The organism is Streptomyces sp. AM8-1-1 (genome assembly GCF_032229325.1).
In the GTDB taxonomy this organism is placed as follows: domain Bacteria; phylum Actinomycetota; class Actinomycetes; order Streptomycetales; family Streptomycetaceae; genus Streptomyces; species Streptomyces achmelvichensis.
This window is the reverse complement of sequence record NZ_CP135086.1, coordinates 7410791-7466281: the sequence shown is the minus strand read 5'-3', so window position 1 is coordinate 7466281 and position 55491 is coordinate 7410791. Positions and strand designations below refer to the sequence as shown.

Here is a 55491-nt window from a genome sequence, read left to right as displayed (position 1 = left end):
AACCCCCGTACTCGTGGCCGGAGTGGCGACAACGACTGACGATTACGGACACGGCCTACGGCCAGGGCTGCCCGGTGCGGGGGCTTCCCGCACGGCGAGCGGGGTCCGTCCTTTCCGTCCCCGTCCGCCGTGCGGTCATGCATGCCGTCGTCCGGCTACGACGCCCGTTCTCCCGCCGCCTGACGGGCGATCCGCAGCTCCACGCTCCGGGTGTTTCCGCCCACGGTCACCGCGAGGGTCACCGTGCCCGGTCTCAGCGCCGTGAGCCGTCCCGTCGCCGGGTCGAACGCCGCCGCGTGTCGCTGACGGGCGTCATCAGGGTCGCCGATGTACAGATTCAGCGATCCCGTCCAGTCCGCGCTGACGGGGAAGGCGACCGGGACCGTGCGCGTGCCCTGCACGACCGTCGCCCGGACGTCCGCGCTGTTCCCGGGAGGCAGCGATCCGGGCGCCTCCAGGGTGAGGGCGTCGACATGGGCCCGCGTCTGGACGGACACCCAGTCCGGCCGCCCCTCCCACGGACGGTGCCGGGCGATCAGCTGCTCGCCCGGGCTCACCTCGTCGACCCCGACGAGCGACCATCCGGTGAAGCCGCCCTCGCCGGCCGGGCCCGCCGGTGCCTTCCCCGAGTTGCCGTTGATCAGATACGGGACGCCGTCCACGTGCTCGGCGTGGAAGACGCCCACATGGCTGCCGATCAGCCCCGCGCCCTTTCCTGTCGTACGGCGGAAGTCCGCGAGCCACCGCTCGATCAGCGCGGCCTCCTTGCGGTCGCTGAGCTGACTGCCCTTCTGCACGGTGGGATCGCGCGGCGGCACATGCTCGACGACCATCACCGAACCCACGGCCGGGTCCTTCGCCGCCGCGTCCAGCTGGGCACGTACCGCCTTGATCTGCTCGAAGCCGCCGCCGCGCAGCGTCAGGCTCGATGTGTCGAGCGTCAGGAAGCGAGTGCCGCGATGGTCGAAGGTGCGGTGGGCGGGGCCGAACTCGGCGATGAAGTTGTCGATTCTGCCGCCCATCACCTCGTGGTTGCCGGGCACGTAGTACCAGGGCAGATCGCCGCCCAGTTCCTCGGTGAGCACCTGCCGGGCGAACGCCAGGTCCGCGGGTGATCCCTCGTCCACGAGGTCGCCGTTGACGACGACGAAGTCCGCCCCGGACGCCTTGATCTCCCGCAGGGTGCGCCGGGCCTGCCGGACGATCGCGCTGTCGGGGTCGCGGGCGACGAACTGTGCGTCGGACATGACGGCGAACCGCCAGTCCCGGTCCCCCGTCTCGGCAGCGGAGTCGATCAGCGGGTCGGCGGTGCGCGGCAGGTCGGGCAGCGCGATGTCGGGCGGGACCTGCGCGGACAGTCCGTCGATCACGACGCGTCCGGTGTACTGCCGGGCCGCGGCGGTCTCCGCGAGGTAGAAGCGGTGCACCGACAGCGGTATGGCGACGCCCGCAGGCACGCTGAAGGTGACCTGACGCCAGCCGGTCCAGTCGACGTACGGCCCTCGCAGCAACTGGTCCGAGCCCGCCGCGTCCTTGAGATGCAGGGTCGGCCAGGCGCCGTTGCCGTCTCCGTCGATCCACAGGGTGAAGGACTGTGGGCGCCCCGGTACGGGAATCGGCCGCGGCGGGTTGGCGTAGGCGGCTCGTGTGGCGGTCGAGCGGGTGAAGTCGTACGTCAGCTCCAGTCCGGTGCCGCTCTGCCCGTCGGGGACGGCCGCGACCGCGCCGGCCGCGCGGGCGTGGCTGAAGGTCCAGGAGCCGGCGTCGTCGAAGGAGGAGACCGGCTGTTCGGCCAGGCCCACACTGACGGCCAGGGACGTGGTGACGCCCGCGGCCCTGACGGTGATCTGCCCGGCGCCGCCGCCCGTGCGGGAGGTCACCGTGAAGCCACCGGCTCCGTCGTCCTCGACGTCGAACCTCGTGCGGTCGTAGGTGAGTTCCAGATCGGCGGGTTCGACCGGGGCACTGTTGCCCTGTGCGTCGTGACCGACGATGCCGAAGCTTCCGGTGGCGTCGCCGTCGGCGAGCCCGATACGCCGGGTGGTCGGCTCGATGCGGGCGAGATCGTCGAGCACGGTGAGTTCCGTACTGCCCTGGGCTCCGGCCCGTTCGGCGCGTATCACGGCCGTCCCGCTGTCGCGGGCGTGGAAGATTCCTCGTTCGTCGACCCGGCCGACGGAGGGCCGCAACGAGCGCCATCGGGGTGCGCCGGCCGCCGGCCCGTAGCTCTCGTCGTATCCGGCGGCGGTGAGGCGGCGGGTCAGTCCCGGGAACACCCGCTCCGGGTGACCGCCCCTGACCGGGTCGGCGGTGGGCGCCGAGCCGGGAGGTGTGCGGGTCTCCACCCAGTAGCCGCGGAGCCTGCCGCTGCCGTCGGGCGCGGTGAACGCGAGTCCGTTGGGGACGGTGCGCTCGCTGCCGTCGGAGGGACTGTTCTCCACCTGGAGCGCGTCGCTGCCGGGTTCGCGGGCGAGCAGCGTGGACGAGCCGCCGCCGTCGAGGTTGAGCGCGCTGTGGGCGCCGGCCCGCTTCATCATCAGACCGAGTTCGGTGAGGGTGACTCCGCCACTGTCGGCCTGCCGTCCGTCGACGGTGATGACCTGCATGGCGCTGCCGTCCCGGGAGAAGCCGACGGCCGTGCGGGGGGCCGCGATGTTGTTGCCCTCTCCCTCGTGGTTCTGCGGTGTGCCGTCGACGACGAGGAGTTCGCGGCCGCCGACCGCGGTGCGCGGGACGGGGCCGCTGTCGGTGCGCGGCCGGTACGTGGTCGACACCGGGTCGCCGGGCCGCAGCGCGGCGAGCGCGGTCGCGCCGGCCTCCCGCCCGACGAGCACGGTGGTGCCGTCGGCGACGGGCCCGCTGCCCGGCCGGTCGGTGACGGAAACGACCTTGCCGTCCTGGACGAGCACCTCGGCGACGGGGGTTGCCGCATCCACGGTCAGCGCACGGTCGGCGCTGCCCCATGCCGCGTTGTAGGCCCCGATGCCGCCGGGCGGGACGTTCGCGGCGTTGTACGCCGCGAGCGGGTGCTGCCCGCCGGGCAGGGTCAGCGTGCCCTCGAAGTAGAGCTGGAGGACGCGTCCCGCGCCTTCCGGCCCGATGCCGACGGCGCGGTTGGCCCCTTCGGCCGGCGAGTGGGTGACCTTGCCGTCCTTGATGCCGGGGCCCTGCGGGGCGCCGGTCTGGTTGATGTCGAAGAAGTCCGCGTTGATCGCGGCGACCGTACGCCGGCCGGGGCCCGCGTCGTGCGCGGCCGCGAGCCGGGACACCGTGGAGCGTTCGGAGACCTTGCCCGAGGACAGGTAGTCGGCCCGCACGCGGCCGCCGTCGAGGTCGACGGAGAGCGCGTCGACCCGCAGCCATCTGTCGGACTCGAGCCGGTCGTACGAGGTGAGCCGGACGCCCGGAGCGATCGGCCGGGAGCTGCGCGCCGTCTCGATGCCGTCGCCGTCGGCGACGGTTCTCGCGCTGCCGGGAGCTCCGCTCGCGGGCGGCGGCGCAACGGGACGCAACACTTCCGTTGCGTCGCGCGGGCGGGGGTCGGGGGTCGAGTCGGCGGCGGCCGGGAGACCCCCGCCGCCAGGGCGGATGCCGTCGCGATCAGCACGACGGCCCGTCTTGCTCTGCCTGGGATCACAACTACTCCTGGATCACGGCTGGTTGAGCGCGCAGTAAGCGCTGTCGGCGGACAGCATCGCGGCGCTCGGGCCGTTGCACCAGAGGGCTTGAGGGACCGTCGGGAGAACAGGCGCTGTCATGATCGTGGACGCCTTGCGATCCTGACCGCCCCGGCCGGGCCACATTCGCGAAAGAATGCCGTAACAATTCACCATGCGAGACGACTCCCACAGCGCATTGACGCGGCCTGAAATCGCTGCCATTCTCGCCGATGTGAGTCAAGCTGACATTCTCGTATCGCGCCTGCACGTCGACCTTCGACGGCACGCCAGCGCACTCTGTGCCGCCGGCCGCTGAAACACGCCCAGCTGACCTCTCCTCCCGTGCACGTCCCACCTCCAGTGGACTTCTGACGGCCTGAAACCTTTCGCACCCCGTCACGCGGTGATGGCACCGGCAGGACCTTTCCCGGCTTTTTCCCTGCCGTCTTGCGCCGACTCTTTCCTGAATGCATTGCGTCCTTCTCGCGCGCTTTTCAGGCACCTTCGCGTACCCGAAACGGAATGACATGACTTTCTCCAGGCGAAGCTTCCTCGTGCTCTCCGGCATCTCCGCACTCGCGGCCGCCGGGTGCGGCACCGCGAGTGGCAGCGGCATCCGTAATACCAAGACACTCCGCTATCAGGGCTCGGCCGGTGCCGTCACCCCGCCCGAACTCGCCGCATCACTCGGCTATCTGGGCGATCTGAAACTGGACTGGGTGGGCGACACCATCAGTGGCCCCCAGGACATCCAGACCGCCGCGTCGGGCCAGACCGACTTCGGCGGCGCGTTCAACGGGGCCGTGGTCAAACTGGCCTCCCGCAAGGCTCCCATCAAGGCGGTCATCAGCTATTACGGCTCCGACAAATACGCCTTCAGCGGCTTCTACGTCACCGAGAACAGCGCGATTCGTTCCCCGCGCGACCTCATCGGCAAAAAGGTCGGAATGAACACCCTCGGCGCCCATCACGAGGCGATGCTCGACATCTACCTCAAGAAGAACGGGCTGAGCCGCGCCGAGGCCAAGCAGGTCGAGCGGATCGTGATTCCGCCCGTCAACACCGAACAGTCGCTGCGTCAGCGGCAGATCGACGTGGGCGTCCTCGGCGGCATCCTGCGCGACAAGGCCCTGGAGGCGGGCGGGGTGCGCAAGCTGTTCAGCGACTTCGACCTCCGCGGTGCCTTCAGCGCCGGCACCTATGTCTTCACCGAGCGCTTCATCAAGCAGAACCCCGAGACGGCGAAGACCTTCGTCACCGGGGTGGGCAGGGCCCTGGACTGGTCCCGTACGACACCCCGCGAGGAGGTCGTCGCGAGGATGACCGAGATCGTCGCCAAGCGGAAGAGGAACGAGACCGACGCCGCGCTCAAGTACTGGCGCTCCTACGGAGTGTCCGCGCCCGGCGGCCGGATCGCGGAGAAGGAGCTGTCGGACTGGGCGGACTGGCTCACCGAGCGCGGCGACCTCGAGTCCGGCCGGGTGAAGGTGCCGGACCTCTACACCAATGAGTTCAACGCGGGCAAGAAGACGGGGAGCTGACCGATGACGGCGAAAATCAGTTTCCAGGGTGTCGGCAAGACCTTTCCCGTGCGCGGGAAGCAGACGCCGGTGACAGCGCTGGACGGTATCGACCTCGACATCGCCCCCGGCGAGTTCCTGGTCGTGGTGGGTCCGAGCGGCTGCGGGAAGTCCACGCTCCTCGATCTCCTCGGCGGACTGGCCGAGCCCACCGAGGGCCGCATTCTGCTGGACGGCCGGCCGGTCTCCGGACCGGGTCTCGACCGGGGCATCGTCTTCCAGCAGTACGCCCTGCTCCCCTGGCGGACCGCCCAGGGCAACGTGGAGTTCGGGCTCGAGGCGACCCGGGTGCCGCGCCGCGAGCGGGCCGCGCGGGCCCGGGAGTACCTCGCGCTCGTCGGTCTCGACGGCTTCGAGAACCGGCATCCGCACGAGCTGTCCGGCGGTATGCGCCAGCGCGTGGCGATCGCCCGCAGCCTTGCCTACGACCCCGATGTGCTGCTGATGGACGAACCGTTCGCGGCGCTCGACGCCCAGACCCGCGAGTCGCTCCAGGACGAGCTGCTGCGGATCTGGCAGCGCACCGGCAAGACGATCGTGTTCATCACGCACGGCATCGACGAGGCGGTGCACCTCGGGCAGCGTGTCGCGGTGCTCACCTCCCGGCCCGGCCGGATCAAGGAGGTCGTGCCGATCGACCTGGGCGACCGCGATGCCGCCGCCGATCCGCGTTCCAGCCCCGCGTTCGCGCACCACCGCCATCAGATCTGGAGCCTGCTGCGCGACGAGGTCAGCCGCGCGCAGCAGCAGGAGAGGGAGGCCGTCACACCATGAGCATCACCACCGAGAAAGCCGCCACGGCGACCGCCGAGCAGGCTGCGACGAAGGCCCCCGAGGCGGCCGGCCCGGCACGGAGCGGGGATGCGACCCCGGTGGCCCCCGTCCGCAAGGGCACACTCCCCCGCGTGGCCGGTCTCACCGGGCGCGCCCTGCTGACCGTGGTCACCAGGACGGTCGCCGTCGCCGCGCTCCTGGCTCTGTGGGAGATCGCCCCCCGCCTCGGGCTCGTCGACCGGACGTTCCTGCCGCCCTTCTCCGAGGTCGCCGTCGCCTGGTGGGGGCTGCTGACGGACGGTCAGCTCGCCCAGCACGCGCAGGCCAGCCTGGTGCGCTCGCTGTCCGGATTCGGGCTCGCGGTGGCGCTCGCCGTACCGCTCGGACTTCTCATCGGCTGGTACCGGCCGCTCGCCGACCTCCTCGGGCCGCTGCTGGAGGTGTTCCGCAACACCGCCGCGCTGGCCCTGCTGCCGGTCTTCGTCCTCCTGCTCGGCATCGGGGAGACCTCGAAGATCTCCATCGTGCTCTACGCGTGCACCTGGCCCATCCTGCTGAACACCATCAGCGCCGTGCGCAGCGTCGATCCGACCCTTCTGCGGCTCGCCCGTTCGATGGACCTGCCCGCCCCGAAGATCTTCCAGAAGGTCATCCTGCCCGCCTCGGTGCCCACCGTCTTCACGGGCATCCGGCTGGCCGGCGCGATCGCCATCCTCGTCCTGGTCGCCGCCGAGATGGTGGGCGCCAAGGCCGGCCTCGGCTACCTCGTCAACTCCTCGCAGTTCAACTTCGCGATCCCCGAGATGTACGCCGGGATCATCACCATCTCCGCCATCGGCGTGGCCTTCAACCAGCTGCTCGTGGCCCTGGAGCGCCGCTTCACCTCCTGGCGCACCCCGACCGGAAACTAGAGGAAACAGCAGATGTCAGCCGAGACTCCCCGTCAGTTCCATCTCAATGCGTTCCTCATGAACGCCGGCCACCACGACGCCGCCTGGCGCCATCCGCGCACCCAGCCGGAGCGCATCACCGATCTGTCCTACTTCCAGGAGCTGGCCCGCACCGCCGAGCGCGGGAAGCTGGACTCGCTCTTCCTCGCGGACGGCGTCGCGCTGTGGGGCAACGCCCGCTACAACGCGGTCGGCGGCTTCGAACCGCTCACCCTGCTCTCCGCGCTGGCCGTCGCCACGGAGCACATCGGGCTGATCGCCACCGTCTCCACCACCTTCAACGAACCCTTCCACGTGGCGCGGAAGTTCGCCTCGCTGGACCATCTGAGCGGCGGCCGCGCCGGCTGGAACATCGTCACCTCGGGCAATGTCGCCGAGGCCAGGAACTTCGGCCGCGAGGAGCATCTGGAGCACGCAGTGCGCTACGAGCGTGCCTCCGAGTTCCTGGAGGTGACGAAGCAGCTCTGGGACAGCTGGCGGGACGACGCCCCCGTCATCGACCGCGAGCGCGGGGTCTACTCCGAGGAGGGTGCGGTCAGCGCCATCGGCCACCGCGGTACCCACTTCCGTGTCGACGGACCGCTCAATGTGCAGCGCTCCCCCCAGGGTCATCCGCTGCTGGTGCAGGCCGGATCGTCCGAGAACGGCAAGGAGTTCGCGGCCCGGTACGCGGAGGCCGTCTTCACCGCCCAGCAGACGCTGGCCGACGGGCAGACCTTCTACAAGGACCTGAAGTCACGGCTCGCGAAGTACGGCCGCGGACCGGAACAGCTCAAGATCCTGCCCGGCATCTGCCCGGTCATCGGCGGCACGGAGGCCGAAGCACTGGCGCTCGAGGACGAACTGACCGAGCTTCAGGTTCCCGCGTACGGGCTTCAGCAGCTGTCCGGGATGCTCGGCACCGATCTCACCGGGCTGCCGCTGGACGGCCCGCTTCCCGACCTCCCGGAAGAGCAGGACATCAACGGCAACAAGTCCCGCTTCACGCTGGTGGCGGAGCTCGCCCGGCGCGAGGAGCTCACCATCCGGCAGCTCATCGCCCGCCTCGGCGGCGGTCGCGGCCACCGCGTCTTCGCCGGGACGCCGGAACAGATCGCGGACCAGCTGGAGACGTGGTTCGCCGAGGGTGCCGCGGACGGCTTCAACATCATGCCGCCGTATCTCCCGGGCGGGCTCGACGACTTCGTGGACCAGGTGGTCCCGCTGCTTCAGGACCGCGGTCTGTTCCGCACCGAGTACACCGGGCGCACCCTGCGCGACCACTACGGCCTGGAGCGCCCCGCGGGCCGCACCGTCCTGGCCTCCTGACCCCTCTCCGGGCCACCGCACGTCCTCGGCCAAGCCCCCTCGAAATCCCTACGAAAGGCAGCAATCCGCATGAGCAGCACCGGTTTCGACATCCGCCGCATCGGCGGCCGCATCGGCGCGGAGATCCTCGGCGTCGACATCTCCGGGGAGCTCGACCCCGCGATCACCGCCGAGATCAACGCGGCACTCCTGGAACACAAAGCGCTCTTCTTCCGTGACCAGGATCTCGACGACGCCGCCCAGATACGCTTCGCCTCCCTCTTCGGCGAACTGACCACCGCCCATCCGACGGTCCCGTCCGTCGACGGCCGGCCCAACATCCTCCCGGTGGACGGCGACGAGGGCATCCGCGCCAACCAGTGGCACACCGATGTCACCTTCGTCCGAACCCCGCCGAAGGCGTCCACGCTGCGCAGCCTGGTCGTCCCTCCGTACGGCGGCAACACCCTGATCGCCAACTCGGCGGCCGCCTACCGGGATCTGCCCGACGCGCTGCGTGAGCTGGCCGACCGGTTGTGGGCGGTGCACACCAACGCCTACGACTACGCGGAGCCGAAGTCCGAGAAGGCCGCGGAGCACCGGCGGCAGTTCGTGTCCACCAAATACCGCACCGAGCACCCGGTGGTGCGCGTCCACCCCGAGTCGGGCGAACGGGGCCTGTTCATCGGAGGGTTCGCCCAGTCCCTGGTGGGTCTGTCGCCGTCCGAGTCCCGCGACATCCTGCGGATCCTCCAGGCGTATGTGACCCGCCCGGAGAACGTGGTGCGCTGGACGTGGGCGCCGGGCGACCTGGTCCTGTTCGACAACCGCATCACCCAGCACTACGCCCCGGACGACTACGGCGACCTGCCGCGCCTGCTGCACCGCGTGACGGTCGCGGGTGACGTTCCGGTCGGCATCGACGGCACGGCGAGCCGGATCGTCGAGGGCGACGAGGCCGCGCACTACACCCCGTCCGCGGCCTGACATACCGCAACACACGGCGGGCCGGACGTCCTGTGACGTCCGGCCCGCTTGTCACGTCGCTCTCACCGGCCCGTCACGGGCCGGCGTGCGGTCTCAGGCGGTGTTGCGGCGCTTGCGCGCGGCCCACATGATGCCGCCGCCCGCGACGATGACCACGGCGGCAGCGCCGGCGATCAGCGGGGTGGAGCTGGAGGAGCCGGTCTCGGCCAGGTCGTCGCTGCCCGCGTTGGGGGTCGGCGCGCTGGAGGGGACCGGGGCGTCGGTGGTGGGCGGCGTGGTGCTCGGCGCCTCGGACGGGGTCGGCGCGGAGGAGCTCGGGGTGTCCGACGGCGTCGCCGACGGCGGCGGGTTGTCGTCGTCCTCGCACACCGGCGCCGTCTTGGTGTCGTCGACCGAGAACTGCTCGCCGTCGCTCGCCTTCACGACCAGTCGGAGGGTGAGCTCCTTGTCGTGCTTCGGAAGCTCGATCTTCTTGTGGAACTCGTTCTGGAACGTCTCGGTGGGCAGCAGGTCCTTGCCGTCCGCGGTGATCGTCACGGTGTTCTCGGACTTGGCGCCGTAGGCGGTCAGGTCGACGCTGACCTCGGTGCAGCTCGCCGACCACTTCGGCGTGTGGGCGAACGCCGGGCCGGCGGCCAGGCCGACGCCGAGGACGCCGGCGGCCGCGACCGCTATGAGGGCCCCGGAACGCCGCCGCGATGTGTTGCTGGTTGTCACTGATTCCTCCACTGTTACCGCGCCACCCTTCTGGCGGTGCGCGCACAGTACCGCCACCACCTCACCTGTGGGCACCCGCCCCACCCCCCTCTTCCGGTTTCTAAACCTCCTCATTACCCGGGCTTGTCGCAGCAGTTGGCGTGAAGCGATCGTTCACGCGGGAGTTCGCGCAGATTGTCCCGGGGTACCTGGTCACGGCACTCGTCCATGCCGCCCGGGCACGGCCGGTGCTCAACCGGCCCCCTACCTACGGTGAGAACAGTGGATCGCCGACAGACCGACGCCAGGACCCGGATCACTGTGCTGGTCGCGCTCGCGGCCAACCTGCTGATCGCCGCCGCCAAAGCGGCCGGCGGGCTCGTCACGGCGTCGCCCGCACTGCTCTCCGAGGCGGCGCACTCCGTCGCGGACAGCGTCAACGAAGTCTTCCTGCTGGTCGCGCTGCGCCGCAGCCGCCGCTCGCCCGACGCCCGCCATCCCTTCGGCTACGGCAAGGAGCGCTACTTCTGGTCGCTGCTGGCCGCCGTCGGCATCTTCGTCATGGGCGGCTGCTTCTCCTTCTACCAGGGCATCCACGCGCTCGGCGAGGACAAGCAGGAGTCGCACGCCGGCTATCTCGCGGGGCTGGCGGTACTCGCCGTCGCCCTGATCGCCGAGGGCGGTTCACTGGTGCGCGCGCTCTACCAGTTGCGCAGGCAGAAGGAGGGCGCGGCCGATCCCGCCCTGCGCACGGTCATAGCCGAGGACGGCACGGCCGTGCTCGGTGTGCTGCTCGCGATGGCCGGAATGGGACTCCACATGATCACCGGCCAGGTCGTCTGGGAAGCGTCGGCCTCGCTCGCGATCGGTCTGCTGCTCGTGTACGTCGCCTACCGGCTCGGCCGGGAGGCCCGCGACCGGCTGATCGGCGAGGCGGTGACTCCCGAACTGCGGGAGAGCCTCAGCGAATTCCTGCACCGCCAGCCCGAGATCGACAATGTCGCTGAGCTGCTCACCATGCGGCTCGGGATGGACTCGACGCTCGTCGCCGCGCGCGTCGATCTGACACCGGGGTTCGACAGCGAGGAGGTCGAACTCGTCTGTGTGCGGATCAAGAAGAGGATCGCCGCCACCTGGCCGCAGGCCGACCATGTCTTCCTGGACATCACCGAGGCGCCCGCGGCCTGAAAGGACCGACCGCGGCGCCGGCCCGGGAGGTGGTCGGATCCATGCCCCCGCAGCGTCGGTCGGATCAGCGCCGTTGCAGCGTCGTCGGATCAGTCCTCCGGCTTGTTCGGCTGGGACTGCACGTCATCGGCGTGCCGGATACGGGCCCAGGCCGGCAGCAGGAACCAGCAGATGACGAACCAGCCAACCATCGCGACCACGAGCCAGATGGCCAGGGAGTTGTGCAGTGCCACCCGCAGGATGAGCAGCAGTGCGGAAGCCATGGTGCAGAGCAGGAGGACGAGCCCGAGGACGGTGAGACGGGAGGCCCACACCACCGTCTGCGGCTTCAGTCGCTTGCCGGTCAGCAGACGATGGAAGGACACGGGCCCTATGAGGGCCCCGGTGGTGGCCGCCCCCAGCATGACGGTCGCCACATAGATGTCCTGATCGGTCCCGGAGAGACCGGTGAACCGGGGCTGGAAGACCACGGTCAGCAGGAATCCGAACAAGATCTGGACACCGGTCTGGGCGACGCGCAGTTCCTGGAGGAGATCGGACCACTTCCGGTCGGCCCTTTCCTCCTCCGTCTCCTCCCGGCCGCGATCCCGGTCGGCCTCTGTCCGCGCCATCGGGAGCCTCCCGTCCCGTCACGGACTCCGCACCCCCCGCTCTATGCGGCGTCCTGCATGATTTCTCTGCGCAGCCGGTCGCAGGAATGGCTGATCAGCCTCGACACGTGCATCTGGGAGATTCCGAGGTCTTCGGCGATGCTGCTCTGCGTCATGTCCCGGAAGAAGCGCATGTAGAGAATGCGCCGCTCCCTCTCGGGCAGACGGCGCAGTTTCGGTTTGACGGCCTCGCGGTCGATGACCACGTCGAGCGCCGGGTCGGAGGTGCCCATGGCGTCGGCCATCGTGTGGCCGCGCTCGGTGCCCGGGATCTCCGCGTCGAGGGAGAGGGTGCTGAAGGACCCGATGGCCTCCAGTCCGGCTCTGGTCTCCTCCAGCGAGAGCCCTGCCCTGGCCGCGATCTCCTCCTCGGTCGGCGCGCGTCCCGAGACGGTCTGGGCGAGCTCGTGCTGGGCGGTCCGGACGCGGTTGCGCTGGTCCTGGACCCGCCGCGGTACGTGCAACGACCACATGTGGTCCCGGAAGTGCCGCTTCACCTCTCCGGTGATCGTCGGCACGGCGTAGCTGACGAAGGCGCAGCCGCGTTCGGGGTCGTACCGGTCGACGGCCTTGACCAGGCCGAGCGCCGCCACCTGACGCAGGTCCTCCAGTGTCTCGCCGCGGTTCTTGAACCGGCCGGCGAGGCGTTCCGCCATGGGAAGCCAGGCATTCACCAGGTCCTGGCGCAATATGTCGCGCTCATGGCCCATGGGAAGTCTGGACAGCCGGTCGAATGCGGCCTGGGTGTCGGGGGCATCGTTGTGCAGGTGCTTCGTGCTCGCGTGTGTGCGCATGATGCGCGCCACTCCCTCACGGTGCGAACGGGAATCTTGGCGTCCATGGGCCGGTGGAATCGCTCACGCCGGGGCGTGCTTCCGCTCCACGGACGTGCCTCCGGTCCGAAGCACAAACTGCGCCTGCCCCTGTCGCATCGCATCAAACGCGGCTTTCCCGGACCGATTTCCTTAATCCTTCAAACAGGAACGTCGGCGGGTGGACATCGTCGCCTCCCGGCATCGTCGCCTCCCCGGGAAATTCCGCACCGAATTCAGCCGAGGGAGTCGAGCCGCCTGCGAGCGGGGGCCAGCGAGCGGCCGCGCGACAGAATCCCCTCCCACGGTTTCGTCCGGGCCTGTTCCAGAGCGTTCGTCACCGTCCAGCGCTGCGCGGTCAGTTCGGGGTCGTTCACCTGCTCCCAGGTGATCGGTGTGGCGACGGGCGCGCCCGGCTTGGCTCGTACCGAGTAGGGCGCAACGGCCGTCTGGGCATAGGCGTTGCGCCCTATGTCCAGATAGAGCCGGCCTTCCCGGGCCTTCTTCCGTACGGCGGTGGTCAGCCGGTCCGGGTCGCGCTCGGCGAGTTTCTCCGCCACGTCATGGGCGAAGGCACGCGTCTCGTCGAAGTCCGCGTCACCGGCCAGCGGCACGATCACATGCAGTCCCCTGGACCCCGTCGTCATCAGCGCCGACGGCAGCCGGAGCTCCTCGAGCAGCTCACCGAGTTGCCGGGCCGCCCGGCGTACGGCCTCGAAGTCGTCCTCGGCGGGGTCCAGATCGAAGACCATCCGGTCGGGCCGCTCCAGCCGCTTCACCTTCGACTGCCAGCGGTGGAACGTGAGCGTGGCCTGGTCGGCGAGGAAGAGCAGGGTCGCCGTGCTGTCGCAGACCGGGTGGACCACCGTCCCGTCGGCCTTGTCCACCTCCACGCGGTGGATCCACTCCGGGTAGGTGTCGGGTGTCTGCTTCTGCATGAAGCGCAGGCCGCCGATGCCGTCGGGATGCCGTTCCAGCATCAGGGGCCTGTCCTTCAGGTGGGGGACCATGAAGGGCGCGATGCTGCGGTAGTAGCCGACGATGTCCTCCTTGGTGAGGCCGTCGTCGGGGAAGAGCTTCTTGTCGGGCCGGTGGATCTCCACGGTGTGCCGTCCGGCCCGCACGCTCTTCGTACTCATCGTGCCTCCCTCGTCTCCCGTACGGCGGCGGTGCGCGGGGTCAGCGCACCACGGCCTCCTCCACCAGCAGTTGCACCGCGGCCGCGATCGACTCGGCGTCGATGCCCGAGAGATGCAGCTGCTCCGCGGAGGTGGCGGATCCGGGCATGTTCTGCACACCGAGCCGGATCAGGCGGGGCAGCGGGCGGCCGTCCGACAGGGCCGCTGCCACGGCGTCGCCGATACCGCCCTGGGGTCGGTGGTCCTCCACCGTCATGAGACAGCCGGTGGCGCCGGCCGCCTCCTGGAGCGTCGCGGCGTCGACCGGCTTGACCGAGTAGAGGTCGATGACGCGGATGCCGATGCCCTGGGCCTCCAGCAGGTCGGCGGCCCGCAGTGCCTCATGGACCGTGACACCGGCGGCGACGACGGTGACCCGGTCCTGATCGCCGGAGCGCAGCACCCGGGAGCCGCCGACGGGGAAGTCCTCGTCGGGCCCGTACAGGACCGGAGTCTCGCCCCTGCTGGTGCGCAGATAGCCGATGCCGGGCAGGTCGGCCATGGCCTCGACCAGCCGGGCGGTCTGGTTGGCGTCGCACGGGTACAGCACCGTACTGCCGTACACCGCGCGGAACATGGCCAGGTCTTCGAGGCCCATCTGGGAGGGGCCGTCCTCTCCGATCGCCACACCGGCGTGCGAGCCGACCAGATTGATCGGCGCGTGGGACACCGCCGCCATCCGGACGAAGTCGTAGGCACGGGTCAGGAAGGCGGCGAAGGTGGACGCGAACGGGATGTAGCCACGGGTGCGCATCCCCACCGCCGCCGCGACCAGCTGCTGTTCGGCGATGTAGCACTCGAAGAAGCGGTCGGGGTGCGCCTTGGCGAACGCGGCGGTGCGGGTCGAGTCGGCCACCTCGCCGTCCAGCGCGACGACTTCCGGGCGCACCGAGCCGAGTGCGGCGAGCGCGTCTCCGAAGGCGTCACGGGTGGCGACCGAGGTGCCCACGTCGTACGCCGGCATCTCCGCCCGTCCGCCGCGTGATCCGTACAGGACGCGTGCCGCGGGCGGCGCCGCCACGTCCACCGTGATGAAGCGCGGTCCGCCCAGCTCCTCGATGGCCTTCTCGGCGTCGGGCAGGGGCTTGCCGTGCTTGCCCTCGCGGTCTTCGACGTCGTGGACTCCGCGTCCCTTGTGGGTACGGGCGATGATCGCGGTCGGCTTCTGGATGGTCGACTCCGCCTCGGCGAAGGCCGAGTCGATGGCGCTCACGTCGTGGCCGTCGATCTCGATGGTGTGCCAGCCGAAGGCGTGCAGGCGGCGGGCGTAGGCGTCGAGGTCCCACTCGTGGCGGGTGGGCCCGCGCTGCCCCAGCCGGTTGACGTCGATGATCAGCGTCACGTTGTCGAGATGCTCGTAGGCGGCGTGTTCCACGGCCTCCCACACCGAACCCTCGGCCATCTCGCTGTCGCCCGACAGAACCCAGACGCGGTAGGGGATCTGGTCGAGCCGCTTGCCCGCGAGGGCCATGCCGACGCCGACGGGCAACCCCTGGCCGAGCGACCCGGTGGCCACGTCGACCCAGGGCAGACGGGGTGTCGGATGTCCTTCCATGCGACTGCCGAGCCGGCGGAAGGTGAGCAGCTCCTCGTCGTCGATGACACCCGCGGCGCGGTACATGGCGTACAGCAGGGGTGAGGCGTGTCCCTTGGAGAGGATCAGCCGGTCGTTGCCGGGATGGTCGGGCTGCGCGAAGTCGTAGCGCAGATGGTTGGCGAGCAGTACGGCACCCAGATCGGCGGCCGACATGGAGGAGGTCGGGTGACCCGATTGCGCGGCGTCGGCGGCGCGGACGGCGTCCACCCGCAACTGCTGCCCGAGTTCTGCGAGTTGGTCGTTTCGCATCTCAATGCTCCTTGGAGGAACCGCCCGAGACCCTTGCCAGCTCCGGTGAAGCGCTGTCCAGCGGGACCGACCAGGAGCGCACGAGGCCCAACTGGACGGACTGGCGCGGCAGTGCGGCATCGAGCAGCCAGTCGGCCGCGACGCGTACGCGATTGCCCGGCATGGCGGCGAGGTGGTAGCCGCGGGTGACCGCTCCTGCGAGCGGCCCGGACAGTGGTATGCCCAGTGGGTTGGCGGCCGCCTTCACGCCGCCGAGGTCGACGAGGAATCCCAGATCGTGGTGTTCGTACGGGCGTTTTTCACCATGACCGAGGGAGGCGGCGACGTTGTGGCCCGCCAGCTTGCCCTGGCGCGAGGCGTGCTGAGCCGTCATCGGTGTGTACTCGCCGGGCCGGGTCGCGTCGGGCACCGCCGCGGCGTCACCGCAGGCGAAGACCTCGGGACGGCCCGGAACCCCCAGATCGCGCTCCACGAGCAGACGTCCGCGCTCCACCGGCAGTCCGACGTCGGACACCAGCGGATCGGGACGCACGCCCACGCACCAGATGAGCGTCCTGGTGGGAACGAACTCCCCGTTGTCCAGCCGCACGCCGTCGTGTGTCGCCTCACTGACCGAGGTGTTGGTACGCACCTCGACGCCCCGCTCGCGCAGCACCCGGTCCGCCGTACGGGAGAGCCTGCGGTCGAGCTCGGGCAGGACGCGGTCGGCGAGGTCGAGGAGCATCCAGCGCGGTCGGCCGCCGACCCCGTGCCCGGTCTGTTTGCGGGAGAGGGCGTCGGTGAACAGCTGTCCCTGCGCGGCGACTTCTGTGCCCGTGTATCCGGCGCCGACGACCACGAAGGTGCGCCGTGCGACGTCCTCCTCGGTGAAGGGACCGGGGCCGGCCAGCTCGATCTGGCGCGTGATGTGGTCGCGCAGGTACAGCGCTTCGGGGAGACCCCGGAAACCGTGCGCGTGCTCGGCGACGCCGGGCACGGGCAGCAGCTTGTTCACGCTTCCCACGGCCAGGACGAGGCGGTCGTAGCGCAGCTCGCCGCGGCCGTCCTCGGGATCCGTGTAGTGGACCGTACGCGCCGCCAGATCGACGCGGTCCGCCTCGCCCAGGACCAGCCGCACCCCCGGCAGCGTGTCGGGCAGCGAGACCGTCACCCGCCGGGGTTCCAGTATCCCCGCGGCCACCTGTGGCAGCAGCGGCAGATACAGGAAGTAGTCGGTGGGGTTCAGCAGCACGATCTCGGCCTCGCCCCGAAGGGTCCGGGAGAGAGAGCGCGCGGCTTGGAAACCGGCGAATCCGGCTCCTACGACGACGACACGGGAACGATTCACGATCGACTCCGGCGCTGGAGTATGGACTGGTGAACGGCCTCCCGAGTGCCCGTGAGACCCCCCGCCAAACCCGGCGGCCGCGTGTTCCGTCACTCGTACGTGCGGCGCTCCTCGGACACCACGGGCGCGGTCGGCGGTACGACGACGCGCCGGCGCTTGGCGATGCTGCTGAACGTGACGACCCCGATGATGCCGACGGCCATCAGAATCAGGCCGATCACATCGAGGTTGGCGCCTTTCATCTCCCAGTCGGTGGCGAATGTGAGGATCGCACCGACGGCGATGAGGATGATGCACCCACCTAGGCCCATCTGACTCACCTTCCTGTACGGACGGTTGGTCTCCCGCGAGTACCCCCGGAGGGGCCCGTCATGCTTGCGGGAGGCTTGCCGAGCTGTGTCGGCCGGCAGGTCGGGGAACGGTTGCGGGACGGCTTCGGGTGCGGACCGCCGTCCGCACCCGAAGCACCCCCTCATCCCTTTCCCATGGCCGCTCGGCCCGTCCAGCGGGTCTCCGCGCTGATCGCCCTCAAACCCACGATCCACGCTCGCGTCGATCATCGATCCCGCGCCCGCGTCGCGGCATACCGCGGCCGACGGCGGGTACTGCGGGGCGCGACGGACGTTGTCCGGACCCCTGCCGGCCCACGGCAGGACCCGCGGAGAAGGCGAGGAGCCATGGCACAGCTCGTGCGGGACGTCATGACGGCCGGCGTGGCCGCTGTCCGCCCGGACGCCTCCCTCGTCGAAGCGGCGCGTCTGATGCGCACCCTGAACGTGGGCGACGTCCTGGTGGCCGACGGCGACCGGATCGTCGGCGTCGTCACCGATCGCGACATCGCCGTGCGCGCCGTCGCGGACGGGATCGACCCGGTGACCGTCGGCGCGGAGTCCGTGTGCACCGCGGATCCGGTGTGCATCGATCCCGACGCGGAGGTCTCGACCGCCGTACGCCTCATGCGGACGCATGCGATGCGGCGGCTCCCCGTGGTCGAGGACGGCCGTCCCCTGGGGATGGTGAGCATCGGCGATCTCGCCGTGGCGCAGGACCCGGAGTCAGCACTCGCGGACATCAGCATGGCCGGGGGCAAGGCCTGACCGGCTCCCCGGCCGCCCCATCGAAGGAGCGACACCCATGAAGATCGCATTTCTCGTGGCGCCCGAAGGCATCGAGCAGGTCGAACTCACGGAGCCCTGGAAGGCCGTCGAGGCCGCGGGCGACACCCCGAAGCTCGTCTCCACCCGATCCGGCAGGGTCCAGGCCTTCGACCATCTCGACAAGGCGGACACGTTCCCCGTGGACCAGGTCGTGGGTGAGGCCTCCGTGGACGAATTCGGGGGTCTGGTCCTGCCGGGCGGGGTCGCGAATCCGGATGCCCTGCGCATGGACGAGCAGGCGGTCGCCTTCGTCCGGGCGTTCTTCGACGCGGGCAAGCCCGTGGCCGCCATCTGCCACGCCCCCTGGACCCTGATCGAGGCGGATGTGGTGGGCGGCCGGACGGTGACGTCCTGGCCGAGCCTGCGGACGGACCTGCGCAACGCCGGCGCCACCTGGGTGGACGAGCAGGTGCAGGTCTGCACGTCGGGTCCGAACACCCTGATCACGAGCCGCAAGCCGGACGATCTGAAGGCGTTCAACGCCGCGTTCAACGAGGCGTTCGCCAAGGGCTCGGCCGGCTGACGAACCGCCGGCGGGCGGCAGCCGTGCAGGACACCCCTGGACGGCCGCCGGACAGGACACCACCGGCCCGCCACCGGGCAGGTCACCACCGGCCGGCCGTGCTCCCGTCATGCGGGAAGCGCGGCCGGCCTGTCCATGGCCCGAGCCCAGATGACCGCCCACCGCTCACCCCGCGTCCGGTCCGGCCTCCGACCGGTCGCGCGCACCCGCCCGGGTCCGGCCCGGTGACACCGAACGCTCGGGGTGGCGGCGCAGATACTCCTCCTCCAGCTGCGCCATCCGGGTGGTGTGTGCGGAGAGCGCGGCGGGCGAGCCGTGCAGCAGCGTGTCGTGCCGGCTGCGGTGGATGGTCTCCAGCTCCCGGATGAGCTCGTGCTCACCGAGGCTGCCGGCGTCGATGCCCCTGGGCTCCTTCTCGGCCTGCGTCATGACAGCCGTGCTCCTTCCGTACAGCGGTTTCCGTGTTGCTCCTGTGCAGACGGGTACCCGCCCCCGACGCACTATCCGGCCCTCTTGGAGGTAGCCCATGCAACTCGGATTTCTCGCGCCCCTCTACGAGCGTCCCGGCCCCTGGGCCAGTGTCTATCTGGGCACGGACCGGGCCGACGAGGCGCACCCCGGCCGGCGTGAACTCCAGGCCCGTGCGGCCTGCCGCGAGCTGAGCGGACAGGGCGCGGACGAGGCGACCAGCCAGGCCGTGTACGAGGCGCTCATCGCGCCGGAGACCCTGCCCGGCAAGGCCGGTCGTGCCGTCTTCGCCGCGGGCGGGGAGGTCGTTCTGGACCCCGCGCTCACGGCCCGTCCGCCCGGGAACGGCGACGTCACCTGGTCGGCCGTGCCCCGCGTGGCACCCCTGCTGGACCTCGCCGAGCAGGAGCCGGTCTGCCTCGTGGCGTACATCGACCGCCAGGGTGCGGATCTGGAGGTCCGCAGCACCCACGGTCACCGCAGCGCCGGACAGGCCGAGGGCAGGGACTGGCCGCTGCACCGCAGCCCGAGCGCCGACTGGTCGGAGCAGCACTTCCAGCAGAGCGTCGAGAACACCTGGGACGAGAACGCCGCCACGACCGCGGCCGCGGTGGCCGGTGCCTGCGACCGGCACGACGCCGATCTGGTCGTCCTCGCCGGTGACGACCGGCAGCGCCGCGCCGTGCACCGCAAGCTCCCCGCACGGCTGCACGCACATGTCGTCGAGACGGAGCACGGCAGCCGTTCGGACGGCGGCAACCGGCTGCTCGACGCGGACGTGGAGCGGGCCCGCGCGGACCGGCTGCACCAGCGGGCCGACGACGAGCTCGATCGCTATCTGTCGGCCCGGGACGCCACCGCGGAGGGGGTGCCCGCGCTGGTCGAGGCCGCGCGTGAGCACCGGATCGCGGCCCTGTTCGTACGGCCCGAGGGCCCGGACGGCAATCGCGAGGTGTGGGTCGGCGACGACCCCGACCAGCTGGCCGTACGCCGCACGGAATCGCAGTACCTGGGCGAGGTCCATCCGTCGTCGGCACGGGCGGACGACGCGTTGATCCGTTCGGCCGTCGCGACGAACGCGGAGGTCCTGCGGGTACCGGCGGTGGGCGGCCCTAGCGTGCCCGTCGGCGGGCTCGGTGCCCTGCTGCGCTGGCCCTACCAGGACGAGGAACGCGCCTGAGCGCTCCGCCGCCCGGCTGCCGGGCTCCCGGCCCGGCAGCCGGTGCGCGACTCGCGGGGACGCGGACCTGAGGGGACTATGAGGAGGAGCCGGATCCCGGTTGCACCCGCCCCCCAGGCCCGCGGCCGCACGTCCCGGGGCACGTCGAGGACGCCGCGTAACCTCAGGACACGAGTGTTGTGATGGACAAGAAGAGATTTGCCCACGCCGCCGGCACGGCGTCGAGCGCGGACATGTTCGGCGCACCCTGCTGGGTCAGCCTCATGGCCCGCGACCTCCGCGCCTCCCAGGATTTCTACGGTGCCGTCCTCGGCTGGAAGTTCCGCCGGGCGGCCCTCGGTGACGAGTTCAGCGTCGCCTTCGCCGACGGGACGCCGGTCGCCGGCATCGGCGCACTGGCGCCCCGCCTTCAGGTCGCCGTCGCCTGGACGCCGTACTTCGCCGTCGCCGACGCGGACGTGGCGGCCTCACGCATCCGCGAGCGCAGCGGCACGGTCGCCGTCGGTCCGCTCGCCTTCTCCCTCGGTCGCGGAGCCCTCGCCGCGGACCGCGACGGTGCCGTCTTCGGCATCTGGGAGGGCGCGCTTCTGCCCGACTGGCAGTCCGGCCACAAGGACGCGCCCGCCTGGCTCCTGCTGCGCACCCGCGACGCCTTCGACGCCGCGATCTTCTACGGCGAGGTCCTCGACTGGGCCGGCGACAGCCCGGGCGGCTGCGACGTCAGCTACGAGAACGACGAAGTGGTCCTCCTCAACAACGGGCATGTGCTGGCGCGGCTGAACTCCGGCGCGGTGGAGGCGGCACCCGACCCGCTCGTCCGTCCTCGCTGGGACGTGCACTTCCCCGTCGCCGACCTCGACGCCACGACCGGTGCCGTACGCGACCAGGGCGGCACCGTGATGGCGGAGCGGCTGACACGCGAGGGCCGGGAGGCCGCGGTCCGCGACCCCGACGGCGCCCTGTTCACCCTCACCAGCCGCACCGAGACGGGAAGCGGCGCCGGGAGCTGATGGGTCCAACCTGCCCGGCGCCTGCGCTTCCTCGCGCGAAGGGAACGTGCTGAGGGGGTACCGCGGTCCGGCGGACCGAAACCCGTCGGGGTGGACGGACCCGTCCGCGTGCGTGTCGGCTCCGGCCGGGGGAATGAGCGGAACGAGGATGCCGTCCACCGTGCGGGACGGCTCGGCCTGGCCGGAAGGGAATGCGGGCATGTCGGGGATGAGTGACGAGCAGGCGGGCACCGGGAACGCCGCCGACGCGTCATGGGCTGCCTCTGACGAGGAGCAGTACCGCGTCGTGAGTGCGGAGGCCGAGTCCGAGGAGCTGCGCAAAGAGGTCGACGGACTGCGGCAGGCGCTCGCCTCGCACCCGGTCATCGACATGGCGCGAGGAATCGTCATGGCCACCGCGGCCTGCACACCGGAGCAGGCCTGGCAGCTGCTGGTGGACGTCTCCCAGCACAGCAACGTCAAGCTGCGCGAGGTGGCACGGCACATCGTGGACAGCGTCAACGGCCCGCCGCCGCCCCCGGCCGTACGCACCGCACTGCGCGCTGCGATCGCGACCCTGCGCGACGGCACCGGATAGGGCTCACGGCCCGCCTCTGCCGGGCCCGCCGCAGGCAGTGCCGCTCCGGGCCCCTCCCCGTAGAATCCGGATCGGGTGCGATCACACGGTGTCGCACCTCTCTGCCCGGGATGGGAGAGTCCGTGAGCACGTCCGCACAGGATCCTTCCGGCGCAGGCCGGGAGCGGGACGATCTGGCCGCGGCCGCGGCCGAGCTGTCCGCGCGGAACGCGGATCTGCGGGCCGAACTCGTGCGACGGCATCTGCTGGACCTGGCGACCGGAGTGCTGGTGACCCGGCTGGCCACCTCCCCCGCCGAGGCCGCCGAGCAGCTGGCCCGCATGGCCGCCGAAACCGGCCTGAGCACGGAGGACTTCGCCGCCGACGTCGTGAACGGCGTCGCCGGTACGGTCGCGGTCTCTCCCCCTCCGGCCACGGCGACCGCGTCGTCCGCCGCATACGCCGACCGCGGACCGCGCGGCGACGAGGCGCGCCGGATGCGTCGTGCGATGACGGACGCGGAGGCGCATCACACGGTCGAGGAGGCCGCAGCCGCCCTCCTCGACGGCGGGCTCAGGCATCTGGGTGTGCGGAGCCTGTGGCTGTGGCGGCGGACCGGATCGGGATGTCTCCAGCTCGCCGGGCACGCCGGCGTCGGGGCCACCGAGGCGTCGCAGTGGCGGTGGATCCCGCCGTCGCTTCCCGCGTCGTTCCGGCCGGCTCTGCTGGAGGACTCACCGGTCTGGCTCGCGGCGGGTCCGCCGCCCGACGACGTGCTGCCGGGCCCGGCACCGCAGGCGGCCCGTGCGGTGCTGCCCCTGCGGCTGCGCGGCACGACCGTCGGGGTGGCCCTGGCGGTCTGGCCCGACCGCGCCGACCTCGACGGGCCGGTGCGGCGCGCCCTCACCGATCTGATGGACGTGGCCGCACGGGTCCTGACGGCTCCCCTGTGGGAGCCCGCCCCGCTGCCGGCGCTGGACGAGCTGCTCGACGCGATGGCCCACCCCGCACTCACGCTGGTACGCGACCCGGAGGCGGGTGCCCTTGCCGTCGAACACCTCAACCAGGCGGCGGTGGAAGCCCTCGGCAGCGCGGGACACACCACCGGTCAGCTCCTGAGCCGGACGCTTCCCCTGCTCCACGCACCGATCGCCGAGCTCGCCGAACTCGCGCACTCCACCTCCTCGCTCCAGCGGGCTTCCAGACTGCCCGCGGTGGACCACGCCGACGCGCCGGCTCCGCTGCTCGATGTGCGGGTGCTGCCCGCCGGGGCCGAGCGGACCGTCGTCCTGTGGCACAGCAGCACCGACCGGGGCACGGCGGCCACCCGTGCCGTCGCCAGGCTCCAGGGCGTGGCACCGTTCGAGGACAACCTGCTGACCGGTACGTCCTCGTGGGGCGAGCAGGCGTACGGCATCTTCGGGGCCCCCAGGGACGCTCGGCCGATCCCGCTCATGGAGCTGTACCAGCGGGTCCATCCGGAGGACGACGAGGACCTGACCGAGCTGCTGCGGAACCTCACCCAGCGACGCAGAGGCGCCGCCACGGTGATCCGTGTGGTCCGGGACGACGGCCGGCAGCGGCATGTGCGCATCACCGCAGAACCGCTGCTCGACCAGAGAACGCTCATCGGCATCTCGGGCATCTACCAGGACGTCTCCGCCGAGTTCCACACCGAGGTGGCCCTTTCGGCGACCTTCGACCAACTGACCGCCGTCCAGGCGCAGGCGGCCCTGCGTCATCGCCTCGCGCTCCAGCTCCAGCAGGCGATCGTTCCGGAGATGCCCGCCCTGGAGGTGCTGCCCGGTCTCCAGGCCACCGCCCGCTACCGGCCCGCGGTGCAGGAGTACCGCGTCGGAGGCGACTGGTACGACGTACTGCCGCTGCCGGACGGGAAGGTCCTCGTGGCCGTCGGGGACATCGCCGGGCACGGCATCGACTCCGCCACCGGCATGGTCGCCCTGCGCAACGCGCTCCGCGGTCTGGCCTTCACCGGTCACCGGCCCGGACGCCTGATGTCCTGGCTGAACGAGGTCACCATCCATACCCAGGGGCGCCCGACCGCGACCGCCGTGTGCGCGCTCTACGACCCGGCGGACCGCACCCTGCGCTGGGCGAGCGCCGGCCATCTGCCGCTGCTGCTGCTCCGCGAGGGACACGCGCAGTTGCTGGCTCCGCCGAAGAACATCCTTCTGGGGGCGACTCCGGACGCCCGGTACGAGGAGATCACGACCCAGCTGAAGCCGGGCGACACCCTGCTGCTGTTCACCGACGGTCTCATCGAGCGCCGCCACGACGCACTCGACGAAGGCCTCCGGTCGCTGCTGCGCACGGCGGAGGAACTGGCCGGGCGGGAGATCGACGACCAGGTGGACCGGCTGCTGGGAGCCGCGACCGGCGACACCGACGACGACACGAGTCTGATCGCGGTACGGGTCCGCTAGTGCCTGTCGCTCGGATCGTGCCGGGAGCGGCACGTGGGTCACCACGGTCCTGCCCGCAGGGCCCGCCCGCAGGTGCTCACTCGGCGGAGCCGCGGCTCTCCCGGGCCAGCCAGCTGCGGATCTTCGTCATCAGCTGGTCCGTGTCCACCGGCTTGGCCACATAGTCGTTGGCCCCCGCGGCCAGCACCTCGGCCCGGTCACCGGGCATGACCTTGGCGGTGACCGCGATGATCGGCACCTCGGCGAACCGGGGGATCCGCCGGATGGCGCCCATGGTGGCGATGCCGTCCATGCCGGCCATCATCACGTCCATCACGATCAGATCGACGTTCTCGTGGGCATGCAGTACCTCGATCCCCTCCTGGCCGCCGGCCGCCTGGAGAACCAGCATGCCTTCGTGCTCCAGGACCTCGGTGAGGGCGAAGACATTGCGGGTGTCGTCGTCGACGACCAGGACCGTGGCTCCCGGCGCCTGACCGACCGTGCGCGGCAGGGCCCGGGCGTGTGCTTCCGCCCGTTCCGCCGTCGCGGGCACCCGGGGTGCGGCCAGGGCGTGGACCGGCAGGTAGAGCGTGAAGCTGCTGCCCTCGCCCAGCGTGCTCTGGGCGGTGATGGTGCCGCCGAGGAGCTGGGCGACCTCGCGGCTGATGGAGAGCCCGAGGCCGGTGCCGCCGTACCGCCGTGATGTGGTGCCGTCGCCCTGCTGGAAGGCGCCGAAGACGGTCTGCAGCCGGTCCGCGGGGATACCGATACCCGTATCGGTGACCCGGAAGGCCAGGGTCGCCCCGCTGTCGCGCAGGGCGAGCGGCAGTTCGGCGGCGTCGGCGTTCTCGATGCGCAGCTCGACCCGGCCCTGCTCGGTGAACTTCAGCGCGTTCGACAGCAGATTGCGCAGCACCTGCCGGAGCCGGGACTCGTCGGTGGTCAGCTGGGCCGGTATGTCCGCGGCGGCCGTCACCCGGAACTCCAGCTCGCGCTCGCCGGCCACCGGCCGGAAGGTCGCCTCGACGTAGTCGAGGAGCTGCGCCAGCTCGAACGCCTCCGGGTGGACGTCCATCTTTCCCGCTTCGACCTTGGAGAGATCCAGGATGTCGTTGATCAGCTGGAGCAGGTCGGAGCCGGCCGAGTGGATGACCTCGGCGTAGTCGACCTGCTTCTCCGTGAGGTTGCCCTCCAGGTTCTGGGCGAGCAACTGGGCCAGGATCAGCAGGCTGTTGAGCGGTGTCCGCAGTTCGTGGCTCATGTTGGCAAGGAACTCGGACTTGTACATCGAGGTCCGCGACAGCTGCTGCGCGCGGTCCTCCAGTTCCTGCCGGGCCTGCTCGATCTCCAGGTTCTTGCGCTCGATGTCACGGTTGCGGTCGGCGAGCAGCGCCGCCTTCTCACGGAACGCCGCGTTGGAGCGCTGGAGTTCCTCCTGCCGTGACTGCAACTCCGCGGACCGGGTGCTCAGTTCGGCGGTGAGCCGCTGGGACTGCTCCAGCAGCTCGTCGGTACGCACATTGGCGATCAGCGAGCTGACGTTGACCCCGACGGTCTCGATGAACTGGTCGAGGAAGTCGCGGTGGATGCGGGTGAACGGCCGCAGGGCCGCCAGTTCGATGACGCCCAGCACCTGGTCCTCGACCACGATGGGGAGGACGAGAAGGCTGCTCGGCTCCATGCTGCCGGAGCCGGACGCGATGGTGGCGTATCCGGGCGGAAGGTCGTCGACGGCGACGGTGCGCCTGCTGCGGGCGGCCTGTCCGACGAGGGACTGCCCGAACAGGAAGCGGCGCGGGCCGGCCGAGGGGTCGTCGGGCGAACCGTAGGCGGCGGTCATGACGAGTTCCGGACCGCGGTCGCTCTCGTGGGTGAGGAAGAAGCCGCCGTACTGCGCGGAGACCAGCGGCGGTACGTCGTCCATGATGAGTTCGGCGATGGCGGGCAGGCTGCGGGTGCCCTGCATCAGGCCGGAGACGCGGGCCAGGTTGGTCTTCAGCCAGTCCTGTTCCTCGTTGGCCCGGATGGTCTGCCGCAACGACTCGACCATGGCGTTGATGTTGTCCTTGAGGTCTCCGACCTCGCCGGGCGCCACGACGGTGATGGACCGCGTGAGGTCGCCCTCGGCGACCGCGCTGGTCACTTCGGCGATGGCACGGACCTGCCGGGTGAGGTTCCCGGCCAGCTCGTTCACGTTCTCGGTGAGACGCTTCCAGGTGCCGGAGACTCCCTCGACCTCGGCCTGACCGCCCAGACGGCCCTCCCGGCCGACCTCACGGGCCACCCGGGTCACCTCGGCCGCGAACGAGGACAGCTGCTCGACCATGGTGTTGATGGTGGTCTTGAGCTCCAGGATCTCCCCGCGGGCGTCGACGTCGATCTTGCGGGTCAGGTCACCGCGTGCCACCGCCGTCGTCACCTGGGCGATGTTGCGGACCTGGTTGGTCAGGTTGTTCGCCATGGAGTTGACGTTGTCGGTGAGGTCCTTCCAGGTCCCGGACACACCGCGGACGGTCGCCTGTCCGCCCAGGTTTCCCTCGGTCCCCACTTCGCGGGCGACCCGGGTGACCTCCTCGGCGAACGAGGACAGCCGGTCCACCATCGTGTTGATGGTCTCCTTGAGCTCCAGGATCTCCCCGCGGGCGTCGACCCTGATCTTCTGGGTGAGGTCACCGCGCGCGACCGCGGTGGCGACCTGCGAGATGTTGCGGACCTGCGAGGTGAGGTTGTCCGCCATGGTGTTGACGCCGGTCGTCAGCTCCTGCCAGACACCGCTGACGCGGGGCTCGCGCGCATGGCCGCCGAGCAGGCCCTGGCCCCCGACCTCGTTGGCGACGCGGGTGACCTCGGACGTGACCAGCGACAGCTGCTCCACCATGCCGTTGTAGACGATCGCGATCTCGCCCAGCAGACCCTCGGCGTCGTCGGGCAGGCGGGCGGAGAGATCGCCGTCGCGTACGGCCGTGAGCCCGGCGAGCAGCTTGCGCAGCCCCTCCTCGCTGAGCTGGGCAGCGGGAGGCGTCCGGCGCGGATCGGGCGTCCGGTCCGGCACATCCATCGTCGACCTCGCCTGTCGTCATTCACGGCGCCGCACCGGCCGCGCCGTGAGAGGACTGCCGTGGGGCTGACCGTGGTGAACGGCGGTTTTCGCATCCACTGTGGCACGCCGCCACCCCCGCGACACCCGGAACTGCGTACAGATGTTCCCCCCTCCGGGCGGCGCCCCCGCCCGTACCGCCCCCTGCCGCCCCGTGGGGCGCCCGGGCAGCCACGAACCACGGCCGAAACATGGTGAAGCGTCTAAAATGGGAGTTTCTCAGCAGGTAGCTCAGACGACGGTCCCGCTGTATCCGACAGCGCCGGCCTCCGCCCCGTCGAAGGAGCCCCATGTCCCGCACCCTCGCCGTTCCGGCGACCGTGGACCTCACCGAGCCCGGCTCCGTCAGTACGACGGACGCCAAGGAACTCTCGGCGGCACTGTTCGAGCGCATGGCGACGCTGGACGAGGGAACAGCGGAGTACGCCTACGCCCGGAACACCCTCGTCGAGCTCAATCTCAGCCTGGTGAAGTTCGCCGCGACCCGGTTCCGCAACCGGGCGGAGCCCATGGAGGACATCATCCAGGTGGGCACGATCGGGCTGATCAAGGCGATCAACCGGTTCGACACCGGCCGCGGCGTGGAATTCGCGTGCTTCGCCCTGCCGACCATCGTGGGCGAGATGAAGCGCTTCTTCCGGGACACCAGCTGGGCCGTCAGAGTGCCGCGCCGGCTCCAGGAGCTGCGGATCGACCTGGCCAAGGCCGTCGATGTGATGGAACAGGACCTGGGGCGCCGGCCGACGACCGCAGAGCTCGCCGAGCGGCTCGACGTCACCGAGGAGGAGATCGTCGAGGGCGAGCGGGCGTCCAACGGCTATGTCGCGCGCTCCCTGGACGTCCCGGCGAACGAGGACGACGGCACGGTGGGAGCGCTGACCCGCAGCCTCGGCTGCGAGGACAGGTCCTACGACATCGTGGACTGCCTGGAGTCCCTGAAACCGCTCATCGCCGCGCTGGACGAGCGGGACCGGCTCGTGCTGTCCCTGCGCTTCGGCGACGAGCTGACACAGTCGGAGATCGGCGACCGGCTCGGCCTCTCGCAGATGCATGTCTCGCGTCTGCTGGCCCGCATCCTCGGCGCGCTGCGCGCAGGGCTGCTGAGTGACGAGCCTCCCGCCGACGGCCCTACCGATCCGGAGTCCCCGCCTGCCGGTCCGGCGACGTGACCTGGACCCAGACGATCTTTCCGCCGTCCGTCGGGGCCCAGCCCCAGCTCTGCGACAGGCGCTCCAGCACGATCAGCCCGTGACCACCGGGCAGGGACACCTCCCTGGGCCGGGGATGCGGCGGCTGTGCGCTGGTGTCGGCGACCTCGATCCGCAGACCGTCGGGGCCGTGGCGCAGCACCAGCTCGGTGGGCCCGCCGGCGTGCAGACAGGCGTTGGTGGCCATTTCGGAGACGAGCAGCAGCACATCCTCGACGACCGCTCCCCGCTCCCCCACCGCCGGCGTCCATCCCCAGTCGTCGAGGGCCTCGGCGGTGAAGTCGCGGCATCGGCTCACCACGCCCTTGGTCCCGAACAGGGCGAGACGACGTGTCTGCCCCTGTCCACGGAGGCTTGCACCCATCAGATCCTCCGCTAGGTCGGCCGCTCGTCCGCCAGAGCCTCGTCCAGGCCGGCGTACACCCGGAACACCGCATGGGCGCCGGTAATATCGAACATGCGTGCCACCGGAGGCCGGAGTGCGGCGAGCTCCAGGCGGCTTCCCGCTTCGCGCGCCGTCAGTCGCGCCCGGAGCAGGACGTTCAGGCCGGTCGAGTCGCAGAACTGGAGATCCCCGCAGTCCACCACGACGCGCTCGGGAGCGGTTTCCAGACACTGCTGAAGGGCCTCACGCAGGGGCTCGGCGGTGTCGTGGTCGAGTTCGCCCGTGAGCAGCACGACCACGGTCGTCCCGGCGGGGCGCACCTCGACGCCGAAGCGTCCGTCCGCCGCGCCCTCCCCCGGTGGCTGCCCGGATACTCCCGAGACCATGGGGCTCTCCCGCCTTTCTGCCGTGAATCCGGCCGCGCACCCGCACCCGTTGCGCGCCGCGTCGAGACCGGCAGAACGCACCCGCCGTCTCTGATGGGACAGCGCTCCCGGTGTTTCCCCGGATGTACGCAACAGTGCCCGGCACGGCTGCCTCAAAACGCGCCGACCATGTACGGGCCCGGGAGCGCACGGCGGACCTGCCTCCTGACGTGCGGTCACACGGCCGGCGCGCTCGGCGGGCCACCGGGCTCCTTCGACCGCAGGTCACCGGCGTTGCCCCGCAGCTCGCCACCCTTGGCCTTCACCGCGGACAGCGGGGTGGCGATGTCCTCCAGGGACTTCTGTTCGGCGGCCACGGCGAAGAACACGGCCACCAGGCCGGCCAGCACCATCAGCGCGGCTCCGATGCAGAAGGCGAGCACGGCGTCGGCGACGACTCCGCTCTCCGTCAGCTCGGCGAAGATCAGCGGGCCGGAGATTCCGCCGGCCGCCGTGCCGATGGCGTAGAAGAACGCGATCGACATGGCCCGCGTCTCCATCGGGAAGATCTCACTCACCGTGAGGTACGCCGAGCTGGCGCCCGCCGACGCGAAGAACAGCACGACGCACCAGCACAGGGTCATCGTCGTGGCGTTGAGCCAACCGGCCCCGAACATCCAGGCCGTGACGAACAGCAGGACGCCGGAGAGGATGTAGGTGCCCGCGATCATGGGACGCCGGCCCCAGGTGTCGAACAGCCGGCCCAGCAGCAGCGGGCCGAGGAAGTTGCCGAAGGCGATGACGGCGAAGAAGTAGCCGGTCGTGCTGCTGGAGACGTCGAAGAACTTCACCAGGATCGAGCCGAATCCGAAGGTGATCGCGTTGTAGAGGAACGCCTGTCCGATGAAGAGCGCGAAGCCGAGGGTCGCCCGCCGGGGATAGTCGCGGAAGACGCTTCTGCCGATCTCGACGAACCCGATGCTGCGCCGCTGTTCGATGGTGATCTCGGTAGCGGGTTCGGGCAGCGGCCGGCCGGTTTCCTCCTCGATCTCGCGCTCGACCTGGTCGACGAGTTTCTCCGCTTCCTCCGACTGCCCGTGGATGAACATCCAGCGCGGGCTCTCCGGCACATGGCGGCGTACGAGCAGGATGACGAGGCCGAGGACGACACCGAGGGCGAACGTCAGCCGCCAGCCGAGGTCCTTGGGGAAGATGTCGGTGTTCAGGGCGACAACCGACAGCAGCGCGCCGCCCATGGCTCCGAGCCAGTAACTGCCGTTGATGATCAGGTCGACGCGCCCGCGGTACTTGCTGGGGATCAGCTCGTCGATGGCGGAGTTGATGGCCGCGTACTCACCGCCGATGCCGAAGCCGGTCAGGAAGCGGAAGAGGAAGAACCACCAGACGGAGAACGAGACGGCGGTCAGCGCGGTGGCCGCGAGGTAGACGGCCAGGGTGATCAGGAACAGCTTCTTGCGGCCGTAGCGGTCGGTGAGCCGGCCGAAGAAGAGGGCGCCCGAACAGGCACCCGCCACATAGAGGGCCGCGGCCGTACCGGTGACCTGGGCGTCGCTGATCGGCAGTCCGCTGCCGTCCTCGGAGAGCCGGCTCGCGATGTTGCCGACGACGGTCACTTCCAGACCGTCGAGGATCCACACGGTGCCGAGGCCGATCACGATCATCCAGTGCCATCGCGACCAGGGCAGCCGGTCCAGTCTCGCGGGGACCTTGGTGGTGATGGTCCCGGTGGTCGCTTCTCCGCCAGAGCTCATGGGCAGTGCCTCCTCGGGGGCGGCCTTCCGTCACCGCCCATGGCGCCGCATGCGGGTACCCGATGGTCAAACCCGGTAAACGGGGCCGTGCACGGGCCGTGGGCCGGGCCCTTGGGGGACGGCCGGGTCAGCGGGCCGCGGCGCGCTCCCGTCGCCGTTCCTTGACCCATTCGCGGGCCGCGGCGATCCTCGGGTACTTCTCGCGCTGCTCCCGCGCGCTGCGGTCGAGCTCCTCCATGAGGCGCTGGGAGCGGAATTCCGGGGCCAGTTCGTCGAGGATGCGGTCGATCTCGGCGAGGAGCGCGCCGTGGAGCTGCCAGTGGCGCGGGTGGCGCTGGACGCCCTGGAGAAGCAGTTGGGCCGCGCGTTCGCGACGGGTGGCGGCCGCCGCCAGGTCCGCGGCGAGCCGGCTCTCCGCCGCTTCGGCGGCCTCGCTCGTCTGTGTGGTGACAAGGACGGCGAAGCTGACGAGTGCGTCGGCGGCATGCCCCAGCAGGTCCTCCAGTTCGCGGCCCACCTCGGGGGGAAAGAGGTTCTCCTCGTCCCGTTCCTTGGCGAGGTCGGTCATGGTCCTGGCGAGGACGCGCAGGACGACCGCGCAGATCTCCAGGGTGTCGAGTCCGGTCCGCAGCACGACGCGGTGCAGCAGCCCCTCCTTGACCCGGGGGTTGAGCCTGAGACTGTCCTCGGCCTGGCGCAGGGCGGCGTCGACGTCGGCGATGTCGTGGTCGAGCCGGCGCGCCTCGTGCAGCCGGGCCGCGGCGGCCGCGACCGGCGTGGGGGTGGTCAGCTCCTCACCGAGGCGCAGCAGCAGCTGACGCATCCGCCGGGCCAGATCCGAGATGGACTCCCCCGCCGTGCCGACCCACACCGGTGGCACGAACAGCACGTTGAAGGCCAGCCCGACGGCGGCGCCGATGACCGTCTCCAGGATGCGGTCCCAGGCGGTGTCTGCCACCTGGGTCACGCCGAGGACGAGCATGGCGCTGATCGCCACCTCGGGAACGAACTCGCTCACCCGGACCACCCGGCCGACGACCAGGGACGCCAGGATGATCAGCCCGAGGCTCCACCAGCTGAGACCGACGAGCACGCTGAAGCCGATGGCGAGGAGCACCCCCGCCACGACCGCGTTCACGCGTCGGACGCCGGTGGTCAGGGTGGAGTACAGGGTCACCTGGACGACGAGAAGGGCCGTCAGCGGTGCGGTGAGCGGGGCCGGTTCGCTGCTCAGCTGGAGAGCGACGACGTAGGCGATGGTGGCGGCGGCGGTCGACCGGACGGTCTGGACGACGACAGGCTCGCGGTACCGGTGGAAGAGTTCGACGACCGGCGTTCGTGCGGATTCGCGCATGTCAGGCACGTGGACCGGGCGCGCTCACCGCTTGGTGCGACGTCGGTGGCTGGTGTCGCACCAGGGGTAGGTCCGACTGCGCCGGCAGGTGCACAGCGCGACGGTGAACCGGTCGGACGTCACCGTGGTGCCGTCGTCGAGGACGACCTCGACCGGACCTTCGACGAGCACCGGGCCGTTCTCGGTCACGGTCACACGGCGCGGCCGCTCGGCCGCCTCGTCGTCCCGCCGGTCCGTCGGGTGCGGCTCGTTCGCGTTCCTCATGTGACTGAGGTGCCCGTTGAGATGGCGCCGTCACGGTGAGCGGCGGGTTTTCGGATGAACCTACAAGCGGCCGATCCTCCGGATGGCCCCGTTTCACCGGCTGCCCGTGGGGGACTCGGAGCGCGCGGAGCACCGGTCTCCCCGATGCGGAGGCACATCTATCCCCGATACGGCCCCAACAGTACGGAGTGCCTGATGAGCGCGGACAAAGGACTGCGGGTGGTGGTCACCGGAGCCACCGGGAACGTCGGCACCAGTGTGGTGAGGGCCCTCGGCGCCGATCCACAGATCGCCTCCGTCCTCGGACTGGCGCGCCGGATCCCCGGCATGACCGCGCCCCGGACCACCTGGGCGTCCGTCGATCTGTCCGAGGCGTCGGCACCGGACGCGCTGCGCCGCCACTTCGCCGACGCCGACGCGGTCGTCCATCTCGCCTGGCGCTTCCAGCCGACACACGACCCGGTGGTCACCTGGCAGAGCAACGTCCTCGGCTCGATCGCCGTGTACGACGCCGTCGTGGCCGCGGGCGTGCCCGCCCTGGTCCACGCCTCGTCGGTGGGGGCGTACTCCCCCGGTCCGAAGACCGCCCCGGGAGTCGACGAGTCCTGGCCCACGCACGGGTGGCCGGACGCCGCGTACTGCCGGGAGAAGGCCTACCTCGAGCGGGTGCTGGACAGCTACGAGCGGCAGCACCCGCAGATCCGGGTCGTCAGGATGCGGCCCGGGTTCCTCTTCAAAGAGACAGCGGCGAGCGAGCAGCGCCGCATCTTCGGCGGCCGCCATCTGCCGGGGCCACTGATCCGGCCGGACCTGCTGCCGTTCGTACCGGACCTGGAGGGACTGCGGTTCCAGGTGATGCACACCGACGACGCCGCCGAGGCCTGCCGGCTGGCGCTGCTGAACGACGTGCGCGGCGCGTTCAATCTCGCCGCCGCTCCGCCCGTCGACGCCCAGGTACTGGCCGAACTGCTGGACGCCCGGATCGTACGGCTGCCCCGCCGGGCGGTACGCGCGGCGCTGGCGGCGGCCTGGGGGCTGCATGCCGTGCCGGCGTCGCCGCATCTGTTCGACGCGGTGCTGCGACTGCCGCTGCTGGACTCGACCCGCGCGCGGGAGGAGCTGGGGTGGCGCCCGGAGTGGTCCGCGACCGAGGCGATCGAAGAGTTCCTGCGCGGCGTGCGGAAGGGGTCCGGCGAGGCGACCGAACCGCTTCAGGGGCACAAGGCGGCCTGAGCCGCGGGCGGGCGGCGACCCAGCCGCCTTCCAGCCGCCGCTCTGCCGCGCCTTCAGGCCGCCGGGCTCTGCCGCGAGCCTGCGGCACCGGGTCACCGGGTCACCGGGCCGAGAGCCCGCTCAGCTGCTCCGGCGCCGCTCGATGTCCGCGATGGGGCTGCTGCCCAGCTGCTCCAGCAGGTCCGCGGCGTTCCGGTACACGGCCCGCGCACCGGCCGTCTCCAGATCCGCCCGTGAGATGCCACCGCTGAGCAGCCCCACTCCGACGACGTTCGCCGCAGTGGCCGCCTTCATGTCCCACACGGCGTCGCCGATGAACACGGCACGGTCCGCGGACACCCCCGCGAGCTCCAGGGCCTGATGTACCGGCTCGGGCGCGGGCTTGCCCTCTTCGACGTCATCGGCACTCGTCGTCGCGGTGATGGCGTCGTCGGCGTCGATCGCATGCCGCAGCGCGGCGAGTTCGCCGCCCGACGCCGAGGTGGCGAGCACCACCTTCCACCCGGACTCGGCGAGTTCCCGCAGCAGGTCGGGCGCCCGCTCAAGCGGCGCGATGCGATCGAAGAAGGTCGCGTAGAGCACCTTGTGCGCGGTGATGACGGTGTCGTCCCCGTCGGTGTCCCGGTCGTCCCCGAGCAGCCGGGCGACCAGGTGGTGGCTCGGCAGCCCGAGAGCCTGATGGATGTCCCACATCTCCACCCGGTGGCCGGACTGCCTGAACGCCTCCCACCAGGCCGTCACATGGAGGTGGTTGGTGTCGGCAAGGGTGCCGTCGACGTCGAAGACCGCCGCGCGATCCATGGCCTGCTCCTTCATTCCGCTCGGGGGTTTGCTCGGCAGGTCTACTGCTCGGGTACGTCGAGCGGGTGGGCGATCAGCGCGTAGGCGGTCCGGTACAGATTGGCCGCCATCGTCCGTCCGGTCCGGTGGGCCCACTCGTGCCCGCGTTCGTCGTCGAGATAGTCGGGTCCCGGTCCCGGGCCGAGATGCCAGTACGTCCAGGACTGACCCGGGATCGTGTAGCCGATGTCGCCGAGGGCGCCCGTGATCTCGCTGATGACATGGTGCGCGCCGTCCTCGTTGCCCGTGACCACCACGCCCGCGACGCGGTTGTAGGCGACCGGCCGCCCCTCATGGTCCTGCTCGGACATCAGCGCGCTCATCCGCTCCAGGACGCGCTGCGCCACGGACGAGGGCCTGCCGACCCAGGTCGGCGACGCCACGATCAGGATCTGTGCGCCGAGCAGCTTCCGGTGCACCGCGGGCCACTCGTCCCCGTCCCCGGCGTCCGAGACGACCCCAGGCCTGATGTCCAGGTCGACCGCACGCACGTACTCGACGTCGCAGCCCAGCTCGATGAGGCGGTGGCCGACGACCTCCGCGAGAGCGTGCGTGTTGGAGGGGTCGGGCGACCGCTTGAGGGTGCAGTTGACGACGAGTGCCTTCATGCAGCCTTCCTTCCCCGCACGCGGGCGTCCGGACGGGTGAATCGGTTCCGGGGCGGCCGGTGCCGGGGCTTTCGGAACCTGAGCGGCGGGTGGCCGTCACGACCTGGGCAGCAGAGGGCCGAGCGGGCCGAGGTCGATGTTCAGGTCACTGGGCTTGAGCCCGAACTCGTCCCGCAGCACGCCCATCCGGTCCTCCAGGAGCATCAGCGTCAGGCCGATCCGCTCCTCCTGCTCCTCGCTCAGGTCCCCCTGGTCGACCCGGCGCAGCGCCTGGCGCTCCATGAGCTGGCGCAGCAGTTCCACCACGGTCAGGACGAGTTTTGCCAGGTCGCGTTCGACAGTGTCGGCGTCGAGATCGAGTTTCCGCGATTCTTGGCTCATGGTGCTCCCTCCCAGGGCGACCGCACCTGCTCGGTGACCGAACTGATGAGGGCCTTGAGATCGATGCGGACGAGGTCGACGTCCGCGATCCTCAGCGTGATGTCGCCGCTGATCACGACACCGCCGGCGAGCAGCCTGTCCAGCAGGTCGACCAGGGCGACCTGACGCTGCGCGAGGGGCGACCCGTCACCGGCGGTCACTGCTCGTCCTCCTCGCCGGCAAAGGAGTACGGCACCCAGGGACCCGTCAGCTCCGCGCTCAGCCCCGGCTCCTCGGGCTGGAGACGGTTCACCGTCTCGACGAAGGCGGCACTCTCCTCACGCGGTACGAGATAGGCGGCGTTGAGCACGTTGTGGCCCGCCGCCTGGGAGAGCTGGGCCTGCTGCGGCCGGTGCAGCCGTACCGCCTCCGCATGGCGGGCCAGCTCCTCGTGCAGCCGGCGCGACACCACGTCCGCCGACTCCCAGGACCGCTCGCTCGTCCGGCGCTCCTCCAGCCGCCGGCGCAGATAGTCGCGGCCGGTCGCCGGGGCCGGCCCGGCCGAGTCCGGCGACTGCGCGGGCGTCTCGGCGTAGACCTTGACGCCCCACTCCACCCGGCCGTCGAGCCGCTCGAGGGTGCGCAGGAACCGGGCGTGCCCGGAGTCCAGCAGACGCCGCACCCCGTCGTCGTCCCGGCACACGGTCGCGAGACGGAGCGGCAACGGGCTGGTGACCGAGGCGAGGGCCGCGACCACGGACTCATGGGCCCGGGCGGTGTCGCTCAGCCAGTCGAGGTTCTCCAGGTGCGCCTTGAGCGGAGCCTCGTCGAAGTCGTCGGGCGACACCGCCGACACCACGGCGACGAGGTCGCCGTGGCCGAGCGCGTACACCGGAGCCCCGGCCACCCCCAGGAGGTCCTTGGGGAGCGCGGCCTGGAAGGGCCGGGACACGGCGTACACATAGCGCAGTTCGTTCATGCGGATTCCCTACGCTCCTTCTTCGTCTCCGCGCTGTCCACCGCCGGCTGCGCCGCCTCTTCCAGTTCGGCGATACGGCGCTGGAGGCGCTCGTTCTCGGCGGCCAGTTCGTTGCGGCGGGCACCGGTGGACAGTCCGGGATCGTCCTCCCACCAGTTGATGCCCATCTCCTTCGCCTTGTCGACGGAGGCGACGATCAGCCGCAACTTGATGGTGAGCAGCTCGATGTCGAGCAGATTGATACGGATGTCACCGGCGATGACGATCCCCTTGTCGAGCACGCGCTCGAGGATGTCGGCGAGGTTCGCGCCTCCGCCGGAGCCGTAGGGATCGGGGAGCCTGCTTGCAGTGGTCATCGGCGTCCACGGCCTCCGGACCCGGCCGGTTCACGCACCGCGTCCTCTTCGACGTCTTCCTCTTCTTCCTCGGGGAGCTCGTCCTCCTCGGCCGGCTCCTCCTCGTCCACGGGCTCCTCGGCCTCGTCCTCGTCCTCGTAGACGTACTCCTCTTCCGGCTCCTCTTCTTCCTCCTCCTCCGGAAGGTCCTCGTCCGCGTACTCCTCCTCGGGCTCCTCGCCCTCGGCCTCGTCGCGCTGGTCCTGCTCTTCCTGCTCCTGCTCCTGCTCCTCGGCGACGGCGTCGTCATGGGTGACGACGACCTCGCCGTCCCGGATCTCACCGCGCCAGCCGTCCTCGGCCTCGCCGCGCATCGATATGTGGCGGGCAAAGTTCTTGAGGTCGAGCCGGGCCCGGCGGCCCTGGGCGCGCCAGATGTTGCCGGTCTTCTCGAAGAGACCCTTGGGGTAGTACTCCATGACCAGCAGCACCCGGGTCAGGTTCTCGCCCAGCGAGTGGAAGGTGACGACGCCCTTGGTGCTGCCCTTGGCGCCCTCGGACGTCCACTGGATGCGGCTGTCCGGCACCTGTTCGGTCGTCCGGGCCTTCCAGCTGCGGCTGGACCAGAACACCTTCAGCTGCCAGTCGGACGAGGTGTCGTCGGCCACCGTCGCGCTCTTGACGCCCTTGGCGAAGGTGGAGAAGTCCTGGTAGCGGGTCCACTGGTCGTACGCGTCACGGACCGACACGCCGACGTCGATGGACTCGATGATGACGATCGGCTTGTTGCCGCCGCCGCTCTTGGACTTGCCCTTGCCGCCGAGGTTCTTGAACACGCCAGTGACCTTGTCCTTGAGATGGGAGGCGCCGAGCTCGACCGCGCTGCGGACCGGGCCCTTGCCCTCCATCGCCTTGCGGCCGCCCTCCAGCGCAAGCTTGGCGAAGCCGGGGCTTCTGCCTTCCGCGATGTCGTTGAGCTTGTTGGTGCTCTGGCCGAGCTTTCGGCCGGCGGACATCAGCGCCTGCTGCGCCTGCGCCGCCAGGAAACTCTGCAGTTCTTCCTTCACCCGCTGGATGGCGGGGTTGTCCCCGCTCAGCGGCGACGTCTTCTCAGCCACGGTCCCGGCCTCCCTTCGAGGCGGCCCTCTTCGCGGCGGTCGTCTTGGACGCCGTCTTCTTCGTGGCGCGCCGCGCGGGCGCGGCCGTCTTCTTGGCCGTCGTCCGTCGTGCGGCGGTCTTCTTCTGCGGGGCCGCCTTCTTCTGCGGCTCGCGGCGCTCGCGGTGCTCTTCCTCGTCGCCACCGTCCTCGCCATCGGCGCTGTCCCGCGCCTCTGCGTCCTCTGTGTCCTCTGCGTGTCCCTCGTCCTCGTCCCGGGATCCGGGGACGACGCCCTGGAGCCGGTCCTGCACACCCAGCGTGCGGCCGTGCAGCCGGTCGGCGAACCCTTCGAGCTGCCGGTTGACGAGCGCGCCGGTCGCGGCCTTGCCCACGCCGCCGAGGTCCTGCCGCAGCTGATCGCCCAACTCCTTGAACTGCGGGTTGTTCTGCAGCTGCTGGGTGACGAACTCCCCGATGGCCTTCGGGCTCAGCTGGAGTCGCTTGCCTGCCACCAGCGTGCCGACGGCAAACGCCAGCTTCGCCTTCTTCGTACGCCCGAGCACGTACCCCGCCCCCACAGCGAGGCCAAGAACCAGCCTGTTGTTCATCATCCCTGCTCTCTGTTCTGCATCGCCTCGAGCCGGTCGAGGAGCTCGTCCTCCCGGCGGTCGAATTCGGCTTCGTCGATCTCGCCCGCGTCCAGTTGGTCCGACAGCCGGGCGAGTTCGCTCTGAATGGCCGAAGGGTCGTAGTACTGCCGCTCGGCCTCGTCCACCACCTGCTGCAGCACCCAGAAGGTGCCGCGCACCGGGGCGGCGGGCAGAAGCAGCAGTTCGGAGATGAGGCCCATGGCTCACTCCACGAAGCTGTAGGGAGGAAGCGGTCCGGTGACCGTCAGCACGAGGTGCGGCTGCTCCACACGGAGCGCGTCGACCGCGTTCACGAAGTCGGCGCTGCGCTCGCGGTTCACCAGGAAGGAGAGGTTCGCGAGCCAGCCGACGCTCTGCGGCCCGGCGCTCGCCTCCTCACAGACGCCTTCCAGCGTCGCCCGCACCAGATCGCCGTCACGGGCCTCGCGCTGCTGGACGGCCGCCGCGATGCGCTCGCCGAGCTGGATCTTCTGCTCGTGGGTGCCACCGCCCGCGGTCCGGTTCGCCTCGGCCAGGGAGCGCAGCTCGGGGTCGTCGGCGAGTACCCGGTGCAGCACCGACTCCTCGTCGTGCGAGGCCTTCACGTTGTACTCGACCTTGCCGTCCAGAGCGCCCAGGCGCTCCAGATAGTGCTCCTCGCGCTCGGCGAGGACGGCGGCGAGCGTCTCGTCGTCGGGTGACACTCCGCCGAACCGCAGCGGAAGGACGGAGCCGGACTCGCCGGCCTGACGCAGGACGTTCTGGTGCGCCAGCAGGTCGCGCCGCTTGGGCCTCAGGTTGTCGGGGGCGTCGCTGACCAGAGCGGCGAGCTGCCCCTGGCGGATGACGCGTACGGGCCGCGGCGGGTCACCGATACCGTCCGCCTTGTCCGGGAGGCTCGGGTGCGAGCTCCTGGCTATGCCGTAGACATAGGTACTCACTCCGTCTCCTCCTCCTTCTTGCGTGCCGCCGGGCGGCGGGTACGGGAACTGCGCGGCTTGGACTCGGTCTGGCTCTCGTCACGCGCCTGCTGGAAGGAGTCCGAGATCGTCTGCGCGGCACCCGAGAGCGCGCCCTTGGTCTTGCCGCGGGCACCCGACTCGGTCATCTCGCCGACCAGCTCGGGCAGACCCGGGTCCTTGTGCGGTCCGGACTCCAGGTCGAGGCGGTTGCACGCCTCGGCGAAGCGCAGATACGTGTCCACGCTGGCCACGACGACACGTATGTCGATCTTCAGGATCTCGATACCGACGAGGGAGACCCTCACGAAGGCGTCGATGACGAGTCCCCGGTCGAGAATGAGTTCCAGGACGTCGTAGAGGCCGCTCGAGCCACCACCACGTCCTTGCTGCTGCTGCTGTGCCGGCACAACGGTCATTGCCGTCAGCCCTCCTCAATGAAGTGATGCACGGCGGCCGCCTACTTGGGGTCGGCCCTGCCGCGCTCGTATCGGCGTATGCGCCGGTATCCGCTCAGCTCGCCCTGTTCGTCGAGCGTCACCTGGTAGGTGGCCAGAAGGCTGGTCGTGGTGGGGACGCGCTCCATCTCGAGCACCTCCACCTCCAGCGACCAGCCGTCCTCCGTCCGCTCGAACGACGAGACCGATTCGGCTTCCCGGCCGGTGAGCTCCGTCAGCTGTGCGCATGCCTGACGCAGCACATCCATCGGACCCGGCCTGGAAGCCTCGCTCCGGCTCTTGTTGTCTGTGTTCTCTGCTGAATTCGCCATGGCTCCTCCCGACTGCGTGTTGCACGTCTGCGCCCGTCCAAACCCTGGACAGGCACCGGTCGCGTTCTTTCGGCATGCCGTCACCGCTGGTGCGGGCGAGAGTGGAGGCAACGACGGCCGCACAGGAAGGAGCCGTGATGGATCCGGTCGAGGCGCTGGACAGAGTGGCTTTTCTGCTGGAGCGCTCGCTCGCGGAGACCTACCGGGTCCGTGCCTTCCGCAACGCGGCGGCGGCCCTCGCGGCGATGCCGCGGAAAGAGATCGCCGAACGGGCCGACGCGGGGACTCTGGAAGCGGTCAAGGGCATCGGCCCGAAGACCGCGAAGGTCGTCCGGGAGGCCCTCGCCGGTGGGGTGCCGACCTATCTGGAGCGCCTGGAGGAGGAGGCGTCCGCACCCCTCGCGGACGGCGGCGGGGAGCTGCGGGCCCTGCTGCGCGGAGACTGCCATGTGCACTCGGACTGGTCGGACGGCGGCAGCTCCATCGAGGAGATGGGCCGGGCGGCGATCGCCCTGGGGCACGAGTGGGTGGTGCTCACCGATCACTCGCCCCGGCTGACGGTGGCGCGGGGGCTGTCCGCCGAGCGGCTGCGCGAGCAGTTGGACGTGGTGGCCGAGCTGAACCGGCAGTGGGCGCCCTTCCGGCTCCTCACCGGCATCGAGTGCGACATCCTGCTGGACGGCTCGCTCGACCAGGAGGACGAGTTGCTGGACCGGCTCGATCTCGTGGTGGCCTCCGTCCACTCCGAACTGCGGATGGAGCCCGCGAAGATGACCCCGCGCATGATCAGGGCGGTGCAGAACCCGCTGGTCGACGTCCTCGGCCACTGCACGGGCCGGCTGGTCACCGGCCGGGGCAGGCCGGAGTCCCGGTTCGACGAGGCCGCGGTCTTCGAGGCCTGCGCCGCGCACGATACGGCCGTGGAGATCAACAGCAGGCCGGAGAGGCTCGATCCGCCGATGCGTCTGCTGCGGACCGCCGTCGAGGCGGGTGTGCGGTTCGCCATCGACACGGACGCGCACGCGCCGGGCCAGCTGGACTGGCAGATCCTCGGCTGCGACCGGGCCGAGCGTGCGGGCGTTCCGGCGGAGCGAGTCATCAACACCCTGAGCGCGGCCGACCTGCTCGACACGGTGGCTCAGGCCCCGGGACACAAGGACTGAAGTCCCGTTTTCACGGTCGTTGCCCGGGCACCCGTTCCCTTCGTACGCACCCCGTACAGATCGAGGAGAGGAACGACATGTCTGTGGTGAAGAGCACGCTCACCGACGAGGCCCGGCAGGTGACCGGAGACGCGCTTCAGGGGACCCTGGTGGACCTGCTCGATCTCTCGCTGCTCGCGAAGCAGGCGCACTGGAACATCGTGGGCCCCCGATTCCGCAGCATCCACCTGCAACTCGACGAGGTCGTGGACACGGCTCGGCAGTACGCCGACACCGTGGCCGAGCGGGCCGCGTCGCTCGGCGTCACCCCCGACGGGCGGGTCGAGACGGTGGCCAAGACCAGCGCTCTGCCGCATGTGGAGGAAGGGTGGCTGAAGGACACCGACGTGGTCGAGCTGCTCGTCGAGGCGCTCAACACGGCGATCCTGCGGTTGCGTGAACGGATCACGGTGACCGAGGAGTCGGACCTGGTGACCCAGGATCTGCTGATCGGGCTGACCGCCGTGCTGGAGCAGCAGAGTTGGATGTTCCAGGCCGAGAACTGGCCGAGGAAGAAGTGACCGTGCGGTGTACGAGCCGTGTGTCCGCGACGACCGCGGGTACGCGAGGCGCATGACAGTCCACAAGACAAGCGTGCTCGTACTGGACTGCGCCGAACCGATGGAACTGGCGGAGTTCTACGCCGGCCTGTTCGGCGCAGAGGTTCACGTCGGGACCGATCCCGACTTCGTGGAGATCGTCGGTCAGGACGGTGTCCACATGGCCATCCACCGTGACTTCGGCTACGCACCCCCGAGCTGGCCGCGGCCCGAGGACTCCCAACAGGCCCATCTGCGCATCCTCGTGGAGCGCGGCGACATGGACGAGGCGGAGCGTGAAGCCGTGAGTCTGGGGGCGAGGCCGGTGGACACGAAGGACAACAGCGGTCCGCGCGATGTCCGTATCTACTCCGACCCTGCCGGTCATTCGTTCTCGCTGGCCGTCTCGCCGCAGCCGCGCCGCAGTACGCGGCAGGCGCGCAAGGACGAGCTGACGGCGATCGTCGAGGCCGAGCGGGGCACCGCCACCTGACCGACGACCGGCCTGGGACGAGGAGGACGAGGTGGGCCGGCGGCGTCCGGTCCACCGCCCCGACGTCCCGCGCGGCGGGCCGACCGTGTGACGGTCGGCCCGTTGCCGTTGCCCGCGCCGCACACTCCGCCCCTGTGCGACCACCCGTCTGTGACGCCGCGCCCGGCGGCCGCGCGGGGCCGAACGGATCGGGGCGGCCGGCGCCCCGGCGACGCTCGCCCACCTCCCCGACCTGCGGCTCAGGAAGGCTGTTCGCGGTCCGTACCACGGTCCTTCACACCCCTGACACCACCGCGTCCCTTCCCTTCCCTTCGCTCCTCTTGGACACTCCGCCAGACCCTTCCCCCTACTCCAAGAGGGCCCATCTTCATGCCTGAACTCAATCGGCGCCGTTTTCTCCAGATCGCCGGCGCGACCGCGGGCTTCTCGGCACTGTCGAGCAGCATCGACCGCGCGGCGGCCATTCCGGCCGGGCGCCGCTCCGGCACCATCAAGGACGTCGAGCACATCGTCGTCCTGATGCAGGAGAACCGTTCCTTCGATCACTACTTCGGCGCGCTGAAGGGAGTGCGGGGATTCGGCGACCCCCGTCCGGTGACCACCGGCCCGGGCAAGTCGGTGTGGCACCAGTCGGACGGTACGAAGGACGTGCTCCCCTACCACCCCGACGCCGAGGACCTCGGCATGCAGTTCATCGCGGGGCTCAACCACGACTGGGCGGGCGGCCACAAGGCCTGGAACAACGGCAGGTACGACCAATGGATCCCCGCCAAGTCCGCGGGAACGATGGCCTATCTGACCCGCCAGGACATCCCGTTCCACTACGCGCTGGCCGACGCCTTCACCGTGTGCGACGCCTACCACTGCTCGTTCATCGGAGCGACCGACCCCAACCGCTACTACATGTGGTCGGGTCACACGGGCAACGACGGCAAGGGCGGCGGCCCGGTCCTCGGCAACGACGAACTCGGCTACGACTGGACGACGTACCCCGAGCGTCTCGAACGGGCCGGTGTCTCCTGGAAGATCTACCAGGACATCGGCGACGGCCTCGACGCCGGCGGCTCCTGGGGCTGGATCGAGGACGCGTACCGCGGGAACTACGGCGACAACTCCCTGCTGTACTTCAACAAGTACCGCAACGCCAAGCCCGGCGACCCGCTCTTCGACAAGGCCCGCACCGGTACGGACGTCAAGAACGGCGACGGCTACTTCGACCGCCTCAAGGCCGACGTCAAGGCCGGGAAGCTGCCGCAGATCTCCTGGATCGCCGCTCCCGAGGCCTTCACCGAGCACCCGAACTGGCCCGCGAACTACGGCGCCTGGTACATCGCGCAGATCCTGGACGCGCTCACCTCCAACCCGGAGGTGTGGAGCAGGACCGCCCTGTTCATCACGTACGACGAGAACGACGGGTACTTCGACCATGTGGCCCCGCCCTATCCGCCGGCCTCCGCCGCTCAGGGGCTGTCGACGGTGGACACGGCACTCGACCGGTTCGCCGGCAACGGCAGCTACGCCGCCGGTCCCTACGGCCTCGGCCAGCGCGTTCCGATGCTCGTCGTGTCCCCGTGGAGCACGGGCGGGTTCGTCTGTTCGGAGACGTTCGACCACACCTCGATCCTCCGTTTCATGGAGGCGCGCTTCGGCGTCGCCGAGCCGAACATCTCGCCGTGGCGGCGCGCGGTCTGCGGCGACCTCACCTCGGCCTTCGACTTCGGCCTGCGCAACACCGATCCCGCCGGGCTCCCGGACACCGACGCCTACGAACCGCCGGACAACGACCGGCACCCGGACTATGTGCCGAAGCCGCCCGCCACGGCCGTGCTGCCCCGGCAGGAGAAGGGGTCGAGGCCGGCGCGTCCGCTGCCGTACGCACCGCTGGTCGACGGCGCCTCGACGCCGTCCACCGGGCGTTTCACGCTGACCTTCAGCGGTGGAGCGGCAGCGGGTGCCTTCTTCCTGGTGGCCGCCGGCAACCGGACCGACGGGCCGTGGACGTACACCACGGCCGCGGGCCAGAAGGTCTCCGACACCTGGAACACCGCGTACTCCCAGGGCGCGTACGACCTCACCGTGTACGGCCCCAACGGCTTCGTGCGCGGCTTCAGGGGCCCGGGCACGACGGCCGGCCCCGAGGTGACGGCCCGCCATGTGGCGGGTACCGGCTCCGTCGAGCTCACCCTGACGAACGCGGGCAGCACCACCCGCCGGCTGACGGTCACGAACGCCTACGGCGGCAAGAAGCAGACGTTCACCGTGGGGCCCGGCGGACGCGTCGTGCACGTCGTGGACCTCCAGGCCGGTAAGCGCTGGTACGACCTGAGCGTGGTGTCCGACAAGGACGCGGGCTTCCTGCGGCGCTTCGCCGGTCATGTCGAGAACGGCCGCCCCGGCGTCAGCGACCCGGCGATCCTCACCGCCTGAGCCGCTGTCACGGGCCCCTGTGCATCGAGCCCTTCGCTTCGGGGGCCGCACTTCACCGGGCCGGGGCCGTTCGCCGTTACGGCGGACGGCCCCTACACGGCGCCCGGCAGGCGGCTCCTGGCGTGCCGACGCACCTTTTGCACCACCTTCATGATTTCTTCGGTTCATCGGACCACCCGAGCCCCGGTGCCGGAGGAGTCATCCATGCGCAGTTTCGCTGTCACGGCTGTTCTGATCGCCGCACTGGCGTCGGGTGGCTCCCTCTGGGCGGCCGAAGGCGCCGCATCCCCCGAGGGCATCGGCGACAGGGCCGCCGGCACCAACATCCTGGTCGTCGGGCTGGACCGCCGTACCGGCATCTCCTCCGAGGACCGCAAACGCCTCCATGTGGGCGGCAAGGAGTGCAACTGCACGGACGTGATGATGGTGGTCCACCTCGCCGAGGACGAGCGGCGGGCGACCGTGGTGTCCGTCCCCCGCGACTCGTACGTCGAGTTCGCCGACCACGGCCATCCCCGCCACTCCGGGAAGATCAACGGCGCCTTCCAGCACGGTGGCGGCGACCTGGCCGTACGGACGGTGGAGAAGGCGACCGGGCTGCGGATCGACCACTATCTGGAGACCGACTTCACCGGCTTCGCCGACACCGTGGACCGGCTGGGAGGCGCCACGGTGTGCACGGACAAGACCCTGGTGGACACCGGCTCCGGGCTGCGACTCCCCAAGGGCACCCACCATGTGGACGGCAACCGGGCTCTGCGCTACGCCCGCGCCCGTCACGTCACACCGCCGGGCGATCTCGGCCGGGTACGCCGCCAGCAGCGTCTGCTGATCGAGATGGTGACCCGGCTGCGCGGCGAGGGGGCCTTCGCGAACCCGGCGTCCTCGGTGCTCACCGCCCTGGAGCTGACGAAGGCGGTCCGCACCGACGCGCACACCGGGCTCGACGATCTGATGCATCTCGGCCTCGCGCTCGGACGGCTGACGGCCGAGCAGACGGAGTTCGCGACCGTGCCGATCGCGGACTTCGACCACCGGGTGCCCGAATGGGGGTCGACGCTGCTGTGGGACGAGCCCCGGTCGGCGGCGCTGTGGGCGGCACTGCGCGAGGACCGGCCCATCGTCGGCGACACGGGCATCCGGCCCAGCACGGACACCCCCGTCGAGATGGCTCCGGGCTCGATCCGCGCACGGGTCGACGATCCCGCCGTGGCACGTGCCCTGCGGGCCGACGGCTTCGTCGTCGAGGACACACCGGCAGGGCCGCGGCCGCCGGGGCCCACCGTGATCACCTACGACCCGCACCGGGAGCGTTACGCGGCCTCGCTCGCCGCGGCGATCCCGGGAGCCCGGCTCCGTGCCGTTCCCGGCCACGGCGAGGTCTTCGATGTGCGGGTCGGCGCCCGGGCGTCGACCGTGATCAAGGTCGTCCACGATCGCAGCAGCGTGGAGGGCGCACCGGTCCACGGGAACGAACTGCGCTGCGCGCCGAAGGCCGTGAAGCCGGCCGGCTGACGAAAAGCCGTGTCCTGAGCCCGGCCGACAGCGGTCGGCGGCGGTCAGTCGCCCGCGGCCGGGGTGGGTGCCTTCTTCAGCACACCGATCTTGTCGATGCGGTGCTCGGGGTTGTGCCGGTCGTCGCGCCAGAAGTTGCCGGCGGCGTCGTCCTCGGGAGTGGCACAGGTGGAGACCGTGATCATCGCCTGGGTGGGCTTCTCGCCCGGCTTCCCCGGAACGGGAGCGCGCTGCGCGGCGAGCGAGCTGTCCGAGCGGAAGGACGTCTGCCGGGTGCCGGTGATCTCGTACTCGTAGACGAGACCGCCCTCCTCGACGATCACCGAGTCACCGTTCTTGAGCGAGGGAAGGTCCCGCAGCGGTCCGCCCGCGGACAGCCGGTGGGCGGTGACCAGGTAGTTTCCGATGTCACCGGGGCCGACGCCGCCGCTCTCGCCGTACGGGCTGGCGCCTACGCCACGGTTCTGGATGCGGGTGCCCGGCCAGTCGTCGGTCGTGCCTTCGTAGGGCACGACTCGGAGGTCCTCGAGCCCGATCGCCGGGATGGACAGCAGCGCGGTCTCGGTCCGCGGGGTGGTCCGGTCGGCGGGCTCCACCGAGGGCGAGCTCGTCGCCGGCGCTTTCACCGGCTCCTTCGCCGCGCCCGGGGCCGGCGCGGGGGGCTCGGACGCGGTGCCGGCCGTGGGAGCCGTGACGGTCCCGGTCCGCAGCGCGTCGGAGGTGTCGGCGGCGCCCGTCGAACAGCCGGCGAGCACCACGACGAGTGCGCCGGCGAGGGTTGCGGGGACTGCTCGGGACAGGTGCATGGAGTTCCCGGGGATCCGGTGGAGGGCGGCCACGGCGTGGCCGCCACTTCGAGCATAAAACGCCCGGACTCGATCAGGTGTTCCCCGTAGGGTGGCCGCCATGGCACGAGCGGTCCTGTACTGCAGCGATGTCCTCGCACCCCGCCGCGTGGACGAGCACTTCGCGGCGGAGGCGCGCGCGGTCCGTGAGCACGGCGGCCGGGTGGCGCTGATCGACCACGACGCGCTGATCGGCGGCGACGCAGAACAGGCGGTCGCGAGAGTCCCGCATGGAGCGGCCGGGGCCTGGTACCGGGGCTGGATGATGCCGTCCCACCGGTACGAGGCGCTGGCGGAAGCCGTACGCCTGCGGGGCGGCAGCCTGGTCGTCGCGCCCGGGCAGTACCGGGCCGCCCATGAGCTGCCCGGCTGGTACGACGCGTTCTGCGGGATCACCCCCGAGAGCGTGTGGATCCCGTCCACGCCCGGTCGCGTCCCTGCGCAGGAGGACCTTGCCGCGGCTGCCGGGAAACTCCCCGGCGGGCCGGGGATCGTGAAGGACTACGTCAAGTCCCGCAAACACGAGTGGGACGAGGCGTGCTTCGTCCCCGACCTCGCCGACACCGCCCGGCTCGCGCAGATCGTGCGGCGCTTCGTGGCTCTCCAGGGCGACGATCTGGCCGGAGGGCTCGTCCTGCGGGCGTACGAGTCGTTCGTACGGCCCCGGTCCACCGCGACCGAGGCGCGGGTGTGGTGGCTCGACGGCGAACCCCGCCTGGTGACGGCGCATCCCGACAGCGTCTCCCCGCATCCTCCGGAGCCCGAGCTGGGGCATGTGCGGGCCGCGGTACGGCGTCTCGGCTGCCGTTTCGTCACCACCGACCTCGCCCTGCGCACGGACGGGGCGTGGCGGGTGGTGGAGGTCGGGGACGGCCAGGTGAGCGATGTCCACCGGGACGTGGCGCACGCGGCGATCGCGGGCTTGCTGGTGGACGGGGCGCACGGCGACTGAGGCGCCGTACGGGGGCGGAGGCGGGTCAGTCCGGGCTCCGCGTCCGGGGGCAGCGCGCGGGCCTCGGACCCGTCGCGGAGTCCCGCCGCGGTCCTTCCCTTGGACGAACACCCGCGCCCCCGCGATCCTGGGTATGACGGGACCCACGACCGAGATCGCCGGGCACGCCGGGAAAGGTTCCCGCGCTTGACGGCGGGGCCCGACAGTGCTGGGTTTCTGTACAGAGCCCCAGCCGTCCGCGTCATCAGGAGGAACCCATGAGGATGCTCATCAATGTCCCGGAGACCGTGGTCGAGGACGCCCTGCGCGGGATGGCGGCAGCTCACCCCGAGCTGAACGTGGACGTGGAGAACCGGGTGATCGTACGGCGGGACGCGCCGGTCGCCGGGAAGGTCGGTCTGATATCCGGAGGCGGGTCCGGCCACGAACCGCTGCACGGCGGATTCGTCGGTCCCGGCATGCTGTCCGCCGCGTGTCCCGGGGAGGTCTTCACCAGCCCGGTCCCTGACCAGATGGCGCGGGCCGCCTCCGCGGTCGACAGCGGCCAGGGCGTGCTGTTCATCGTGAAGAACTACACCGGGGACGTCCTCAACTTCGACATGGCCGCCGAGCTCGCCGAGGACGAAGGCGTGCAGGTCGCGAAGGTCCTGGTCAACGATGACGTGGCGGTGACCGACAGCCTGTTCACGGCGGGTCGGCGCGGTACCGGCGCGACCCTCTTCGTCGAGAAGATCGCCGGAGCGGCCGCCGACGCGGGGATGCCGCTGGAGCGGGTGGAGTCGATCGCCCGGCAGGTCAACGAGAACTCCCGCAGCTTCGGTGTCGCGCTGACCGCGGTCACCACCCCTGCCAAGGGCACCCCGACCTTCGATCTCCCCTCGGGCGAGCTGGAACTGGGCATCGGCATCCACGGCGAGCCGGGCCGGGAGCGGCGCCCGATGATGACCTCGCGGGAGATCGCGGACTTCGCCGTCGACGCCGTTCTCGTGGACCGGCCGCCGACGGGTCCCGTACTGGTGCTCGTCAACGGCATGGGCAGCACCCCTCTGCTGGAGCTGTACGGCTTCAACGCCGAGGTCCAGCGCGTGCTGGCGGAGCGCGGTGTGTCCGTCGCCCGTACGCTCGTCGGGAACTACGTGACCTCGCTCGACATGGCGGGCTGCTCGGTGACGCTGTGCCAGGTCGACGAGGAGATGCTGCGGCTGTGGGACGCGCCGGTGGAGACGCCCGCGCTCCGCTGGGGCCGTTGAACCGACCGGGACCGACTGACCTCAGGGAGTGCATGTGCTCGACGCCGACTTCTTCCACCGCTGGCTGACCGCGGTCGCGGTTCTGGTCGACCGCGAGGCGGCGCATCTCACGGAGCTGGACTCGGCGATCGGCGACGCCGACCACGGCAGCAACCTCCAGCGCGGTTTCACCGCGGTGACCGCGACGCTGAACAAGGACGCGCCGCAGACTCCCGGAGCCGTGCTGACCCTGGCCGGGCGGCAGTTGATCTCCACCGTGGGCGGCGCGTCCGGACCGCTGTACGGAACGCTGCTGCGCCGCACCGGCAAAGCCCTCGGCGACGACGCCGAGGTGACTCCCGCACAGCTGGCCGAGGCGCTGCGCGCAGGCGTCGCGGCCGTGGCGCAGCTCGGTGGTGCCAAGGCCGGCGACAAGACGATGCTGGACGCGCTCGAACCGGCGGTCGCGGCACTCGGCGACACGACCGAGTCCTTCGCCGCGGCCCGTGACGCCGCGCGGGAGGGCGCCCTGGCCACGGTCCCCCTGCAGGCCCGTAAGGGCCGGGCCAGCTATCTGGGTGAGCGCAGCATCGGGCACCAGGATCCGGGGGCGACCTCGTCGGCGCTCCTGCTGGCGGCCCTCGCGGAGGTGGCGGCATGAGCGAGGGGAGCACGGTCGGGATCGTTCTCGTCTCGCACAGCAAGGAGGTGGCGGCGGCCGTCGCCGCCCTGGCCACCGGACTGGCGGGTGGCCGGGCCGCGCCCGTCGCTCCGGCCGGCGGCACCCCCGACGGCGGTCTCGGCACCAGCTCCGAGCTGATCGCCGAGGCGGCGGCCTCGGTCGACGGGGGCGCCGGGGTGGCCGTACTCGTCGATCTGGGCAGCGCCGTCCTGACGGTGAAGGCCCTGCTCGCCGAGGGTGACGAACTCCCGGACGCCACGCGGCTGATCGACGCGCCGTTCCTGGAGGGTGCGGTGGCCGCGGTGGTCACCGCGTCGGCGGGGGGCGACCTGGACGCGGTGGAGGCCGCGGCCTCCGAGGCGTACGGCTACCGGAAGGTGTGAGCCCGCGGTCCCCACGCCCGGGGAGCGTGGGGGCCGTTCGGCCCCCCAGGAGTGGCAGGGGCCGGACGGCGCTCCTAGCGTCGGTCTCGTTGTGGTGCATTTCCTACCAACGGAGACCTGACCATGCGTGCCCTACGAGTCGCGTCCCTGGCCCTCGCCGGCACCGTCGCCGCGCTGGCCCTCGGCGCCCCGGCCGCTCTCGCCGAGGACGAGGGGACCGTCACCTCGTTCGGCTTCACTGTCAGCCCGGAGGACGTCGAGCCCGGCGGCACCGTGACGCTAGGCGCCACGGAATGCGAATCCCCCACCGTCACCGCCTCGTCGGGTGTCTTCGACACCGTGACCCTCTCCGAGGGGCTGCCCGCCACGGCGACCGTCTCCGATGACGCCGAGCCGGGTGCCGAGTACGACGTGACCTTCGACTGCGAGGGCGAGAAGGGCACGGCGAAACTGAGCGTCGGCGCCGGCGGGGTCCCCCACACGACTCCCTCCGCCGGGACGCACACCGGCTCCACGGACGACCTGAGCGGACTCACGAAACCCGGCGGCGGTGTGCAGGCCGGATCCGGCGGCAGTCTCTCCGGCCTCAGCCCGACACAGATCGCTCTGGGTTCCCTGCTGGTCGCGGGTGCGGTCGGCGGCGGTATCGTCCTGCTGCGCCGGCGTGCCGGGGACAGCGTCTGAGCGGCGCGTCCGTGCACACGACCGCCCGGCGCAGCTCGTGGTTCACCCTCGTGTGCGTGCTGCTGCTCGGCCTGTTCTTCCTGCGCAACGGGTCGACGGAGACCGCCGAGGGGCCGCCCCGCCCCGTCGCCGCTGCCGCCGCCCCGCACCGGGCCGCAGGACCGCTGCCGCCCGCGCCCGGTCCCCTGCCGCACTCGCCGCCGAAGCGGATCAGCGTGTCCACCCTGCGGCTCGACGCCCCCGTGACCCGCGTCGGGCTCGACGACGACGGCTGGGTGGCGACACCGCCGCTGACGAACAACAACCTGACCGGCTGGTACATGGGCGCCGCCTCTCCCGGCGAGCGCGGCACCTCCGTGATGGTGGGTCATGTCGACAATCCCGCCGGACCCGCGGTGTTCTATCTGCTGGGCTCGCTGGAGCCGGGCAATCGCATCGACGTCGCGCGCGAGGACGGACGCACCGCGGTCTTCTCCGTCTACGGCGTAGAGATGTACGCCAAGAAGGACTTCCCCGCCGACCGTGTCTACCGGGACGGGCCGGACCCGGAACTCCGCCTGATCACCTGCGGTGGCGGCTACTCCGCGAAGACGGGTTACGACGCCAATGTGGTCGCCTTCGCCCGCCTCGTCGACGTGCGCTGAGTCAGATCAGCGCGCAGGCCTCCTGCCCGGACAGCCCGCGGCCCGTACGGTGGGCCCGCGTGTAGCGCTCGTCACCGAGCACCCTCCTGAGGTCGCTCTCGGCCCGCCGGCGCACCTCGTGCCGGTCGTCGAAGGGCTGGAAGCCGAACCCGCCGGGCTGCCCGCCGATGCTGTCGTAGGCGCCGAGCAGCCGCGCACCGTCCTCGGCCGCGTCGAGATGGGCCATCGCCCAGGCCGCGCACAGGAACTGATCGGCGACCAGCTGCGGGGCCACGAGGTGCGCCATGGTGTCCAGTTGCCCCACCGCGTCCCTGACCCGGTCCCGGGCCCGCACGTACGCGCCGTCGACGCAGGCCAGCCAGCCGTGCATACCGACGAGCAGGCCGCGGAACAGCGCGGGCGCGGAGGCGGACAGCTCGCGCTCCATCCCCTCCAGCTGACCGCGCGCGCATCCGGTGCGGCCGATCGCGCCGTAGTGGCGGGTCAGTGCCATACGGGCGGTGCTCAGCACCTCCCCGGTGTAGCCCTCGGAGCGGTCGATCACCTCGAGGAGCTGCCGCTCGGCGTCGGCGCGCTCGTCATCGTTCCCGGCCGTCTTCAGCGCCAGGGTGGCGAGCCGGGACCGGAGCACGAGCACCTGGGCGCCGGCTCCCACGCGGGCGGAACTGCGCATGGCCTCCTCGAAGTCCGCGGCGGCCTCCTCGTACCTCCCCCGTCTGTCGTACTCCTCGCCCCGCGCCGAAAGCGACTCCGCGATGCCCCACTGGTCCCCTGCCGTGCGGAAGAGCGCCAGCGCGCGGTCGGCGTCCGCGGCCGGCCGCGCCGGGCCGGCAGGGTGTCCGATCACCTTGGCCCGCATCAGCAGGAGGAGTGCCAGATCCCAGCCCTCGGCCTGCCCGTCGCTTCCGGCGACGATGGCGTCGAAGGTCTCGGCGAGCCCGCCGAACTCACCGGTCATCAGACGCGCGAAGAACCACATCGTGGCCGGCTGGCGGCTCAGCTGCGGCAGGCCGGGCCGGTAGGCGGCGACCACTCCGCGCAGATACTCCTGGGTCGCCGGATCGTCCATGGCCGTGCCGATCCGGTCGTCGCTCGCGATCACCATCAGCCGTATTCCGCGCCGGGCCTCCCACAGGACCTCCTCGGGCCAGGGCGGGGCGAGGTCCGTGCACCGTGCGGGCATGGGCTCCGCCGCCCGGACCGGGGCCCGGAACGGATCGGGTCCGAGCGCCGCCACGGCGGCCGACCAGGCGCGGGCGTCGGCCTGGTGGGCGCGCTGCTGCCAGAACCAGCTCATCGACAGCGCCAGGCAGAGCGCTTCCTGCTCCTCGTCCAGCCGCACCGCCGTGCGCAGGGCGGTGCGTACGTTGTCGTGCTCGGCCTCGAAGCGGTCCAGCCAGTCGGCCTGACCCGGACCTCTCAGCTCCGGCTCGCCGGTGCGGGCCAGCTCCCGGTAGGCGCGCAGATGGCGCCGTTCCACGGCGGTCCGTTCGCCGGCCTCGGTGAGCCGCTGCCCCGCGTACTCGGCCACGGTCTCGAGCAGTCGGTAGCGCATCCCGTCCGGTCCGTCCGGGACGGCGACCACCAGCGACTTGTCGACAAGGCCGGTCAGCCCGTCCAGGGCGCCCGGACCGCACACCTCCTCGGCCTGGGGCAGCGCGCAGCCACCGGAGAAGACGGCGAGCCTGCGCAGTACGGTGCGTTCCTGCGCGCCCAGCAGGTCCCACGACCAGTCGACGACCGCACGCAGCGTCTGCTGACGGGGCAGCACCGTGCGGCCTCCGCCGGTGAGCAGGCGGAACCGGTCGTCGAGCCGGTCCGCGATCTGCCGCGGCGTCAGGGCGCGCAACCGGGCGGCGGCCAGTTCGAGGGCGAGCGGAAGGCCGTCGAGCCGTCGGCAGATCTCGGCGCAGGCCGCCGGGTCCTCGTCCGTACGGAAGCCCGCGCGTACGGCCGCGCCACGGTCGCCGAGGAGGACGAGAGCGACGTCCTGCGGCAGCGGCCCGACGCCCTGCACGGTCTCTCCGGGCACGCCGAGCGGCTCGCGGCTGGTGGCCAGGACGCGTACGCCGGGGCAGCCGGTGAGGAGTGCTTCGGCCAGCCGGGCGGCGGCGCCGATCACATGCTCGCAGTTGTCCAGGACGAGCAGCATCCGCCTCCGTGCGCAGTGCTCGACCAGATGCGTGAGCGGGTCGCGGACGACACTCTCGGCGGCGGACGGCCCGCGGACCTGTGTCTCGCGGGCGCCGAGCGCGGTCAGCACGGCCTCGGCGACGGCGTTTTCGTCGCCCGCACCGGCCAGGGCTGCCACCCACACGCCGTCGGGCCAGGTCCCGGCGGCGGCGCGGGCGGCCTCCAGGGCGAGCCGGGTCTTGCCCGCACCACCGGGGCCCGTCAGTGTCACCAGTCGTCGGCTCTCCAACGCCCCGGCCAATCCGGCGAGTTCGTCCGTGCGGCCCACGAAGGAGGTGAGCCCGGCGGGGAGATTTCCCCGCCGGGTTGTGCCCGCGGGCGGGGACGGCATGGTGCCCCCGGTCAGCAACCGGCTGTGCAGAGCGCGCAGTTCGGGGCCGGGATCGGCGCCCAGCTGTTTCGCGATGCGCACCCGTACGTCCTCGTACTCCTGAAGGGCCTGCGCCGTGCGGCCCGTCTCGGCGAGGGCTCGGATGTGCAGCGCCTGGAGGGGCTCGTCGAGCGGCGACTCGGCGGCGAGCGGGGCGAGTTCCGGGAGCACGGTGGCCGCGCGGCCGAGTGCGATGTCGGCGGCGATCCTGGCGCGGCGCGCTTCCGTCCGCCGCCGTTCCGCCCGTACCGCGAGCGGATCGGACTCCCGGCCCGGCAGGTCGGCGAGGGCCGGGCCGCGCCACAGGGCGAGCGCCTCGTCCAGCACGGCGGCCGCCTCCTCGGCGTGACCGGCGCCGAGAGCCGCCGCACCCTGCGCGGCCAGACGCTCGAAACGGAAGAGGTCGATGTCGTCCCGGACGGCGGCGAGCCGGTACCCGCCGGGGAGAAGATCCACGGACGCTGCGCCCAGCGTCCGGCGCAGCCGTCCCACCAGCGCCTGAACGGCGGCCGGCGCATCGGCGGGCCGCTGTTCGTCGTCCTGCCACAGCTGTGCGGTCAGCTCGGCCGGGGAGACGGCCCGCCCGCCGCCGGCCGCGAGCGCGGTGAGCAGCGCGCGCAGCCGCGCCCCGCCGAGCCGGGCCTCGGTGCCGTCCGGGCGCAGCACCTGCGTGGGGCCGAGCACGTGGTAGCGGTGGGTCACGCGCCCATTGTCCCCGTTGACGGCAGCGGCCGGTCCATGGCCTGCGGGTGCGGGCGCGCGGCGAAGGGGAGCCCGCGGGCCGGGTGCGCGGCACATCCGGGGAGCGAGCGCCCGCGAACAG

At 71.1% G+C, this 55491-nt stretch carries 55 protein-coding genes; 26 read left to right on the top strand and 29 right to left on the bottom strand.

The features are described 5' to 3' along the window. Nucleotides 1-155: 155 nt before the first annotated feature. On the bottom strand, nucleotides 156-3515 hold the full coding sequence (locus RPQ07_RS33335; protein WP_413777802.1) for a phosphodiester glycosidase family protein: 3360 nt from the start codon (nucleotides 3513-3515) through the stop codon (nucleotides 156-158). Nucleotides 3516-3831: 316 nt separating this feature from the next. Here RPQ07_RS33335 and RPQ07_RS37850 point away from each other — a divergent pair, with 316 nt between their 5' ends. The 6 genes from RPQ07_RS37850 to RPQ07_RS33310 all read left to right on the top strand — a co-directional run bounded on the left by RPQ07_RS37850 (nucleotide 3832) and on the right by RPQ07_RS33310 (nucleotide 9237). Beyond that, nucleotides 3832-3975, top strand: coding sequence for a putative leader peptide (locus RPQ07_RS37850; protein WP_383233353.1), 144 nt, complete (start codon nucleotides 3832-3834; stop codon nucleotides 3973-3975). 211 nt (nucleotides 3976-4186) lie between these two features. Next, a complete protein-coding gene (locus RPQ07_RS33330; protein ID WP_313947961.1) occupies nucleotides 4187-5200 on the top strand; it encodes an ABC transporter substrate-binding protein in 1014 nt (337 codons plus the stop codon). Nucleotides 5201-5203: 3 nt separating this feature from the next. Continuing rightward, complete coding sequence (locus RPQ07_RS33325) at nucleotides 5204-6013, top strand: ABC transporter ATP-binding protein (RefSeq protein WP_313947960.1); 810 nt, start codon at nucleotides 5204-5206, stop codon at nucleotides 6011-6013. Next, nucleotides 6010-6924: an ABC transporter permease gene (locus RPQ07_RS33320; protein ID WP_313947959.1), complete on the top strand. Its 915-nt coding sequence runs from the start codon at nucleotides 6010-6012 to the stop codon at nucleotides 6922-6924. The genes RPQ07_RS33325 and RPQ07_RS33320 overlap by 4 nt, the downstream gene beginning before the upstream one ends. A 12-nt stretch (nucleotides 6925-6936) precedes the next feature. Next, nucleotides 6937-8271, top strand: coding sequence for an LLM class flavin-dependent oxidoreductase (locus RPQ07_RS33315; protein WP_313947958.1), 1335 nt, complete (start codon nucleotides 6937-6939; stop codon nucleotides 8269-8271). A gap of 69 nt (nucleotides 8272-8340) precedes the next feature. Continuing rightward, nucleotides 8341-9237 (top strand): TauD/TfdA family dioxygenase, encoded by an 897-nt coding sequence (locus tag RPQ07_RS33310; RefSeq protein WP_313947956.1) that lies wholly within the window; start codon nucleotides 8341-8343, stop codon nucleotides 9235-9237. 93 nt (nucleotides 9238-9330) lie between these two features. On the opposite strand, the gene RPQ07_RS33305 is transcribed toward RPQ07_RS33310, so the two are convergent. Beyond that, a complete protein-coding gene (locus RPQ07_RS33305; protein ID WP_313947955.1) occupies nucleotides 9331-9954 on the bottom strand; it encodes an LAETG motif-containing sortase-dependent surface protein in 624 nt (207 codons plus the stop codon). 207 nt (nucleotides 9955-10161) lie between these two features. On the opposite strand from RPQ07_RS33305, the gene RPQ07_RS33300 reads away from it, so the two are divergent. Continuing rightward, nucleotides 10162-11121 (top strand): cation diffusion facilitator family transporter, encoded by a 960-nt coding sequence (locus tag RPQ07_RS33300; protein ID WP_413777801.1) that lies wholly within the window; start codon nucleotides 10162-10164, stop codon nucleotides 11119-11121. A gap of 89 nt (nucleotides 11122-11210) precedes the next feature. Here the strand turns inward: RPQ07_RS33300 and RPQ07_RS33295 are convergent, their stop codons facing one another. From RPQ07_RS33295 to RPQ07_RS33270, 6 genes are all read right to left on the bottom strand, one after another. Then, the gene (locus RPQ07_RS33295) at nucleotides 11211-11732 is read right to left on the bottom strand and encodes a DUF6328 family protein (RefSeq protein ID WP_313947953.1); all 522 of its coding nucleotides are present in this window, start codon (nucleotides 11730-11732) and stop codon (nucleotides 11211-11213) included. A gap of 41 nt (nucleotides 11733-11773) precedes the next feature. Next, nucleotides 11774-12565 carry a SigB/SigF/SigG family RNA polymerase sigma factor gene (locus RPQ07_RS33290; protein WP_313947952.1) on the bottom strand — a complete coding sequence of 264 codons (792 nt, stop codon included), beginning with the start codon at nucleotides 12563-12565 and terminating at the stop codon, nucleotides 11774-11776. Nucleotides 12566-12819: 254 nt separating this feature from the next. Beyond that, nucleotides 12820-13722: a non-homologous end-joining DNA ligase gene (gene ligD / locus RPQ07_RS33285; RefSeq protein ID WP_313947951.1), complete on the bottom strand. Its 903-nt coding sequence runs from the start codon at nucleotides 13720-13722 to the stop codon at nucleotides 12820-12822. Between the two features lie 40 nt (nucleotides 13723-13762). Next, the gene (locus tag RPQ07_RS33280) at nucleotides 13763-15607 is read right to left on the bottom strand and encodes a transketolase (protein ID WP_313947950.1); all 1845 of its coding nucleotides are present in this window, start codon (nucleotides 15605-15607) and stop codon (nucleotides 13763-13765) included. 1 nt (nucleotide 15608) lies between these two features. Then, complete coding sequence (locus RPQ07_RS33275; protein ID WP_313947949.1) at nucleotides 15609-16934, bottom strand: NAD(P)/FAD-dependent oxidoreductase; 1326 nt, start codon at nucleotides 16932-16934, stop codon at nucleotides 15609-15611. A gap of 89 nt (nucleotides 16935-17023) precedes the next feature. Beyond that, nucleotides 17024-17245 carry a DUF6458 family protein gene (locus RPQ07_RS33270; protein ID WP_313947948.1) on the bottom strand — a complete coding sequence of 74 codons (222 nt, stop codon included), beginning with the start codon at nucleotides 17243-17245 and terminating at the stop codon, nucleotides 17024-17026. Between the two features lie 366 nt (nucleotides 17246-17611). On the opposite strand from RPQ07_RS33270, the gene RPQ07_RS33265 reads away from it, so the two are divergent. Then, nucleotides 17612-18031, top strand: coding sequence for a CBS domain-containing protein (locus tag RPQ07_RS33265; RefSeq protein ID WP_313947947.1), 420 nt, complete (start codon nucleotides 17612-17614; stop codon nucleotides 18029-18031). A 37-nt stretch (nucleotides 18032-18068) separates the two neighbouring features. Then, entirely contained in the window at nucleotides 18069-18614 is a 546-nt protein-coding gene (locus tag RPQ07_RS33260) for a type 1 glutamine amidotransferase domain-containing protein (RefSeq protein ID WP_313947946.1), read from the top strand. Between the two features lie 165 nt (nucleotides 18615-18779). On the opposite strand, the gene RPQ07_RS33255 is transcribed toward RPQ07_RS33260, so the two are convergent. Beyond that, nucleotides 18780-19043 carry a DUF6158 family protein gene (locus RPQ07_RS33255; protein WP_313947945.1) on the bottom strand — a complete coding sequence of 88 codons (264 nt, stop codon included), beginning with the start codon at nucleotides 19041-19043 and terminating at the stop codon, nucleotides 18780-18782. A 97-nt stretch (nucleotides 19044-19140) separates the two neighbouring features. Between RPQ07_RS33255 and RPQ07_RS33250 the strand changes: the two genes are divergently transcribed. The 4 genes from RPQ07_RS33250 to RPQ07_RS33235 all read left to right on the top strand — a co-directional run bounded on the left by RPQ07_RS33250 (nucleotide 19141) and on the right by RPQ07_RS33235 (nucleotide 24272). Further along, nucleotides 19141-20262 carry a Vms1/Ankzf1 family peptidyl-tRNA hydrolase gene (locus tag RPQ07_RS33250; protein WP_313947944.1) on the top strand — a complete coding sequence of 374 codons (1122 nt, stop codon included), beginning with the start codon at nucleotides 19141-19143 and terminating at the stop codon, nucleotides 20260-20262. Nucleotides 20263-20444: 182 nt separating this feature from the next. Then, nucleotides 20445-21272, top strand: coding sequence for a VOC family protein (locus RPQ07_RS33245; protein ID WP_313947943.1), 828 nt, complete (start codon nucleotides 20445-20447; stop codon nucleotides 21270-21272). Nucleotides 21273-21471: 199 nt separating this feature from the next. After that, the gene (locus RPQ07_RS33240; RefSeq protein ID WP_313947942.1) at nucleotides 21472-21849 is read left to right on the top strand and encodes an ANTAR domain-containing protein; all 378 of its coding nucleotides are present in this window, start codon (nucleotides 21472-21474) and stop codon (nucleotides 21847-21849) included. A 122-nt stretch (nucleotides 21850-21971) separates the two neighbouring features. After that, the gene (locus RPQ07_RS33235) at nucleotides 21972-24272 is read left to right on the top strand and encodes a SpoIIE family protein phosphatase (protein WP_313947941.1); all 2301 of its coding nucleotides are present in this window, start codon (nucleotides 21972-21974) and stop codon (nucleotides 24270-24272) included. A gap of 76 nt (nucleotides 24273-24348) precedes the next feature. Here RPQ07_RS33235 and RPQ07_RS33230 read toward each other — a convergent pair whose 3' ends face one another. After that, nucleotides 24349-27312, bottom strand: a complete 2964-nt coding sequence (locus tag RPQ07_RS33230) for a HAMP domain-containing protein (RefSeq protein WP_313947940.1) — start codon at nucleotides 27310-27312, stop codon at nucleotides 24349-24351. A 329-nt stretch (nucleotides 27313-27641) separates the two neighbouring features. Here RPQ07_RS33230 and RPQ07_RS33225 point away from each other — a divergent pair, with 329 nt between their 5' ends. Next, nucleotides 27642-28520 carry a SigB/SigF/SigG family RNA polymerase sigma factor gene (locus RPQ07_RS33225; RefSeq protein ID WP_313947939.1) on the top strand — a complete coding sequence of 293 codons (879 nt, stop codon included), beginning with the start codon at nucleotides 27642-27644 and terminating at the stop codon, nucleotides 28518-28520. Here RPQ07_RS33225 and RPQ07_RS33220 read toward each other — a convergent pair. From RPQ07_RS33220 to RPQ07_RS33200, 5 genes are all read right to left on the bottom strand, one after another. After that, nucleotides 28480-28923, bottom strand: a complete 444-nt coding sequence (locus tag RPQ07_RS33220) for an ATP-binding protein (protein WP_313947938.1) — start codon at nucleotides 28921-28923, stop codon at nucleotides 28480-28482. The two genes, RPQ07_RS33225 and RPQ07_RS33220, sit on opposite strands and share 41 nt — an antisense overlap. 11 nt (nucleotides 28924-28934) lie before the next feature. Then, a complete protein-coding gene (locus RPQ07_RS33215) occupies nucleotides 28935-29330 on the bottom strand; it encodes an STAS domain-containing protein (protein ID WP_313947937.1) in 396 nt (131 codons plus the stop codon). Between the two features lie 215 nt (nucleotides 29331-29545). Next, entirely contained in the window at nucleotides 29546-31081 is a 1536-nt protein-coding gene (locus RPQ07_RS33210; protein ID WP_313947936.1) for an MFS transporter, read from the bottom strand. Between the two features lie 127 nt (nucleotides 31082-31208). Continuing rightward, nucleotides 31209-32435, bottom strand: coding sequence for an FUSC family protein (locus RPQ07_RS33205; protein WP_313947935.1), 1227 nt, complete (start codon nucleotides 32433-32435; stop codon nucleotides 31209-31211). A gap of 24 nt (nucleotides 32436-32459) precedes the next feature. Continuing rightward, nucleotides 32460-32699: a CDGSH iron-sulfur domain-containing protein gene (locus RPQ07_RS33200; RefSeq protein ID WP_313947934.1), complete on the bottom strand. Its 240-nt coding sequence runs from the start codon at nucleotides 32697-32699 to the stop codon at nucleotides 32460-32462. 195 nt (nucleotides 32700-32894) lie between these two features. Between RPQ07_RS33200 and RPQ07_RS33195 the strand changes: the two genes are divergently transcribed. Continuing rightward, nucleotides 32895-33932, top strand: a complete 1038-nt coding sequence (locus tag RPQ07_RS33195) for an NAD-dependent epimerase/dehydratase family protein (protein WP_313947933.1) — start codon at nucleotides 32895-32897, stop codon at nucleotides 33930-33932. A gap of 120 nt (nucleotides 33933-34052) precedes the next feature. Here the strand turns inward: RPQ07_RS33195 and RPQ07_RS33190 are convergent, their stop codons facing one another. The 12 genes from RPQ07_RS33190 to RPQ07_RS33135 all read right to left on the bottom strand — a co-directional run bounded on the left by RPQ07_RS33190 (nucleotide 34053) and on the right by RPQ07_RS33135 (nucleotide 40510). Continuing rightward, nucleotides 34053-34733 (bottom strand): HAD family hydrolase, encoded by a 681-nt coding sequence (locus RPQ07_RS33190; protein ID WP_313947932.1) that lies wholly within the window; start codon nucleotides 34731-34733, stop codon nucleotides 34053-34055. Nucleotides 34734-34774: 41 nt separating this feature from the next. Continuing rightward, on the bottom strand, nucleotides 34775-35380 hold the full coding sequence (locus RPQ07_RS33185) for a flavodoxin family protein (RefSeq protein WP_313947931.1): 606 nt from the start codon (nucleotides 35378-35380) through the stop codon (nucleotides 34775-34777). A gap of 96 nt (nucleotides 35381-35476) precedes the next feature. After that, nucleotides 35477-35761, bottom strand: coding sequence for a gas vesicle protein K (locus RPQ07_RS33180; RefSeq protein ID WP_313947930.1), 285 nt, complete (start codon nucleotides 35759-35761; stop codon nucleotides 35477-35479). After that, nucleotides 35758-35961, bottom strand: a complete 204-nt coding sequence (locus RPQ07_RS33175) for a gas vesicle protein (protein ID WP_313947929.1) — start codon at nucleotides 35959-35961, stop codon at nucleotides 35758-35760. Before RPQ07_RS33175 ends, RPQ07_RS33180 begins: the two co-directional genes overlap by 4 nt. Then, entirely contained in the window at nucleotides 35958-36719 is a 762-nt protein-coding gene (locus RPQ07_RS33170) for a GvpL/GvpF family gas vesicle protein (protein WP_313947928.1), read from the bottom strand. Before RPQ07_RS33170 ends, RPQ07_RS33175 begins: the two co-directional genes overlap by 4 nt. Continuing rightward, nucleotides 36716-37075, bottom strand: coding sequence for a gas vesicle protein (locus tag RPQ07_RS33165; RefSeq protein ID WP_313947927.1), 360 nt, complete (start codon nucleotides 37073-37075; stop codon nucleotides 36716-36718). Before RPQ07_RS33165 ends, RPQ07_RS33170 begins: the two co-directional genes overlap by 4 nt. Then, complete coding sequence (locus RPQ07_RS33160; protein ID WP_313947926.1) at nucleotides 37072-38172, bottom strand: SRPBCC family protein; 1101 nt, start codon at nucleotides 38170-38172, stop codon at nucleotides 37072-37074. The genes RPQ07_RS33165 and RPQ07_RS33160 overlap by 4 nt, the downstream gene beginning before the upstream one ends. Continuing rightward, nucleotides 38165-38761, bottom strand: a complete 597-nt coding sequence (locus RPQ07_RS33155) for a DNA primase (protein ID WP_313947925.1) — start codon at nucleotides 38759-38761, stop codon at nucleotides 38165-38167. The genes RPQ07_RS33160 and RPQ07_RS33155 overlap by 8 nt, the downstream gene beginning before the upstream one ends. Beyond that, nucleotides 38761-39003, bottom strand: a complete 243-nt coding sequence (locus RPQ07_RS33150; RefSeq protein ID WP_313947924.1) for a gas vesicle protein GvpG — start codon at nucleotides 39001-39003, stop codon at nucleotides 38761-38763. The genes RPQ07_RS33155 and RPQ07_RS33150 overlap by 1 nt, the downstream gene beginning before the upstream one ends. Before the next feature lie 3 nt (nucleotides 39004-39006). Continuing rightward, nucleotides 39007-39723, bottom strand: coding sequence for a GvpL/GvpF family gas vesicle protein (locus RPQ07_RS33145; RefSeq protein ID WP_313947923.1), 717 nt, complete (start codon nucleotides 39721-39723; stop codon nucleotides 39007-39009). Next, complete coding sequence (locus tag RPQ07_RS33140; protein ID WP_313947922.1) at nucleotides 39720-40160, bottom strand: gas vesicle structural protein GvpA; 441 nt, start codon at nucleotides 40158-40160, stop codon at nucleotides 39720-39722. Before RPQ07_RS33140 ends, RPQ07_RS33145 begins: the two co-directional genes overlap by 4 nt. A gap of 41 nt (nucleotides 40161-40201) precedes the next feature. Then, nucleotides 40202-40510 carry a gas vesicle protein gene (locus RPQ07_RS33135; RefSeq protein ID WP_313947921.1) on the bottom strand — a complete coding sequence of 103 codons (309 nt, stop codon included), beginning with the start codon at nucleotides 40508-40510 and terminating at the stop codon, nucleotides 40202-40204. A 137-nt stretch (nucleotides 40511-40647) separates the two neighbouring features. Here RPQ07_RS33135 and RPQ07_RS33130 point away from each other — a divergent pair, with 137 nt between their 5' ends. From RPQ07_RS33130 to RPQ07_RS33110, 5 genes are all read left to right on the top strand, one after another. Further along, complete coding sequence (locus RPQ07_RS33130) at nucleotides 40648-41673, top strand: PHP domain-containing protein (protein ID WP_313947920.1); 1026 nt, start codon at nucleotides 40648-40650, stop codon at nucleotides 41671-41673. Between the two features lie 77 nt (nucleotides 41674-41750). Next, nucleotides 41751-42233 (top strand): DNA starvation/stationary phase protection protein, encoded by a 483-nt coding sequence (locus RPQ07_RS33125; RefSeq protein ID WP_313947919.1) that lies wholly within the window; start codon nucleotides 41751-41753, stop codon nucleotides 42231-42233. Between the two features lie 52 nt (nucleotides 42234-42285). Beyond that, nucleotides 42286-42744, top strand: a complete 459-nt coding sequence (locus tag RPQ07_RS33120; protein WP_313947918.1) for a VOC family protein — start codon at nucleotides 42286-42288, stop codon at nucleotides 42742-42744. Between the two features lie 369 nt (nucleotides 42745-43113). Further along, complete coding sequence (locus RPQ07_RS33115; protein WP_313947917.1) at nucleotides 43114-45171, top strand: phosphocholine-specific phospholipase C; 2058 nt, start codon at nucleotides 43114-43116, stop codon at nucleotides 45169-45171. Nucleotides 45172-45375: 204 nt separating this feature from the next. Beyond that, on the top strand, nucleotides 45376-46686 hold the full coding sequence (locus RPQ07_RS33110) for an LCP family protein (protein ID WP_313947916.1): 1311 nt from the start codon (nucleotides 45376-45378) through the stop codon (nucleotides 46684-46686). A gap of 44 nt (nucleotides 46687-46730) precedes the next feature. Here the strand turns inward: RPQ07_RS33110 and RPQ07_RS33105 are convergent, their stop codons facing one another. Then, entirely contained in the window at nucleotides 46731-47492 is a 762-nt protein-coding gene (locus RPQ07_RS33105; protein ID WP_313947915.1) for a class E sortase, read from the bottom strand. Between the two features lie 100 nt (nucleotides 47493-47592). Between RPQ07_RS33105 and RPQ07_RS33100 the strand changes: the two genes are divergently transcribed. The 6 genes from RPQ07_RS33100 (at nucleotide 47593) to RPQ07_RS33075 (ending at nucleotide 52105) form a co-directional block, all read left to right on the top strand. Next, nucleotides 47593-48483, top strand: a complete 891-nt coding sequence (locus RPQ07_RS33100) for an ATP-grasp domain-containing protein (RefSeq protein ID WP_313947914.1) — start codon at nucleotides 47593-47595, stop codon at nucleotides 48481-48483. A gap of 257 nt (nucleotides 48484-48740) precedes the next feature. Beyond that, nucleotides 48741-49733: a dihydroxyacetone kinase subunit DhaK gene (gene dhaK / locus RPQ07_RS33095; protein ID WP_313947913.1), complete on the top strand. Its 993-nt coding sequence runs from the start codon at nucleotides 48741-48743 to the stop codon at nucleotides 49731-49733. Nucleotides 49734-49767: 34 nt separating this feature from the next. Further along, a complete protein-coding gene (gene dhaL / locus RPQ07_RS33090; RefSeq protein ID WP_313947912.1) occupies nucleotides 49768-50373 on the top strand; it encodes a dihydroxyacetone kinase subunit DhaL in 606 nt (201 codons plus the stop codon). Then, on the top strand, nucleotides 50370-50777 hold the full coding sequence (locus RPQ07_RS33085) for a PTS fructose transporter subunit IIA (RefSeq protein ID WP_313947911.1): 408 nt from the start codon (nucleotides 50370-50372) through the stop codon (nucleotides 50775-50777). Before dhaL ends, RPQ07_RS33085 begins: the two co-directional genes overlap by 4 nt. Before the next feature lie 123 nt (nucleotides 50778-50900). Beyond that, nucleotides 50901-51461: a hypothetical protein gene (locus tag RPQ07_RS33080; protein WP_313947910.1), complete on the top strand. Its 561-nt coding sequence runs from the start codon at nucleotides 50901-50903 to the stop codon at nucleotides 51459-51461. 11 nt (nucleotides 51462-51472) lie between these two features. Beyond that, complete coding sequence (locus RPQ07_RS33075; RefSeq protein ID WP_313947909.1) at nucleotides 51473-52105, top strand: class F sortase; 633 nt, start codon at nucleotides 51473-51475, stop codon at nucleotides 52103-52105. Nucleotide 52106: 1 nt separating this feature from the next. Here RPQ07_RS33075 and RPQ07_RS33070 read toward each other — a convergent pair whose 3' ends face one another. After that, nucleotides 52107-55370 carry an AfsR/SARP family transcriptional regulator gene (locus tag RPQ07_RS33070; RefSeq protein ID WP_313947908.1) on the bottom strand — a complete coding sequence of 1088 codons (3264 nt, stop codon included), beginning with the start codon at nucleotides 55368-55370 and terminating at the stop codon, nucleotides 52107-52109. Nucleotides 55371-55491: the final 121 nt, after the last annotated feature.

Coding starts and splice junctions, on each gene's coding strand:
- RPQ07_RS33085 (WP_313947911.1), top strand. CDS start 50,370: ATGAGCGAGGGGAGCACGGTCGGGATCGTTCTCGTCTCGCACAGCAAG.
- RPQ07_RS33150 (WP_313947924.1), bottom strand. CDS start 39,003: ATGGGCCTCATCTCCGAACTGCTGCTTCTGCCCGCCGCCCCGGTGCGC.
- dhaK (WP_313947913.1), top strand. CDS start 48,741: ATGAGGATGCTCATCAATGTCCCGGAGACCGTGGTCGAGGACGCCCTG.
- RPQ07_RS33115 (WP_313947917.1), top strand. CDS start 43,114: ATGCCTGAACTCAATCGGCGCCGTTTTCTCCAGATCGCCGGCGCGACC.
- RPQ07_RS33205 (WP_313947935.1), bottom strand. CDS start 32,435: ATGCGCGAATCCGCACGAACGCCGGTCGTCGAACTCTTCCACCGGTAC.
- RPQ07_RS33170 (WP_313947928.1), bottom strand. CDS start 36,719: ATGAACGAACTGCGCTATGTGTACGCCGTGTCCCGGCCCTTCCAGGCC.
- RPQ07_RS33270 (WP_313947948.1), bottom strand. CDS start 17,245: ATGGGCCTAGGTGGGTGCATCATCCTCATCGCCGTCGGTGCGATCCTC.
- RPQ07_RS33215 (WP_313947937.1), bottom strand. CDS start 29,330: ATGGTCTCGGGAGTATCCGGGCAGCCACCGGGGGAGGGCGCGGCGGAC.
- RPQ07_RS33250 (WP_313947944.1), top strand. CDS start 19,141: ATGCAACTCGGATTTCTCGCGCCCCTCTACGAGCGTCCCGGCCCCTGG.
- RPQ07_RS33245 (WP_313947943.1), top strand. CDS start 20,445: ATGGACAAGAAGAGATTTGCCCACGCCGCCGGCACGGCGTCGAGCGCG.
- RPQ07_RS33200 (WP_313947934.1), bottom strand. CDS start 32,699: ATGAGGAACGCGAACGAGCCGCACCCGACGGACCGGCGGGACGACGAG.
- RPQ07_RS33260 (WP_313947946.1), top strand. CDS start 18,069: ATGAAGATCGCATTTCTCGTGGCGCCCGAAGGCATCGAGCAGGTCGAA.
- RPQ07_RS33320 (WP_313947959.1), top strand. CDS start 6,010: ATGAGCATCACCACCGAGAAAGCCGCCACGGCGACCGCCGAGCAGGCT.
- RPQ07_RS33190 (WP_313947932.1), bottom strand. CDS start 34,733: ATGGATCGCGCGGCGGTCTTCGACGTCGACGGCACCCTTGCCGACACC.
- RPQ07_RS33255 (WP_313947945.1), bottom strand. CDS start 19,043: ATGACGCAGGCCGAGAAGGAGCCCAGGGGCATCGACGCCGGCAGCCTC.
- RPQ07_RS33325 (WP_313947960.1), top strand. CDS start 5,204: ATGACGGCGAAAATCAGTTTCCAGGGTGTCGGCAAGACCTTTCCCGTG.
- RPQ07_RS33100 (WP_313947914.1), top strand. CDS start 47,593: ATGGCACGAGCGGTCCTGTACTGCAGCGATGTCCTCGCACCCCGCCGC.
- RPQ07_RS33130 (WP_313947920.1), top strand. CDS start 40,648: ATGGATCCGGTCGAGGCGCTGGACAGAGTGGCTTTTCTGCTGGAGCGC.
- RPQ07_RS33155 (WP_313947925.1), bottom strand. CDS start 38,761: ATGAACAACAGGCTGGTTCTTGGCCTCGCTGTGGGGGCGGGGTACGTG.
- RPQ07_RS33330 (WP_313947961.1), top strand. CDS start 4,187: ATGACTTTCTCCAGGCGAAGCTTCCTCGTGCTCTCCGGCATCTCCGCA.
- RPQ07_RS33125 (WP_313947919.1), top strand. CDS start 41,751: ATGTCTGTGGTGAAGAGCACGCTCACCGACGAGGCCCGGCAGGTGACC.
- RPQ07_RS33290 (WP_313947952.1), bottom strand. CDS start 12,565: ATGCGCACACACGCGAGCACGAAGCACCTGCACAACGATGCCCCCGAC.
- RPQ07_RS33135 (WP_313947921.1), bottom strand. CDS start 40,510: ATGGCGAATTCAGCAGAGAACACAGACAACAAGAGCCGGAGCGAGGCT.
- RPQ07_RS33210 (WP_313947936.1), bottom strand. CDS start 31,081: ATGAGCTCTGGCGGAGAAGCGACCACCGGGACCATCACCACCAAGGTC.
- RPQ07_RS33105 (WP_313947915.1), bottom strand. CDS start 47,492: ATGCACCTGTCCCGAGCAGTCCCCGCAACCCTCGCCGGCGCACTCGTC.
- RPQ07_RS33140 (WP_313947922.1), bottom strand. CDS start 40,160: ATGACCGTTGTGCCGGCACAGCAGCAGCAGCAAGGACGTGGTGGTGGC.
- RPQ07_RS33225 (WP_313947939.1), top strand. CDS start 27,642: ATGTCCCGCACCCTCGCCGTTCCGGCGACCGTGGACCTCACCGAGCCC.
- RPQ07_RS33080 (WP_313947910.1), top strand. CDS start 50,901: ATGCGTGCCCTACGAGTCGCGTCCCTGGCCCTCGCCGGCACCGTCGCC.
- RPQ07_RS33185 (WP_313947931.1), bottom strand. CDS start 35,380: ATGAAGGCACTCGTCGTCAACTGCACCCTCAAGCGGTCGCCCGACCCC.
- RPQ07_RS33110 (WP_313947916.1), top strand. CDS start 45,376: ATGCGCAGTTTCGCTGTCACGGCTGTTCTGATCGCCGCACTGGCGTCG.
- RPQ07_RS33300 (WP_413777801.1), top strand. CDS start 10,162: ATGCCGCCCGGGCACGGCCGGTGCTCAACCGGCCCCCTACCTACGGTG.
- ligD (WP_313947951.1), bottom strand. CDS start 13,722: ATGAGTACGAAGAGCGTGCGGGCCGGACGGCACACCGTGGAGATCCAC.
- RPQ07_RS33295 (WP_313947953.1), bottom strand. CDS start 11,732: ATGGCGCGGACAGAGGCCGACCGGGATCGCGGCCGGGAGGAGACGGAG.
- RPQ07_RS33180 (WP_313947930.1), bottom strand. CDS start 35,761: ATGAGCCAAGAATCGCGGAAACTCGATCTCGACGCCGACACTGTCGAA.
- RPQ07_RS33315 (WP_313947958.1), top strand. CDS start 6,937: ATGTCAGCCGAGACTCCCCGTCAGTTCCATCTCAATGCGTTCCTCATG.
- RPQ07_RS33310 (WP_313947956.1), top strand. CDS start 8,341: ATGAGCAGCACCGGTTTCGACATCCGCCGCATCGGCGGCCGCATCGGC.
- RPQ07_RS33280 (WP_313947950.1), bottom strand. CDS start 15,607: ATGCGAAACGACCAACTCGCAGAACTCGGGCAGCAGTTGCGGGTGGAC.
- RPQ07_RS33240 (WP_313947942.1), top strand. CDS start 21,472: ATGTCGGGGATGAGTGACGAGCAGGCGGGCACCGGGAACGCCGCCGAC.
- RPQ07_RS33265 (WP_313947947.1), top strand. CDS start 17,612: ATGGCACAGCTCGTGCGGGACGTCATGACGGCCGGCGTGGCCGCTGTC.
- RPQ07_RS33230 (WP_313947940.1), bottom strand. CDS start 27,312: ATGGATGTGCCGGACCGGACGCCCGATCCGCGCCGGACGCCTCCCGCT.
- RPQ07_RS33220 (WP_313947938.1), bottom strand. CDS start 28,923: ATGGGTGCAAGCCTCCGTGGACAGGGGCAGACACGTCGTCTCGCCCTG.
- RPQ07_RS33195 (WP_313947933.1), top strand. CDS start 32,895: ATGAGCGCGGACAAAGGACTGCGGGTGGTGGTCACCGGAGCCACCGGG.
- RPQ07_RS33120 (WP_313947918.1), top strand. CDS start 42,286: ATGACAGTCCACAAGACAAGCGTGCTCGTACTGGACTGCGCCGAACCG.
- RPQ07_RS37850 (WP_383233353.1), top strand. CDS start 3,832: ATGCGAGACGACTCCCACAGCGCATTGACGCGGCCTGAAATCGCTGCC.
- RPQ07_RS33165 (WP_313947927.1), bottom strand. CDS start 37,075: ATGACCACTGCAAGCAGGCTCCCCGATCCCTACGGCTCCGGCGGAGGC.